The sequence below is a fragment of the Hyunsoonleella rubra genome, assembly GCF_042684665.1.
GTDB lineage: Bacteria > Bacteroidota > Bacteroidia > Flavobacteriales > Flavobacteriaceae > Jejuia > Jejuia rubra.
This window is the reverse complement of record NZ_JBHULY010000024.1, coordinates 1-57,671: the sequence shown is the minus strand read 5'-3', so window position 1 is coordinate 57,671 and position 57,671 is coordinate 1. Positions and strand designations below refer to the sequence as shown.

At 39.0% G+C, this 57,671-nt stretch carries 46 protein-coding genes, 1 tRNA gene and 1 pseudogene (1 of these 48 running past the window's edge); 30 read left to right on the top strand and 18 right to left on the bottom strand.

The window, feature by feature from the left end:
- From ACFSR8_RS10690 to ACFSR8_RS10680, 3 genes are all read right to left on the bottom strand, one after another.
- Positions 1 to 1,075, bottom strand: partial view of an ABC transporter permease gene (locus ACFSR8_RS10690; protein WP_380291891.1) — the 5' portion only. It extends 2 nt beyond the left edge of the window; the window shows 1,075 of its 1,077 coding nt (coding positions 1-1,075); the start codon lies at positions 1,073 to 1,075; the stop codon is cut by the window's left edge — 1 of its three bases falls inside, at position 1.
- Positions 1,076 to 1,139: 64 nt separating this feature from the next.
- Positions 1,140 to 2,456, bottom strand: coding sequence for a BT_3928 family protein (locus ACFSR8_RS10685; protein ID WP_380291850.1), 1,317 nt, complete (start codon positions 2,454 to 2,456; stop codon positions 1,140 to 1,142).
- A gap of 105 nt (positions 2,457 to 2,561) precedes the next feature.
- A complete protein-coding gene (locus ACFSR8_RS10680) occupies positions 2,562 to 3,101 on the bottom strand; it encodes a DUF1599 domain-containing protein (RefSeq protein ID WP_380291848.1) in 540 nt (179 codons plus the stop codon).
- A gap of 120 nt (positions 3,102 to 3,221) precedes the next feature.
- Here ACFSR8_RS10680 and folP point away from each other — a divergent pair, with 120 nt between their 5' ends.
- From folP to ACFSR8_RS10660, 4 genes are all read left to right on the top strand, one after another.
- Positions 3,222 to 4,046 (top strand): dihydropteroate synthase, encoded by an 825-nt coding sequence (gene folP, locus ACFSR8_RS10675; protein ID WP_380291846.1) that lies wholly within the window; start codon positions 3,222 to 3,224, stop codon positions 4,044 to 4,046.
- Between the two features lie 123 nt (positions 4,047 to 4,169).
- Positions 4,170 to 4,856 (top strand): hypothetical protein, encoded by a 687-nt coding sequence (locus ACFSR8_RS10670; RefSeq protein ID WP_380291844.1) that lies wholly within the window; start codon positions 4,170 to 4,172, stop codon positions 4,854 to 4,856.
- Positions 4,857 to 4,892: 36 nt separating this feature from the next.
- Complete coding sequence (locus ACFSR8_RS10665; RefSeq protein WP_380291842.1) at positions 4,893 to 5,678, top strand: diadenylate cyclase; 786 nt, start codon at positions 4,893 to 4,895, stop codon at positions 5,676 to 5,678.
- Positions 5,678 to 6,499, top strand: coding sequence for a DUF3667 domain-containing protein (locus ACFSR8_RS10660; RefSeq protein ID WP_380291840.1), 822 nt, complete (start codon positions 5,678 to 5,680; stop codon positions 6,497 to 6,499). Before ACFSR8_RS10665 ends, ACFSR8_RS10660 begins: the two co-directional genes overlap by 1 nt.
- On the opposite strand, the gene ACFSR8_RS10655 is transcribed toward ACFSR8_RS10660, so the two are convergent.
- The 4 genes from ACFSR8_RS10655 to ACFSR8_RS10640 form a co-directional block, all read right to left on the bottom strand.
- Positions 6,496 to 8,265 (bottom strand): ABC transporter ATP-binding protein, encoded by a 1,770-nt coding sequence (locus ACFSR8_RS10655; RefSeq protein WP_380291838.1) that lies wholly within the window; start codon positions 8,263 to 8,265, stop codon positions 6,496 to 6,498. The genes ACFSR8_RS10660 and ACFSR8_RS10655 overlap by 4 nt on opposite strands.
- Positions 8,266 to 9,009, bottom strand: coding sequence for a tRNA pseudouridine(38-40) synthase TruA (truA, locus tag ACFSR8_RS10650; protein ID WP_380291836.1), 744 nt, complete (start codon positions 9,007 to 9,009; stop codon positions 8,266 to 8,268).
- Between the two features lie 331 nt (positions 9,010 to 9,340).
- The gene (locus ACFSR8_RS10645) at positions 9,341 to 10,417 is read right to left on the bottom strand and encodes a hypothetical protein (RefSeq protein WP_380291834.1); all 1,077 of its coding nucleotides are present in this window, start codon (positions 10,415 to 10,417) and stop codon (positions 9,341 to 9,343) included.
- Positions 10,395 to 11,579, bottom strand: a complete 1,185-nt coding sequence (locus tag ACFSR8_RS10640) for a DNA cytosine methyltransferase (protein ID WP_380291832.1) — start codon at positions 11,577 to 11,579, stop codon at positions 10,395 to 10,397. The genes ACFSR8_RS10645 and ACFSR8_RS10640 overlap by 23 nt, the downstream gene beginning before the upstream one ends.
- 209 nt (positions 11,580 to 11,788) lie before the next feature.
- Here ACFSR8_RS10640 and ACFSR8_RS10635 point away from each other — a divergent pair, with 209 nt between their 5' ends.
- Positions 11,789 to 12,280: a metallophosphoesterase family protein gene (locus ACFSR8_RS10635; RefSeq protein WP_380291830.1), complete on the top strand. Its 492-nt coding sequence runs from the start codon at positions 11,789 to 11,791 to the stop codon at positions 12,278 to 12,280.
- A 613-nt stretch (positions 12,281 to 12,893) separates the two neighbouring features.
- Here the strand turns inward: ACFSR8_RS10635 and ACFSR8_RS10630 are convergent.
- Entirely contained in the window at positions 12,894 to 13,304 is a 411-nt protein-coding gene (locus ACFSR8_RS10630) for a DUF4293 domain-containing protein (RefSeq protein ID WP_380291828.1), read from the bottom strand.
- 204 nt (positions 13,305 to 13,508) lie between these two features.
- On the opposite strand from ACFSR8_RS10630, the gene rho reads away from it, so the two are divergent.
- Positions 13,509 to 15,083: a transcription termination factor Rho gene (gene rho / locus ACFSR8_RS10625; RefSeq protein ID WP_380291827.1), complete on the top strand. Its 1,575-nt coding sequence runs from the start codon at positions 13,509 to 13,511 to the stop codon at positions 15,081 to 15,083.
- A gap of 370 nt (positions 15,084 to 15,453) precedes the next feature.
- Complete coding sequence (locus ACFSR8_RS10620; protein ID WP_380291825.1) at positions 15,454 to 16,242, top strand: HTTM domain-containing protein; 789 nt, start codon at positions 15,454 to 15,456, stop codon at positions 16,240 to 16,242.
- A 67-nt stretch (positions 16,243 to 16,309) separates the two neighbouring features.
- Here the strand turns inward: ACFSR8_RS10620 and rpsT are convergent, their stop codons facing one another.
- From rpsT to proS, 3 genes are all read right to left on the bottom strand, one after another.
- The gene (rpsT, locus tag ACFSR8_RS10615; protein ID WP_186562957.1) at positions 16,310 to 16,561 is read right to left on the bottom strand and encodes a 30S ribosomal protein S20; all 252 of its coding nucleotides are present in this window, start codon (positions 16,559 to 16,561) and stop codon (positions 16,310 to 16,312) included.
- Between the two features lie 25 nt (positions 16,562 to 16,586).
- A tRNA-Glu gene (locus tag ACFSR8_RS10610) sits at positions 16,587 to 16,658 on the bottom strand.
- 113 nt (positions 16,659 to 16,771) lie between these two features.
- On the bottom strand, positions 16,772 to 18,250 hold the full coding sequence (gene proS, locus ACFSR8_RS10605) for a proline--tRNA ligase (protein WP_380291822.1): 1,479 nt from the start codon (positions 18,248 to 18,250) through the stop codon (positions 16,772 to 16,774).
- Between the two features lie 101 nt (positions 18,251 to 18,351).
- Here proS and ACFSR8_RS10600 point away from each other — a divergent pair, with 101 nt between their 5' ends.
- The 11 genes from ACFSR8_RS10600 (at position 18,352) to ACFSR8_RS10550 (ending at position 31,460) form a co-directional block, all read left to right on the top strand.
- Positions 18,352 to 19,521 carry a hypothetical protein gene (locus tag ACFSR8_RS10600; RefSeq protein WP_380291820.1) on the top strand — a complete coding sequence of 390 codons (1,170 nt, stop codon included), beginning with the start codon at positions 18,352 to 18,354 and terminating at the stop codon, positions 19,519 to 19,521.
- A gap of 31 nt (positions 19,522 to 19,552) precedes the next feature.
- Positions 19,553 to 21,127, top strand: a complete 1,575-nt coding sequence (locus ACFSR8_RS10595; RefSeq protein ID WP_380291818.1) for an OmpP1/FadL family transporter — start codon at positions 19,553 to 19,555, stop codon at positions 21,125 to 21,127.
- 178 nt (positions 21,128 to 21,305) lie between these two features.
- Positions 21,306 to 21,983: a GTP cyclohydrolase I FolE gene (gene folE, locus ACFSR8_RS10590; RefSeq protein ID WP_380291816.1), complete on the top strand. Its 678-nt coding sequence runs from the start codon at positions 21,306 to 21,308 to the stop codon at positions 21,981 to 21,983.
- Between the two features lie 40 nt (positions 21,984 to 22,023).
- Positions 22,024 to 23,505: a cysteine--tRNA ligase gene (cysS, locus tag ACFSR8_RS10585; protein WP_380291814.1), complete on the top strand. Its 1,482-nt coding sequence runs from the start codon at positions 22,024 to 22,026 to the stop codon at positions 23,503 to 23,505.
- Positions 23,506 to 23,610: 105 nt separating this feature from the next.
- Complete coding sequence (gene yidD, locus ACFSR8_RS10580) at positions 23,611 to 23,835, top strand: membrane protein insertion efficiency factor YidD (protein ID WP_380291889.1); 225 nt, start codon at positions 23,611 to 23,613, stop codon at positions 23,833 to 23,835.
- Between the two features lie 389 nt (positions 23,836 to 24,224).
- Positions 24,225 to 24,491, top strand: a complete 267-nt coding sequence (locus tag ACFSR8_RS10575; protein ID WP_380291812.1) for a hypothetical protein — start codon at positions 24,225 to 24,227, stop codon at positions 24,489 to 24,491.
- A 2-nt stretch (positions 24,492 to 24,493) separates the two neighbouring features.
- The gene (locus ACFSR8_RS10570) at positions 24,494 to 25,894 is read left to right on the top strand and encodes an amidase family protein (protein ID WP_380291810.1); all 1,401 of its coding nucleotides are present in this window, start codon (positions 24,494 to 24,496) and stop codon (positions 25,892 to 25,894) included.
- Complete coding sequence (gatB/aspS, locus tag ACFSR8_RS10565) at positions 25,894 to 29,241, top strand: bifunctional amidotransferase subunit GatB/aspartate--tRNA ligase AspS (protein ID WP_380291808.1); 3,348 nt, start codon at positions 25,894 to 25,896, stop codon at positions 29,239 to 29,241. The genes ACFSR8_RS10570 and gatB/aspS overlap by 1 nt, the downstream gene beginning before the upstream one ends.
- Before the next feature lie 129 nt (positions 29,242 to 29,370).
- A complete protein-coding gene (gene yiaK / locus ACFSR8_RS10560) occupies positions 29,371 to 30,390 on the top strand; it encodes a 3-dehydro-L-gulonate 2-dehydrogenase (protein WP_380291806.1) in 1,020 nt (339 codons plus the stop codon).
- Between the two features lie 99 nt (positions 30,391 to 30,489).
- The gene (locus ACFSR8_RS10555; RefSeq protein ID WP_380291804.1) at positions 30,490 to 31,005 is read left to right on the top strand and encodes a hypothetical protein; all 516 of its coding nucleotides are present in this window, start codon (positions 30,490 to 30,492) and stop codon (positions 31,003 to 31,005) included.
- Positions 31,005 to 31,460, top strand: coding sequence for a hypothetical protein (locus tag ACFSR8_RS10550; protein WP_380291802.1), 456 nt, complete (start codon positions 31,005 to 31,007; stop codon positions 31,458 to 31,460). The genes ACFSR8_RS10555 and ACFSR8_RS10550 overlap by 1 nt, the downstream gene beginning before the upstream one ends.
- Positions 31,461 to 31,463: 3 nt before the next feature.
- Here ACFSR8_RS10550 and ACFSR8_RS10545 read toward each other — a convergent pair whose 3' ends face one another.
- The 3 genes from ACFSR8_RS10545 to ACFSR8_RS10535 all read right to left on the bottom strand — a co-directional run bounded on the left by ACFSR8_RS10545 (position 31,464) and on the right by ACFSR8_RS10535 (position 41,757).
- A complete protein-coding gene (locus tag ACFSR8_RS10545) occupies positions 31,464 to 31,778 on the bottom strand; it encodes a DUF202 domain-containing protein (protein ID WP_186562981.1) in 315 nt (104 codons plus the stop codon).
- Positions 31,779 to 32,044: 266 nt separating this feature from the next.
- Positions 32,045 to 40,855 carry a fibronectin type III domain-containing protein gene (locus ACFSR8_RS10540; RefSeq protein WP_380291799.1) on the bottom strand — a complete coding sequence of 2,937 codons (8,811 nt, stop codon included), beginning with the start codon at positions 40,853 to 40,855 and terminating at the stop codon, positions 32,045 to 32,047.
- Positions 40,856 to 41,127: 272 nt separating this feature from the next.
- On the bottom strand, positions 41,128 to 41,757 hold the full coding sequence (locus ACFSR8_RS10535; protein WP_380291797.1) for a 7-carboxy-7-deazaguanine synthase QueE: 630 nt from the start codon (positions 41,755 to 41,757) through the stop codon (positions 41,128 to 41,130).
- A 113-nt stretch (positions 41,758 to 41,870) separates the two neighbouring features.
- On the opposite strand from ACFSR8_RS10535, the gene ACFSR8_RS10530 reads away from it, so the two are divergent.
- From ACFSR8_RS10530 to ACFSR8_RS10485, 10 genes are all read left to right on the top strand, one after another.
- Positions 41,871 to 42,599: a hypothetical protein gene (locus ACFSR8_RS10530; RefSeq protein WP_380291795.1), complete on the top strand. Its 729-nt coding sequence runs from the start codon at positions 41,871 to 41,873 to the stop codon at positions 42,597 to 42,599.
- 57 nt (positions 42,600 to 42,656) lie between these two features.
- Complete coding sequence (locus ACFSR8_RS10525) at positions 42,657 to 44,198, top strand: helicase HerA-like domain-containing protein (protein ID WP_380291793.1); 1,542 nt, start codon at positions 42,657 to 42,659, stop codon at positions 44,196 to 44,198.
- Between the two features lie 66 nt (positions 44,199 to 44,264).
- Entirely contained in the window at positions 44,265 to 44,819 is a 555-nt protein-coding gene (locus ACFSR8_RS10520) for a hypothetical protein (protein WP_380291791.1), read from the top strand.
- A 4-nt stretch (positions 44,820 to 44,823) separates the two neighbouring features.
- Complete coding sequence (locus tag ACFSR8_RS10515) at positions 44,824 to 45,798, top strand: YitT family protein (protein WP_380291789.1); 975 nt, start codon at positions 44,824 to 44,826, stop codon at positions 45,796 to 45,798.
- A gap of 1 nt (position 45,799) precedes the next feature.
- Positions 45,800 to 46,165: a cupin domain-containing protein gene (locus ACFSR8_RS10510; protein WP_380291787.1), complete on the top strand. Its 366-nt coding sequence runs from the start codon at positions 45,800 to 45,802 to the stop codon at positions 46,163 to 46,165.
- Positions 46,166 to 46,993 (top strand): alpha/beta fold hydrolase, encoded by an 828-nt coding sequence (locus tag ACFSR8_RS10505; RefSeq protein ID WP_380291785.1) that lies wholly within the window; start codon positions 46,166 to 46,168, stop codon positions 46,991 to 46,993.
- A gap of 20 nt (positions 46,994 to 47,013) precedes the next feature.
- The gene (gene rluF / locus ACFSR8_RS10500; RefSeq protein WP_380291783.1) at positions 47,014 to 47,775 is read left to right on the top strand and encodes a 23S rRNA pseudouridine(2604) synthase RluF; all 762 of its coding nucleotides are present in this window, start codon (positions 47,014 to 47,016) and stop codon (positions 47,773 to 47,775) included.
- Between the two features lie 149 nt (positions 47,776 to 47,924).
- A complete protein-coding gene (locus ACFSR8_RS10495; RefSeq protein ID WP_380291781.1) occupies positions 47,925 to 49,472 on the top strand; it encodes a leucine-rich repeat domain-containing protein in 1,548 nt (515 codons plus the stop codon).
- Positions 49,473 to 49,600: 128 nt separating this feature from the next.
- Positions 49,601 to 51,436 carry a tetratricopeptide repeat-containing sensor histidine kinase gene (locus ACFSR8_RS10490; RefSeq protein WP_380291779.1) on the top strand — a complete coding sequence of 612 codons (1,836 nt, stop codon included), beginning with the start codon at positions 49,601 to 49,603 and terminating at the stop codon, positions 51,434 to 51,436.
- Complete coding sequence (locus tag ACFSR8_RS10485) at positions 51,436 to 52,179, top strand: LytR/AlgR family response regulator transcription factor (protein WP_380291777.1); 744 nt, start codon at positions 51,436 to 51,438, stop codon at positions 52,177 to 52,179. Before ACFSR8_RS10490 ends, ACFSR8_RS10485 begins: the two co-directional genes overlap by 1 nt.
- Before the next feature lie 25 nt (positions 52,180 to 52,204).
- Here the strand turns inward: ACFSR8_RS10485 and ACFSR8_RS10480 are convergent.
- A pseudogene (locus tag ACFSR8_RS10480) lies at positions 52,205 to 52,330 on the bottom strand (bifunctional 5,10-methylene-tetrahydrofolate dehydrogenase/5,10-methylene-tetrahydrofolate cyclohydrolase); the annotation flags it as partial.
- Positions 52,331 to 52,561: 231 nt separating this feature from the next.
- Here ACFSR8_RS10480 and ACFSR8_RS10475 point away from each other — a divergent pair.
- Positions 52,562 to 53,137: a hypothetical protein gene (locus ACFSR8_RS10475; protein WP_380291775.1), complete on the top strand. Its 576-nt coding sequence runs from the start codon at positions 52,562 to 52,564 to the stop codon at positions 53,135 to 53,137.
- 31 nt (positions 53,138 to 53,168) lie between these two features.
- Complete coding sequence (locus ACFSR8_RS10470; protein ID WP_380291773.1) at positions 53,169 to 54,086, top strand: hypothetical protein; 918 nt, start codon at positions 53,169 to 53,171, stop codon at positions 54,084 to 54,086.
- Between the two features lie 60 nt (positions 54,087 to 54,146).
- Here ACFSR8_RS10470 and folD read toward each other — a convergent pair whose 3' ends face one another.
- From folD to ffh, 3 genes are all read right to left on the bottom strand, one after another.
- The gene (folD, locus tag ACFSR8_RS10465; protein ID WP_380291771.1) at positions 54,147 to 55,025 is read right to left on the bottom strand and encodes a bifunctional methylenetetrahydrofolate dehydrogenase/methenyltetrahydrofolate cyclohydrolase FolD; all 879 of its coding nucleotides are present in this window, start codon (positions 55,023 to 55,025) and stop codon (positions 54,147 to 54,149) included.
- Positions 55,026 to 55,140: 115 nt separating this feature from the next.
- Complete coding sequence (locus ACFSR8_RS10460; RefSeq protein WP_380291769.1) at positions 55,141 to 55,515, bottom strand: four helix bundle protein; 375 nt, start codon at positions 55,513 to 55,515, stop codon at positions 55,141 to 55,143.
- Between the two features lie 37 nt (positions 55,516 to 55,552).
- Positions 55,553 to 56,881: a signal recognition particle protein gene (gene ffh / locus ACFSR8_RS10455; RefSeq protein WP_380291767.1), complete on the bottom strand. Its 1,329-nt coding sequence runs from the start codon at positions 56,879 to 56,881 to the stop codon at positions 55,553 to 55,555.
- Between the last annotated feature and the right edge of the window lie 790 nt (positions 56,882 to 57,671).

The following is a 57,671-nucleotide window of genomic DNA, read 5'->3' as shown; positions in this document are numbered from 1 at the left end:
ATTGCAATTTAACTTTCGGGTCCAACCAAACATAGATTAAGTCGACTAAAATGTTAATCATTACAAAAAGCGTTGCAATTACTAAAACCGAACCCATAATAACAGGTAAATCCAGAGTATTTAGGGCATTAACGATTTCCTTCCCTAAACCATTCCATCCAAAAATATATTCCACAAAAACGGCTCCGGCCAACATAGATGCAAACCATCCTGAAATAGCTGTAACCACAGGGTTCAAAGCATTTTTTACAGCATGGCGTTTTATAATTTGAAACTCGCTCAAGCCTTTCGCTCTCGCGGTACGAATGTAATCCTGATTAAAAACTTCCAACAAGGAATTACGCATCAATTGAATCACAACGGCTAACGGACGAATCCCCAAAACAATGGCGGGCAAAATCAAATTTTTCCATTTGATGTGTATGGCTTCTCCAAAATCATCTAGTTCGTAAAGGCTTCCGGTCATTTCTAAATTGGTGTACTTGTGAAGCACAAACCCAAATAGCCAAGCGAACAAAATGGCACTAAAAAATGAGGGCACGCTCATTCCCAAGGTACTAAGTACCTGAATGGACTTGTCCAACCATCGGTCTTTGTACAGGGCCGAAACAATCCCCAAAAATATCCCGATAATAATGGCGATAATAATTGCCGAAACTGCCAAAACGAAAGTATTCGGTAAGGTCTCGCCTAACACCTGAGAGACTTTTTTACCCTGCTTGGTAAAGGACTCTCGTAGGTATGGAAATTTTAAGACAGTGAAAGTATTCCCAATTGAAAATAGTTTTACAGCACTATATTTATCCTCACCTAAAAAAGTGTAATCTTGGTCCGAATTGGAATGAAAAGACAATGGAGATAAATCGTTAATGTAATAGGCATACTGCGTTAAAATAGGTTTATCAAAACCATATTTTGCCTTTACTTTGGCGAGTTGCTCGCTGTCCTCATTTTGCCCCATCATCATTTGAGCGGGATCACCGGGAAGCACATTGAATAAAAAGAAAATAACGGTTACTACTCCAAATAAGGTGAGGATAGCGTAAAGGGTTTTATTTAGGAAATAATTTATCAGGGTTTTGTTACTCAGTTTTTTTAGACTCGAATTTCACTAATTTTCACTAATTACTCCGTTGGATTTATTTTTTTAAAATGACTTCAACTATACCTATATAAAGTGTGTTATTTTGCGCATTCAATTCCTTTAATTCGACAGAGTCTTTTATGACATTGACACTCTCAATAATTTCTGTGTCAAGTGCATCTACTTCTGCTTTTGTTGAAGAAATACCATTAATAAAATAGGCTATAGCCTCCTCTTTCTCCTCTTCTATTATGGGTTCTGGCTTAGCATTAACTTTAGGTAAATCCAGATCGTCCAAGTCATTCCAATGCACCTTTTGCATCACGGTCCCTCCATCCAATTCCAAAATCCCGGGATTGGATCGTACCACAGTTTTTAGGGCCTTTTCATCACATAAATACCAATCAAAATCTATCTCATAGGCCTCATTGATACGCTGTTTCGCCTCCTCGCCCGATGCCGTCAAACCAATGATTTGATAGTTGTTTTTTCTGGCTCGCTTCTGAAGCGCCTTCAATTTTAATGCACCTTCCTGTTCAATCTTTTCTAAACTATAGGATACCACAACTATTAAATTTTCTTGTTCTAAAAAGTATTCGGTTAAATCTTCATCGGCACTTTCAATTGAAAAATCCACAACCGGGGGCGTATAACCCTCCTGAATCACCTTTGTTTCAACGCCTACAAATTCGCCTTCAATCGAAGGATACGAGCCATTGGTGACAATAACTTTTTCTTCACCATTTACATTGAATTTCCAACTATATTCCTGCTCCGTCTTGGGTGCATCCTCAGGAATAGTCATGCCTTCTTTGATGTTTTTACCGATGGCATAAGCCCTAAAATCGATCGTGGGCAAGTGCATCAATACATGATAGCCAAACCACAAACTCAAAATAAAGCCCAATAAGGCTAAAACCGTTGTTGGCAATTTTCCAAAAATGGGTTTGATATGTTGCACCCCAAAAAACAAAATCAGAATAAATATCAGAAGCACCACATCCTTACCAAAGGATTCCCATGGTTTCAGCTTTAGGAAATCCCCAAAGCAACCACAGTCTTTTACCTTGTCAAAATATGCCGCATAAAAGGTTAAAAAGGTAAAGAAGACTATCATCAACAATAAACTCCAAACCGTAAATTTGGGTTTATAACCTATTAAAAGAAACACACCCAAAACGACTTCAAACACCACTACAAATACCGAAATCAATAAGGCATAAGGTTCTAAAAACGGAATATTCAATACATCTGGACTGAAATATTCCTGCAATTTATAGGAAAAGCCTAGTGGGTCGTTGAGTTTTATAAACCCCGAAAAGATGAACAAAACTCCAACTAGAATTCTTGATATGTTTACTACTATTTTCATTAAAATTCGTTACTCGGTGACTGAGGTTCTCGAAGTCACCCAAAATTTAATTAAATGTCGCTTCGAGAGCCTCAGCGACCATCCATAGCCTCAGCTACATATACGTTAGCCCTGCGACAAATGAATCATGGCAAAAACCGCATAATTAATCATATCCTGATAATTAGCATCAATCCCCTCGCTTACCAACGTTTTACCTTGATTATCTTCAATTTGCTTAACGCGCAATAATTTTTGCAAAATCAAATCCGTCAAACTGCTTACTCGCATATCACGCCACGCTTCGCCATAATCATGGTTTTTGTCCTCCATCAATTTTTTGGTGATGGTAACGTGCTTCTCGTACAGTTCCAAAGCTTCTTCGGTGGACATATCGGGTTGCTCTACTACTCCCTTTTCCAACTGAATCAAAGCCATAACACAATAATTAATAATGCCGATAAACTCACTTTCCTGTCCCTCATCCACCTTTTGAACCGCATTCTGTTGCAAGCCCCGAATGCGCTGTGCTTTGATGAAAATTTGATCGGTTAAGGATGGTAATCTTAAAATGCGCCATGCACTGCCGTAATCGCTCATCTTCTTAACGAACAAACTTTTACAGGTCTCGATTACCGTGTCATATTGTTTTGAGGTATCTTGCATTCAAATATTGTATTTTGTGTAAATTTCGCATAAAAAAGTGTAACGTTCAAGGTTTACAGTTTAAAGTTTTTAAGCCCTGTTAATAACCTTGAACTCTAAATATAAAACCCGAAACTTAACATGACCATAAATTGTAAAGGCCAATTGATTGATTTTTCCATCCCGAAGGTAATGGGGGTGCTTAACATTACGCCTGATTCGTTTTACGACGGTGGCAAATACAAGGACGAAACTTCAATTTTAAACCAAGTGGAACACATGCTGGCAGAGGGTGCTACTTTTATTGATGTTGGCGCATACAGTTCCCGACCCAATGCAGAGTATGTGAGCGAGGATGAAGAACTAAGCCGAATTTTACCAATTGTTGAATTAATTTTGAAACGCTTTCCGGAGGCTTTAATTTCGATAGATACATTTCGAAGTACTGTTGCCAAAAAATGTATTGAAACAGGTGCCACATTGATTAATGACATTTCTGCAGGACAATTGGACGAGAACATGATGCCAACCATTGCCGAATTGCAAGTACCATACATCATGATGCATATGCGAGGCACACCGCAGACCATGCAAAGCCTCACGGATTATGAAGATTTGACCAAAGAGGTTTTATTTTATTTTTCAGAACGAATTAGGGTTGCACGAGATTTAGGTATAGTGGATGTGATTATTGACCCAGGCTTTGGATTTGCCAAAACCTTGGAACAGAATTTTGAACTGTTAAACCAACTGGAACTCTTCAAAATGATTGAAAAACCATTGTTGGCTGGTGTTTCCAGAAAATCCATGATTTACAAAACCTTAGAAACTTCTGCTCAAGAAGCGTTGAATGGCACTTCAGTTTTAAATACCATCGCTTTGCAAAAAGGCGCGTCAATTTTACGGGTACATGATGTGAAGGAAGCTGTGGAATGTGTAAAATTGGTTGAGGCGTTGAATCAATAAGTCTTTTGGGATACTTGTCAAACTGAATTGTCACACTGAGCGCAGTCGAAGTGCTGTTTCAGTTTCTCATGAGATTCTGAAATAAATTCAGAATGACAGCAATCCATTTTTTATTTTTGACCTATGAAGTATTTTATTTACCTATTCACTATTAGCTTTATGCTTTCCTGCGGCAACGAAAGAGAACTACAATTACCTCAAATTGAAAAAGCAGATATCACCAAAATTCAGGACGTTTCGGTGGCATATTTATTTTATGATGAAACCCAACCCGACAGCGTATTGCTCAACAGAAAAAACCTCATCAGCACCACCAATTGGCTCATCAATGTGGATAAACGGTTGACACTGAAACAGGCCATTCCACATATCAAATACCTTCAGGAAAAGAAGCAGAATTCCAGCCATAAAAATGAAAAGGCAAAAAATTACTTTACTTGCCATGATTTGAGCAAAAACAATTTGGGGTTTTTGGAGTTTACCAATATTGCATTTCACAAAGAATCATTTGGTAACTACTTTGCTAAGGTTTCTCGATTAGAATCCATCATGACATTGAATGTAATGGTGAAGTCATCAAATAAAATTATTATGCTCGGTCCCTGGGACGACTCAAATTTTAAAACTACAGATATATTGAACCTTCATGGAGACCTTAATGATTTGGTAAAAAGTAAAAAGTTAAATATCAAAGTTATTCTGGATATTGATGACAACATTTCGTTCCAAGATTACATCACAATTAAATCTCAACTTTCTAAATTGAATATAGAAAACCTTTCCTTCTCAAAAGACGAATTCATTTATTAACCACAATTTCTTAAATTTACCAAAACCTATCAGCCTTTGGACATCTTTGATGACATTCTCAACCTACGCTTTATAGATTACCTTGATGTGGTCCTCGTGGCCCTCCTCCTTTACTACCTTTACAAACTGGTAAAAGGTACTGTGGCCATCAACATTTTCCTTGGTATTATCATCATCTATGGTGCTTGGCGATTGACGGAATTCCTGAATATGGAACTACTTTCAGGGATTTTCGGAGGGTTTATGAAAGTAGGGATTATTGCCTTGATAGTAGTCTTTCAACCCGAAATACGAAAGTTTTTATTAATGGTGGGCTCCACCAACTTTGGGCGACGGCGCAAGTTTTTGCAACAGCTAAAATTCCTTAAAACCGAAGGCACGGACGACACCAATGTGGACGCTATTATTTCGGCATGTAGTAAAATGTCCATGTCTAAAACTGGGGCATTAATCGTTTTTGAACGTAACAACAACCTGGATTTCCTTTCCTCCTCAGGTGATGAAATGAATATTAAAGTCACACAGCCCATCATTGAAAGTATCTTTTTTAAGAACAGCCCATTGCATGATGGCGCCATTATCATTAGCAACAATATCGTAAAAGCCACTCGAGTTGTCCTGCCTGTGAACAACGAAAAACACATCCCGCAACGCTTTGGGCTCCGCCACCGTGCCGCCATTGGTATCACCGAAAAAACGGATGCTTTGGCATTGGCCGTTAGTGAGGAAACAGGACATATTTCCTATTTTAAGGATGGTGAGTTTGTGGTGTTTGAGGACACCACCGAACTCGCCAAAATGATAAAGCAAGATTTGGCCTAATGCAATGTAAAAACTGCCATATCTCCTTAACTTCTGAAAGTGATTTTTGCCATGCTTGTGGCGCAAAAGTGATCCGGGAACGATTGACATTAAAAAACTTGGCCCAGCATATTGGCGAAACTTTTTTTAATTACGACAATAAGCTTTTCCAAACTATTATTGACCTATTTAAAGCACCGGAAGCGGTAATCGACAGTTACGTTAGCGGCATCCGTAAGCGTTATATAAACCCCATAAGCTTTTTTGGTATTTCTTTGACCCTAACGGGTTTCAACATTTTCATTATCAAGAAATTCTTTAAGAAATATCTTGATGCCTCCAACATGTTTCAAAGTTCGGAAATGTATTCCAATGAAGCCTCAAAGCAAATCATGGAGTCCTCGGCAGACTTTTCCCTGGAATATTCATCCCTTATTTATGCATCGATGATTCCAATATTTGCATTGATTTCGTGGGTGATTTTCATCAATAAAAGATACAACTATACCGAACATTTGGTAACCTACATGTACAGCATGTCGCTATACTCTATTGTATCGGTATTTTTAGGGCTGGCCATACTTTTGATATCGCCCAACAACTACATGATTTTTAGCGCATTGTTCTACTTCGTGGCCATGTTTTACCACTGCTTTTTACTAAAACGACTATTCCAACTAAGCAACCGCGAACTGCTTTTTAAGACATTGCTGTTTTTAGTGATGTTCTTTATTGCCTATATTGTTTTCTCGGTGATTATCGGTCTTTTTATGGTAGCCGTAATGTATATCGATGGGGATTTGCAAAGTTTTATTGAGGCGAAAAAATCTAGTGGTAACTAAACCAAAGCTTCCTCATTCAAAAACTGAACCTCATAAAGGTTTTTATAGTAGCCGCCTTTCTTTTTAAGCAGTTCTTTGTGGGTACCCTGCTCCACGATTTCACCAGCATCCATCACTATGATTTTATCGGCTTTTTTAACGGTGGCCAATCGGTGGGCAATGACAATAGAAGTCCGTCCCTTCGTAATTTTATCCGTAGCATTTTGAATCAATTGCTCCGAATAAGAATCTACTGAAGACGTGGCCTCGTCCAATACCAAAATACTTGGATTAGTAACATAAGCCCTTAAAAATGAAATCAATTGACGCTGACCGGACGAAAGCATCACCCCGCGCTCTTTGACGTTATAGTGATAACCTCCTGGCAAACTTCCAATAAATTCATGAACCCCAATCGCCTTTGCGGCCTCAATCACTTGGTCTTCGGAAACATCGGGATTATGCAAAGTGATATTATTCAAAATAGTATCAGCAAACAAAAAGACATCCTGCAATACCACCGCAATTTGCGTTCGTAAAGACGCCAAAGTTACTTCCCGGATGTCAATATTATCAATGGCAATAACGCCATCCTTTATTTCGTAAAAACGGTTCAATAAATTTATGATGGTAGATTTTCCAGCACCCGTAGCACCAACAATGGCAATGGTCTGCCCAGCTTTGACATCAAACGAAATACCTTTCAACACGGGTTCGTCCTCCACGTAATTAAACCACACATTTTTAAATGAAATATCTCCCTTAAAATGTGCCGCTTCGTGTTGGCCGTTATCATCAATTTGAGAAGTGGTATCCAACACCTTAAATACTCTGTTGGCGGCCACCATTCCCATTTGAAGGGTATTAAATTTATCCGCAATTTGGCGCAATGGCCTAAACAATTTTGGGATAAACATCACAAAAGCAAACAATACCCCTTGGGAAGCCGTATCGCTCACTACATGGGTCAATCCACCGTACCACACCACCAAACCAATGGTGATGGACGACGATAATTCCGCAATGGGAAAAAAGAAGGAGTTGTACCAAATGGTCTTTAGCCACCCCTTTTTATGACGCTCGTTAATGGCCCTAAACTTTTCATTTTCAATAGTCTCTCGGGCAAACAACTGTAATATTTTCATCCCCGTAATGCGCTCTTGCACAAACTGGTTCAGGTTGGACACTTCACTACGCACCTCTTCAAAAGCTTTTTTCATATACTTTTGAAACAATTTTGTGGCATATAATAAAATGGGCAACATCGCAAAAACGATCAAACTCAATTTCCAGCTCATATAAAACATAGCTCCGGAAACCACCACCATCGCCAGCAAATCCTTAAAAATCATAAAGAGGCCCTGACCAAAAATATCGGCGATACGTTCCATATCGGTAACCGAACGGGTAATCAAAACCCCAACCGATGAATTATCATAATATTTCATCTTGAAGCGCAACAAATGGTTGAAGAGTTTTACCCTAACGTCCCGCACCACATTCTGCCCCAACCATCCCGAATAATAGATAAAAAACAATTGAAAAAGTACCTCCAATAGCAACAATGCTATCATGACAACAATAATCGTTAAAAAGCCTTCGCTCAGCTTGTTGGTCAGGTTTTCATCAATAGCATATTTCAATAAATACGGTGTGGCAACGCCCAATAATGCAATGATTATCACCGAGGCAAACACCCCGCTAAAAACCATTTTATAAGGCTTTATGAACTTGAACAGTCGCCTGAACAGTCCCACATCAAATATTTGTTCCTTTTGTTTTGTCATTTATAATCTAATCGAATCGGGGTAGGCCACCTCGGTTAAATACAACCCATGTGCCGGCACGGAATACCCCGCCTCACTCCTATTTTTGGATTTTATGATGTCGTGCAACTCCTCCACTTCTAGCTTCCCCAACCCAATATTAATCATAGTGCCCACGATGGCGCGCACCATATTGCGCAAAAACCTATCGGCCGTAATGGCAAAATGCAGTTCGCCCTCGCGCACAAACCACTTCGCCTTCATGATATCACAATAATACGTTTTTACATCGGTATGCGCCTTGGAAAAGCATTGAAAATCTTTATACTGAAATAAAATTTTGGCCGCCGCATTCATCTTCTCCAAATCCAATTCCTGTCTTAAATAGTAAGCATTTCGGTGCGTAAACGGATTCTTCTTCGTACTCACCCGATACAAATAACTGCGCCGTATCGCATCAAACCGCGCATGCGCCTCGAGCTTCACCTTAAAAATTCGCGCAATGGCAATATTAAACGGCAAAAACGAATTGAGCTTGTACACCAAATCGTCGGCATCAAACAAGCGGTCCGTATCAAAATGCGCAAACATTTGGCTGGCGTGCACCCCCGTATCGGTACGCCCTGCACCCACAACGGAAATCGTATCGCTCAGCACTTTGGAAAGCGCCTCCTCCAGCACCTCCTGCACCGTTAGCGCCGTAGGCTGTATCTGCCAGCCGTGATACCCACTACCGTTGTATGAGAGTTCTATAAAATATCGCAATGGTTGTTGCTCTTTTAATTAAAACGAAAACGCCCTGTCAGACTGACAAAACCCTATCGATTTTTGTCAAGTTGCAAAGATATAGAGATTTGTGCTGGCTGAAAAGAGCGGGGTCTTAATTAAATATTAAAAAAGTGGTCACTTCGAGTGATGCGACGCTGGAGCATTGTATCGAGAAGTTGGGCGTTACCCTCGATGAAATATTACGTTGTTTCATTAAACAAATATGCTCGGGTCGGGCTTTCACTACTCAATCCCTCCTATCGTCGGGGATTTCAAACAGGCCGTTCAATCCCTAACGCGGGGCTTGTTTGCTGACTTTTTTCTTTTTTCAGTTCAAAACAGGTTCCATGAAACAGTCCAGAAATTCTTCTGTAACACCTTTCAGTTTTCTTCTTTGACAAAGTGCGTAAAGTTCTTCAACTGCTGAATAAGTGAAGTACCTTGTATCTAAGTCCTTAAACTGTGGTTTAGTTGCTTCCTTGATTACTTTATCTCTGTCTTCGTCAGGTGCAACAATCACGTATCTTGTCGGAAAAGGTGGGAACTTGTCTTTAAAGTTTTTCATTCTACTAAGTCCGCTTGTTACACCTGTTGAATGTTCAACTTCCATGACTGCTGGCATAAGTTTTCCATTTTTAAACCAAATGCAATCAATCAACAATGCGGCTTGAACAGCATCGTCATAGGCAGTCATTAATTTTTCGTCTTTCAGGGAAGAGATTACACCTTCATATTCTCCGATTCTCTTGTTTTGGTAAAGTATTCCTTTATCATTTTGAGCAATCCATGTTCTAAAATTTAGCTGTCTGCCTATAAAGTAAAGAGCGATTTGAATCTGTGCATGACGTCTTTGAATATCAATATCTAGTTCTTTTTGCTCAAAGTTATCTGGCAGAACAAGAGAATCGTAAAAAGCATCTAGAGCAGGAATTTCGGAAATTACAATCTCTGTTTCTGCCTTTTCCAAAACACCTAATTTGTGAGGTGCTTCAGGTCTCCACATTATATGCTTGTGACCATGTTTAATTGTAGAGTGATTGCCTTTATTCTCAATTCTGCCCGGATAACAGAAGTAAAACTCGGGTGTATGAGCCAATAGAGCTTCAAAAACGCTTCTTGTATTGTAACTACCACCAAGCACGCGGTCAACGTTTATTGGTTGATTCGGATTAAAAGCATTAGCAATACGCCAAATTAACTCGCTTGAAATATTCTCAATTTTCTTATCTGCTTCTGTTTCGCCCTTTGAAGGATTCCATCTTTTAATTCTTATCGGTCCTTCGGGTAAATCAATGCCTTCAATTTTAATGACACCTTTAGTTTTCGGATTTACATAATTGTAAACTTGATTTCTGTCCAATTGATTTATAAAAGCAACTAGGTTACTCGCTGATAATTTCCGCATACTTTAATTCGGGCGTTTTAGAGTTTTCAATAAATAAGCTCAAAGTTTCAGCTAGGCCTTTAGCAGCTAAAAATGGCACACCGTTACCAATAGTCTTGAACATATTTGAAAGTGATATATTTTCCGGAATTATGAACTCCTTTGGTAATGACTGAATCGCCAACGCTTCTGAGGCTGAAATTCTACGTGCTTTATATGGGTGTAAATGGACTTCATTATTTCCATAAGCGGCAGTAGGTGAGTAACGCCATCTGTGAAGTCGTTTGTACGACTTCTTTAGGTCATCGCCTTCTTGAATTGACTGAAATTTTGGTAAACCTGCTCTTGGTTGAAAATAGTGATTAGCATTTGGGTGATTTGAAACATCATTTTTATCGAACCAATATTGAACGGTCAATTTTTTATTTAGCCCGTAAGGAAAAGGCTTTTCAGAGTTTTCAATAAATTCTTCTTGAGTTGGCCAATTCTTTGAGAAAATATCATCTGCTTTGTAAATAGTTTTAGAATTCCAATCGAACGTTTTCAAGAAAGGACTTCCATTTAATTCTAGACCAAAGTCTGTTAATGTGTTTCTTCTAAAACCTATCAAAATAATTCTTTCTCGGTCTTGCGGTGCTCCAAATTCAATGGCATTTATAAGCTTCTCGGTTAAATAATAACCGCTCTTAATTAGGTTAAGCTTCATCTGGTCAAAAAAGGCACGGTGCTTTTTTGTTCTGTATAGTCCTTTAACATTTTCGAACAAAAAGAAGTCCGGTTGATTCCTAATTATCAGTTCGGCATATGTGGCAGAGAGTTTTCCGTTTTCCCCTTTTATTCCTTTGTTTTTACCGCCAACTGAAAAATCTGGACAAGGTGGACCACCTATAAAACCAACCAAATCAAACTTTGATTTAGCGGACTTCAAGTCATCAGTTAGTTGTTGAGCTGGCTTTCCATTTAAAAATGAGCAAATATCATCAGTATTGTGTCCAAATTGTGGTTCGGTTACATTCAGTCCTTTCCTTGAAGATTTATAAATCTCCATAAATGGTTCATGATATTCATTGACGAAAACGGTTTCAAATCCTTCTGTTTTCTCAAACCCAAGGTCGAGAAACCCTGCACCTGAAAAGAATGAAAATATTCCGCTACTAGTCCTGTTTTGTTCCTTTTTCGTCATGTACCAAATTTACAAAATTCAATTTCGTTTCTTTCGTTCGTATTGTATTTTTTAGCTTGCCGCTAACTCGGAGATAAGCTCGCCCTTAAATGAAATTTAGCGATTATTAAACGAAGTTAGTTGTTTTTCTGGTAGTTTAATCAAAACCCTTTTACTAGTTTTCAAAAGTTTTAAACCATAACTTTACAAAATAAATATTAGCATAAAAAGTGACCAAAATCCTCCTCCTCTCCGATACCCACGGTTATATCGACAACGATATTTTAAAATACGCCAAACAAGCCGATGAAGTTTGGCACGCCGGGGATATTGGCGATGTAAAGGTTACGGATGCCATCAAGGCTTTAAAGCCCTTGCGAGGTGTGTATGGCAATATTGATGATACCAAAATACGTGCCGAGTTCCCAGAACACAACCGCTTTAAATGTGAAGATGTGGATGTGTGGATCACCCATATCGGGGGCTATCCCGGAGCTTATGATAGACGGGTGCGGGAGGCCATAAAATTGAATCCACCTCGATTGTTTATCTGTGGGCATTCGCATATTTTAAAGGTAATGCCGGATAAAAAACTAAACTTGTTGCACATGAATCCCGGGGCGGTGGGGAAACACGGGTTTCATAAAAAACGGACGATGCTTCGGTTTACGATTGATGGTAAAACTATTGATAATTTGGAGGTGATTGAGTTTAATAGATAAGCCCTTCCCTAGCCCTTCACAGTGGGGAAGGGGACACTCATGCTCTAAGTTGCTTATTTCCGATTTCTTTTTTTGCAACGTGTCTGTCGGTTTACATAACCAACCTTTTGAGTATCTGTTTCCCCTCTAAAAAGAGGGGATTAAGGGGTGTGTAAAACGCAATAAAACAATTGGAAAAAATTATACATCAAACTGAACAACACCTCCCTTACTCCCTCCTTGCTAGGAGGGACACTCATGCTTCATAAGAATTGGGAAATAGATTCCTGCCTGCGCCAACGCTAAAGCTAAAGTGATACACGGTGGCAGAAATGACAGACCCCTTGATAGAATACTGGCTTTCGCAAACATACCCGCGTTAGGGATTGTAGCGGCATCCTTTTTTGCTCCAGACCTAGACCTTTCGACTGCGCTCAAGGTGACATACAAAAAAGATATAGCGGAAAGCCCGACCCGACAGGGGAACGCCAAAATAAATAATAGTTAATTTATTGATATACATTTAAGGGTATGAGTGTTTCCCTCCTTCGGAGGGATTAAGGGAGGCCTGCCACAAAAAAAGCCCAAGATCTTCACCTTGGGCTTACGCACTAATACTACTAAGATGTTAGGTTTAACGCAATCTGTCTACAGATTTTACGAGATCTTCGTCCTTTTTAATGGCCTTGTTGGCCAAAGCCAACAACACGATAGAAACTATAGGAAGAAACATCCCAATACCTTTCTCAGAAACCTCGGTTTCTCCAGATAAATTTAGTGAGAGATACACGAAAAATCCTAGTAAAAAAAAGTTTAATATGATGTTGAGTCGCCCCAAAACGAATTGAAGCTTCCTGTTTTTGAACAAAAAAATGGTGATTAACGACAACGCACCCGAGGCCAAAAAGGCCAAGAAAAATGGCAGTTTATCTTGGGCGAAAATTACCGTTTCATCATTGGTCACCCATAGGTGGAACACAAAGATGAGCCCAAGGGCATTGCCCGCCGCTAGTAATAAAAATACCGATTGAATACGCTGTAACATATTATTTTAATAATCCGGATGGCAAAAATAGTAGTTTCTTTATTAAATTGACAGTTTAAATTAAAATAAAGTTGTATTATTGCAGTGTTAATTCTCAACAACCGCATTAACAGACGGTTATTTCTTCAGAATAAAAAATCTATATTTTTTTTCAGAGACTCAAAATTTTATATTCAATATAATTATAGCATCAATTAAACATTCATGTTTGAAATTTCACAATTAAAAGAAAAGAAACTTACTGATTTACAAGAGATTGCAAAAGAACTAAGCATCCCAAAGTACCGATCATTAAAGAAATTGGATTTAGTATATCAAATACTGGATACCCAAGCAGCCAACCCTAAGGCGGCAAAAGACGCTGCACCTGCCCAACAGAATGGCAGTGGGGAGCAACCTACTAGAAAACCTAGACAGCGCGTTCAAAAAGAAACGAAACCTGAGGCCAACAAACCACAGGACAATACGGCGCCGAAGAACGGACAGGAAAAGGCTTCGGACAACAAACCGACCAACGATAACCAAAACAGGGGGCAGAAAGACAACAAACAACGCCACCAAAACCAAAGGCGCGATAACAATCAGCAACATAAGAATCAAAAACATCAAGGCAACAACGGCAATAAGGACAATAGAAACCGTTACCGTGAGCCGGATTATGAGTTTGATGCCATCATTGAAAGTGAGGGTGTTTTGGACATCATGCAGGATGGGTATGGGTTTTTACGCTCTTCGGATTACAACTATTTATCGTCTCCCGATGATATTTATGTGTCGCAATCCCAGATTAGATTGTTTGGCCTTAAAAAGGGAGATACAGTTTTAGGACATGTAAGACCCCCAAAGGAAGGCGAAAAATATTTCCCTTTAATCAAGGTGAGCAAAATTAACGGCCAAGATCCAAATGTGGTTCGAGACCGCGTAGCTTTCGAGCATTTGACGCCTTTGTTTCCACAGGAAAAATTCAATATTGCAGAAAAGCAAAGCACCATTTCCACTAGAATTATGGATTTGTTTGCCCCGATTGGAAAAGGGCAACGTGGTATGATCGTTTCGCAACCAAAAACGGGTAAAACCATGTTACTGAAGGATGTGGCCAATGCGATCGCCGCCAATCACCCCGAGGTATATCAAATGATTTTGCTGATTGATGAGCGCCCTGAAGAGGTTACGGATATGCAACGCAACGTTCGCGGTGAGGTTGTAGCTTCTACTTTTGACAAAGAGGCTCATGAGCATGTAAAAATTGCCGATATCGTTTTGGAAAAAGCAAAACGTTTGGTAGAATGTGGACACGATGTTGTGATTCTTTTGGATTCCATTACTCGTTTGGCGAGAGCATACAACACAGTACAACCTGCGTCTGGTAAAATATTAAGTGGTGGTGTGGACGCCAATGCGCTACACAAACCAAAACGTTTCTTTGGAGCGGCACGTAATATTGAAAATGGTGGTTCGTTGACTATTATCGCCACGGCACTTACTGAAACTGGTTCTAAGATGGACGAGGTGATTTTTGAAGAATTTAAAGGTACGGGTAATATGGAACTTCAGTTGGATAGAAAGATTTCTAACCGTCGTATCTTCCCTGCTATCGATTTGATGTCCTCAAGTACGCGTCGTGATGACAAATTGCTTGACGAGAATACGGTTCAACGTATGTGGGTAATGCGCAAATACCTTGCGGATATGAACCCTGTTGAAGCCATGGAATTCATCAATGACCGCTTTAAACAAACTAGAAATAATGAAGAATTTTTGATATCCATGAACGGATAACTAAAAGCTGACTAACTCAGATTAATGATGCCCCAACGTTCCGTTGGGGTTTTTTTTGCTTCAACTAATATTGTGAACCTTGCAATAATTGATTATTTGAAGGCGATTTTGTGAATGTTAACGAAATATCTTTAAAAGCACTTATAAAATCATTACTTTTTAATCAAGTACTATTATGTTTTAGAGTAATGAAACTACAAACCGTTTTCTTATTTGATAAGACAGTTGATAGATTTCTTTTCTTTATTGGTGTTGTCATATTGATAGCACTGGCCATAAATCTCCGGGTTTATTGCAATTATGATTCGGAAAGAGGTGGAGAAATCAAAACGAAATCAACAGTTAACAAACCTAATGCCCACAGATAATCATGGCGTTTAATAAAGTTGATAGTTTTCTGTTTCTCCCAGCCAATCCAAAACATATTATTCTTTTTAGAACACTTTTGGCTTTGATGCTTTGCTATGTTTTTGCCCCAAGGGGCTTGATGCCCATTTTTCCATTAAGTAATTTTCCAGAGTTGCACGCATACCTGTTTAGCAATTGGTATTATTGTTTAATGTACTTGCTTCTTATTTTATTTGCCCTTGGTGTAAAATCGCAAATCACTTCATTTATACTTTTCTTGGTATTGCTACCTCATGTTTTTTTAATTCGAGGACACCTCAGCAAACAGGTTATTTTATGCGTATTAATGTGTTTTGTTTTTATTAAAACCCCTCCCATCTGGAAAGCTGGGCAAAATAGCTTTCAAAATTCAGAAATAAGCCCAATGTGGCCCATCAGGTTAATCCAAATACAATTGACTTTAGTTTATGGCATAAATGCGCTGGCTAAAACAAATTTTGAATATTTAAGCGGGGAAGCTTTGGTGTATATGTCCATGGGATATCCTAATTTCCATATAGACTTATCCGATGGTTATCTTCATTTAAATTCCATTAAAATCCCAGCATATCTTATGGCCGTATCAAGTGTCTTAACGGAATATTTCTTGGCCGTTGGTTTTTGGTTCAAAAGGACAAAATGGATTGCTGTAGTGGTTGGTGTATTATTCCATTTTTCACTAACATTTATACTGACGATATTTATGCTCGATTATGTATCTATATTTCTGTATCTATCCTTTATCATCCCTTTCAAATTGAAAACTGTTTAAATAATAGACATAAAAAAACCACTCATTTTGAGTGGTTCTTTCAAATATTATATAACTATTGTTCCTACTAAAGCGCAGCAATATGTTTTGCCAAACCAGATTTTAAGTTAGCCGCTTTGTTAGCGTGGATCACGTTTTTCTTCGCTAGTTTATCCAACATAGATACTACTGAAGGAAACATAGCTTCCGCTTCTTTCTTATCCGTCAATTCACGTAACTTTTTGATAGCACTACGTGTTGTTTTATGCTGATATCTATTCAACACACGCTTAGATTCGTTACTTCTAATTCTCTTTAAAGCTGACTTATGATTTGCCATTTATTTTTTTCTTAATTAAAATATGTAGCCCGTAGGGGAATCGAACCCCTCTTACCAGGATGAAAACCTGGCGTCCTAGCCGATAGACGAACGGGCCATTTGGTTACTTACATTCTTTAAATGAACCTGCAATGTTTCATTGCGGATGCAAAAATACAACTATTTTTAAATGTTGCAACTGTGTGCGACAATTTTTTGAAAAAATTTGCACTAGTAGGCTTTGGCGAACAAAACGCGCTTGTTTGATGGCTTTCCGGAATATACGCAAACCCCTTCTTCCTCCTTAACATCCAACGGAATACAGCGAATGGTCGCTTTGGTCAATTCCTTAATTTTATCTTCGGTTTCGGCAGTACCGTCCCAATGGGCAGATAAAAATCCACCTTTAGTTTCGAGTGCCTTCTTAAAATCATCAAAATTGTCAACTGGAGTTATATGTTCTTCCCTAAATTGCAACGCCCGATCAAATAGATTTTCCTGTATTTCTTCCAACAAATCTTCAATCACTACGGTAATCCTATCCAAAATCACGGATTGTTTGGATAATGTATCCCTTCTGGCCACCTCAACGGTTTTATCTTCCAAATCCTTGGGACCAATGGCTATCCTTAGAGGTACGCCCTGTAATTCGTGCTGTGCAAACTTTGCGCCTGGTCTTAAGGTATCTCGTTTATCAAACTTTACGGAAATCCCTCTATCCCTTAAATCACTCATAATTTCCTTGGCAACTTCGGCAATGGCATCAAACTGCTCATCATTTCTATAAATAGGCACGATAACTACCTGATAAGGTGCCAAGTTTGGAGGCAACACTAAACCGTTATCGTCACTGTGAGTCATTATTAAAGCACCCATCAAACGGGTGGACACACCCCAAGATGTGGCCCAAACATAATCCTGTTTCCCTTCTTTGTTAGCAAATTTCACATCGAAAGCTTTTGCAAAATTCTGTCCTAAAAAGTGGGAAGTTCCGGCCTGAAGCGCCTTTCCGTCTTGCATTAACGCTTCAATACAATAGGTATCCTCCGCACCTGCAAAACGCTCGCTTTCAGATTTAACTCCTTGAATCACGGGAATAGCCATAAAATTCTCAACAAACTTGGCGTACACTCCATTCATCAATTTGGTTTCCTCCACAGCCTCTTCTTTGGTAGCATGCGCCGTATGGCCTTCTTGCCATAAAAATTCCGCCGTGCGCAAAAACAATCGGGTGCGCATTTCCCAACGTACCACATTGGCCCATTGGTTAATCAACAAAGGCAAATCCCTGTAGGATTGAATCCAGTTTCTGTAGGTGTTCCAAATTATAGCTTCACTTGTCGGGCGTACTACCAACTCCTCTTCCAATTTCGCCTCAGGATCCACACGAAGCTTTCCTTCTTTTTCAGGGTCGCTTTGCAATCGATAGTGAGTAACCACAGCACATTCTTTGGCAAATCCTTCAGCATTTTTTTCCTCGGCTTCAAACAAACTTTTGGGTACAAAAAGCGGGAAATAGGCGTTTTGATGCCCTGTTTCCTTAAACATTTTATCCAGTTCTGCTTGCATTTTCTCCCAAATGGCGTAGCCGTAAGGTTTGATTACCATACAACCCCTTACTGCGGAATTTTCAGCTAAATCAGCCTTCACCACCAATTCGTTATACCATTTGGAATAATCCTCCGCCCTACTCGTCAATTTTTTGCTCATATCGCTTCTTTGGCACAAATATTGTGACTATGTTAAATAAAAAAATTGTAGCGCAAAACTAATTATTTTTTGCTATGTTCAACAATAAAAATTCTTGAGATATGAAAATTAACGACTACTTCAAAACCAAATTCCCATTCGTGGCAATCCTCGGATTGTTCTTCGTTTTGGTGTCCTGTGGGTCCTATCAATATGTTGGTGTGGACAACGATGGTATTTATGGTGAACGTCAGGTCCAAAAGTCAAATCAAGAAAGCAAAGAGGCTGTGGTTCAAATAAATGCAAATGGCCAAAACGATAATGGTTATTATGAAAACTACTTCAAGAACAAAGCTCAAGAATACGAAATAGCAACGGACAATGGTGCTATTTTCACGGATATTGATAGTTACAGCACCGATGAAAATTTAGCTGTAAACGATACTATTTACAATGATTACCAAGGCTTTGCCGGCTGGGGAGATACCAATGACAGAGTGGTCATTAACTACATCGACAACGGTTGGAACAACTGGGGATGGGGTTGGGACCCATGGTTTAACGCTGGCTGGGGCTGGGGTTGGAACAACTGGGGCTGGAATGCCGGTTGGGGCTGGAACCGCTGGAACCGTTGGGGCGGCTGGGGCTGGAACAACTGGGGCTGGAATGGCGGCTGGGGTTGGAATGGTGGCTGGGGCTGGAACAACTGGGGTTGGAACGCCGGTTGGGGTTGGAATGGCGGCTGGGGTTGGAACGGTATTTACCGTGGCAATAGATTTAACAATGGTTATGCATACAATAATAGCAGAAGGGGCAGTAGCTCTTTATATGGAAGAAGTTCAAGCAACAACGTCCGAAGAAGCAGTAGTGCTGTGACAAGACGTTCGAGCATAAGCTCACCATCATCAAGGTATAGTTCGACACGACGAAGCAGCGTAACTTCCAATAATGGAAGAACGGCAACGACATACAGGCGTTCAAGTTCGCCAACAACAATCAATAGAAATTCTACGGTAAGACGCAGCAGTTCAAGACAGCCTGCCTATTCAACAAATAGATCGTCTTCAACCGTATCAAGGTCTTCAACACCTATTAGAAGAAGTACGGGTTCATCTACATATTCTAGAAGAAGTAGCAGTTCAAGCAATAATAATTCTAGTTATAGTCGACGCTCAAGCAGCAGTAATAATAGGTCGTACTCAAGGTCATCATCTTCGGGTAGCTCGAGGTCTTATTCAAGGGGATCCTCTGGAGGAAGCTCGAGAAGTTCATCTGGCGGAAGAAGACGTTAATTCTCAAAATTACTAAGAAAAAACATTCGATATGAAAAAGCTCCATTTACTGTTCATAGGTCTGCTATCTATGTCTACGATTTACGCTCAGGAATTAAGTGACGCCTTGCGTTACTCTCAAGATAATATTCAAGGAACAGCCCGTTTTAGGGCACTCAGCGGTGCTTTTGGCGCACTTGGCGGAGATATGAGTGCGGTAAGCATCAACCCAGCCAGTTCGGCAGTGTTTAGCCAAAGCCATGCCTCCTTTTCCTTAGGAAACACCGAATTTGATAATGATACCAACTACTTTGGCACAATGGGTACTACCAATGATTCCCATTTCGACATTCTTCAAGGCGGGGCTTCGTTTGTATTTAGAAACACCAGTAATTCTCCTTGGAAGAAGTTTAGTATTGGGGTGGCTTATGATAGAACAAATTCTTTTGACGATAGTTGGGTTGCCGCTGGCACAAATACTAATAACGAAGTTTTTGTTGATGATGATAATTTTATTAGAGCTCCTGCCAATTCTATAGCTGGATATTTTTTCAGCTATGCAGATGGCCTGAGATTCGAAAACATTCGGGCATTGGATAATGAAACTTTAGATCAAGCATATTTTACAATTGGGAATGATCTTGGTTTTGCGCACCAACAGGCATTTTTAGGTTACGAATCTTTTATTTTGGACCCGGAGACCACTGCGAACGAAAATACTTCTTATTTCGCAAATGTTTTTGATGGCAACTTCAATCATAATTATTCCTATATTTCCACGGGTTACACAGGAAAAATAGCTGTGAATCTTTCAGCACAATATGGTGATAATTTATATATAGGTGCAAACTTCAACTCACACTTCATAGATTACGAGCGCTCTACTCTGCTATTCGAAAGAAATTCGAATAACCCGAACCCAGCGCCTGACGCAATAAATGTTAATTTTATAGAGTTTGAAAACAATTTGGCCACTACGGGTACAGGGTTTTCATTTCAGATAGGAGGCATTTTGAAATTGACTGATGAATTCCGAGTTGGTTTAACTTACGATTCCCCTATTTGGTATAGAATCGAAGAAGAAACTACCCAATTCCTTGGAACCGCTGGTGTGGACAACGGACTGGACTTTACACAAAGCATCAACCCTCAGGTTGTAAATATTTATCCAGCTTACCGATTACAAACTCCAGCAAAAATTACGGCCAGTGGCGCATATGTTTTTGGCAATATTGGTTTAGTGAGCTTTGATTATTCCCGCAAAAACTATGGTAGTGCCAAGCTGAGACCAGATGCCGATTTTCCAGATTTGAATGCAGATATTGACAATATGTTGGCCAATGCCAGCACTTATAGATTGGGGGGTGAATTTAAGCACAAGCAATTCAGTTTTAGGGGCGGTTACCGCTTTGAAGAAAGCCCCTATGAAAATGGCACAACTATTGGTGATTTGACCGGATTTTCATTGGGTCTTGGTTACAACTTTGGCAACACGAGATTGGACCTTACTTATGACCGATGGGAAAGGGAGGACGAAATGCCATTGTATAGTGTTGGATTAATTGACACCACTACAATAGATAGACAGAACTCCAACATTACGTTAACCTTAGGTTTTAACATATAAAGATACTTTGTCTCCATATAATTTTAAAAGCTTGAGTATTGAAATTCTCAGGCTTTTATTTTTTTGGTGTAATTTGGGAAAAACAATAGAGACTAACCACATATTAATTATTTGCTAAGGCCAGGCGCAGGAAAATTGAAATGCTTATCTTTGCAAATTAAATTTTGAGTTGATCATTATGAAGTTCAATAACAATTTAGAGGATTTTGATGCATTCGGAGATGAACACATTGGTTCTTGCGAAAACACCCCACTGCGCAGCGATGCATTCAAATTGACCAATGATGAAAAAATTGATATCATTAAAGATGATGTGCGCCATATTATGGAAACTCTTGGTTTGGATTTAACTGATGACAGTTTAAGAGGTACGCCTAATCGTGTTGCAAAAATGTTTGTAAACGAAATCTTTGGTGGATTAGACCCCAAAAAACGACCAAGCGCCTCAACTTTTGAAAACAAATATAAATACGGTGAAATGCTAGTAGAAAAGAATATCACAGTGTATTCCACCTGCGAGCATCATTTATTGCCAATTGTTGGTAGGGCACATGTGGCCTATATTTCTAACGGCACTGTGGTTGGACTGTCTAAAATGAACCGTATTGTGGACTATTATGCAAAGCGTCCGCAGGTTCAAGAACGATTAACCATCCAAATTGTAAAAGAACTACAAGAAGTACTAGGAACAAAAGATGTGGCCTGTGTAATTGATGCAAAACACCTTTGCGTTAATTCAAGAGGTATTCGCGACATAGAGAGTAGCACGGTAACCTCTGAATTTGGCGGAAAATTTAAAGATATGGCAACGCGCCGTGAGTTTTTGGATTATATTAAGTTAGATACTCAATTTTAAAAACATCCGGTCCCAAACGAATAACTCATCAATAAACCAAATGCAGTTATACCAATCTAACCCCATCAAGATATATAATTCTCTTACTGGAAAAAAAGAAGTATTCAAACCCATAAACGACGGCCATGTTGGTATGTATGTTTGTGGACCTACGGTTTACAGCTATGTGCATTTAGGGAATGTGCGTACGTTTATGTCCTTTGATATAGTATTTCGATACTTAAAACATTTGGATTATAAAGTACGTTACGTAAGAAATATTACGGACGCGGGACACTTAGAAAATGATGAGGATTCCGGTGAAGATAAAGTGGCCAAAAAAGCACGTTTGGAGCAAATTGAGCCCATGGAAGTCGTTCAAAAGTATACGGTAGATTTTCATGATGTATTAAATACATTCAATTTTCTCCCTCCTAGCATTGAACCTACCGCCACTGGGCATATTATTGAGCAAATTGAATTAATAAGTAAAATCATAGAAAATGATTTCGCTTACGAAATCAACGGCTCTGTGTATTTTGACGTGCACAAGTTTAATGAAACCAGCCAATACGGTAAGCTAAGCAAAAGGGTACTTGAAGATCTGATTCATAACACGCGTACTTTAGACGGCCAAAGCGACAAAAAAAACCCTCAAGATTTTGCACTTTGGAAAAAAGCCGAGCCCCAACATATTATGCGCTGGCCCTCTCCATGGGGCGATGGTTTCCCTGGTTGGCATTTAGAATGTACGGCCATGAGCACCAAATATTTGGGCGACAAGTTTGATATACATGGTGGCGGTATGGATTTAAAATTTCCTCATCATGAATGTGAGATCGCACAAAACGAAGCCGCTAAAGGGTGTTCGCCGGTCAACTATTGGATGCATGCCAACATGTTGGAATTGAATGGCGCCAGAATGTCAAAATCTACTGGAAATACTGTTAACCCTCATGAATTATTATCCGGCGAAAACAACTTTTTCAGTAAAGCTTTTGCGCCGGGAGTGATACGGTTTTTCGTAGCCCAAGCCCATTACCGTAGCGTTCTGGATTTGACTGATGATGGCCTGCTAGCCAGTGAAAAAGGGTTTATGAAATTGATGGATGCTATCAATCTTTTAGATACTTTAAGGCCTACATCAACATCATCCATTGATGTCGAAGTTTGGAAACAATCCTGCTACAATGCCATGAACGATGATTTCAACACCCCAATTCTTATTGCCAATTTGTTTGAGGGCGTTAAGTTTATCAACCAAATTAAAGATGGGAATGCTACCATTTCTGCGGAGGATTTAGCAACGCTCTCCGAAACCATAAAAACCTTTGCCTTTGATATCCTTGGCTTGGAAAACAGCACTAAAGGTGACAACGGTACGGACAAACTGTCCGGAGCTGTTGAGGTTTTGATAAAACTGAGACAAGAAGCCCGCGCCAATAAGGACTTTGCCCTATCGGATAAAATCCGTGATGAGCTTGCAGCTGTTGGCATCGTTTTAAAAGACGGCAAAGACGGGACGACCTTCAGCCTAAATTAAACATTTCTGTCATTCCGCACTGTCCCACTGAGCGCAGTCGAAGTGTGATGCGGAATCCATATAATCCTAAAATAGCTTCCTGCCTTCGTAGGAATGACGATCAAAGTGTTCAAAAAAGTAATAATAGCACCCTTCCTGTTCCTTATCAAAGTCTATCAAACGTTGATATCCCCGATTACACCCTCTACTTGCAGATATCAACCCACATGCTCCAATTACTCTAAGCAGGCCCTCGAAAAGCATGGTTTGTTTAAGGGGGGCTGGCTATCAATAAAACGTATTTTTAGTTGCCACCCTTGGGGTGGTTCAGGTTACGATCCGGTGCCTTAATGTAATACATGTGCAATTTGACAAAGCAAGAAAACTGTTAAATTTATTTGTAAAAGACGAACTTAATAATTTTTAAAACCCTTCAACTCTTACTAACAATTTATTATACCTTTGGTTTAATTCAAAGCGAACAATTACCCCGATTCCGTTTAAAACTTCAAAATTAAAATCAATTTTTTTGTGAAATTGGCAATAGTGAAACCCCGTGTAAATTAAATTGAGCAGACTATAATTATTTACATATCTTTGAGCCGATAAATACAATGAAAAACAACAATAACAATAATAATTTCAATAATCCTGCGTGCTAGGATTGGAAGGTTATTGTGTAAAAATATTGAAAAGCCTTCCAATTGCGGAAGGCTTTTTTTAATCTAAATAGTTGAAAAATGGGTAAAATTATGACGGTGGACGTGCTGTCCAGCATTAAAGGCGCTAAGCCATCGGAAACAGTGAATGCATTGTTTGAGGTGATTAAAAATGCCGATACTTCAAATAATAATGCCTTTAATCACCACAATAATGCGGTTTCTTTGGATGATTTGAGAGAAGACGTTGTGATTCCAAGTTCTGAGGCCGAAAGGGACATTATCATCGAAAACTTTCCAAAGGAAAAGAACGGCTATTTGGTAGTTTCAAAAGTAATTGACGCTTAGGTATGGATTCGAAGATACGACATATTCATCAGCAATTGGTGAACAGAGACATCACCTGCACCGCTTTGGTTCAGGAAAAATTGGAGGGGTTACGGCCAAATTCCCATAACACGGTGAATTCCTTGTTGGACGACATGGCTTTGGATTTAGCCGAAAAAGTGGATGCCAAAATTGCAAACGGCGAAACGATTGGTTTGCTGGAGGGCATCCCCTTTGGCATTAAGGACGTTTACATGGTGCAGGGCACGCTGACGACGGCCAGTTCGGATTTGTTGAAAAATTATAAATCGGCTTATACAGCAACGGCTATCCAAAAATTATTGGATGCTGGCGCGATTCCGTTGGTAAAGGAAAATTGTGACAGTTTTGGACACGGGTCTTCCAGTGAAAACACCATTTTTGGCGCGGTGAAAAATGCCAAAAACCCTGAATTAGTGGGTGGCGGTTCCAGTGGCGGTTCGGCCGTAAACGTGGCCAAGGATTTTACAGTATTTTCCATTGGGGGTGATACGGGAGGATCTGTACGGCAACCGGCTGGATATAACGGTGTTTATGGTTTGAAACCCACTTATGGGCGCATTTCGCGTTACGGTTTGATGGCCTATGCCTCGTCCACAGATTGTGTGGGGCCAATTGCAAAAACTATTGAGGATATTCGGATTGTGCTGAATGTGATGAGCGGTCATGACGTGAAGGACCAAACTACTTATGCTTCGGAAGAAATTTCAGAAGAAAACATTTCAAATTCTGAAAGCATAAAAACCGTAGGCTATTTCAAAAACTTTATTGCAAGCGAAGCTATTGACGCCAAAATTAAAGCTGATTTTTTAGGTGCAATTGAAAAAATTGAAGCAAAAGGCATCGAAGTGAAGGCTTTGGACTTTTTTGAATCGAATACTTTGGTGTCTACGTATTACACGTTGGCCATGGCAGAAACCGCATCCAACCTTTCCCGACTGGATGGTACGAATTATGGGAATCGTATTGAAGCCGATAATTTAAAAGAGACTTATTCGGTTACCCGTTCCGAGAATTTTTCAGAAGAAACCAAACGCCGCATTGTTGGGGGCAACCAAGTATTGTCCCAAGGGTTTTCGGATGAAATTTATTTAAAGGGATTGGCCTTAAGGGATGCCATCAGCGCAAATTTTGAAAAAGATTTTGAGGAGGTGGATGTGATATTATCACCTGTAACTCCAAGTGCCCCGCCGAAAATTGGGGACAGCCTGAAAGACCCATTGGCGATGTATTTATCCGATGCTTACACGGTTGGATTTAGCTTGGGGCAACTGCCAACTTTAACGGTACCCCAAGGCACTGAAACCGGACTACAAATTACCGCTTCAAAAAGAAACGACGCACTTGTTTTGAAGTTTGCTAACTTCTTAAAAGACACGATATAATGGAACTGGAACAATTAAATGAACTGTTAAAAAAGCACGAGTTGGAACTGGTTATCGGACTGGAAACCCACGTGCGCCTGAACACGAAAACCAAGTTGTTTTGTTCCTGCCCAAATGTTGAAACGGAGACTCCAAATCTACATATCTGTCCTGTTTGTACGGGACAAATGGGCGTACTACCGGCCATAAACAAGGAGGCTATTACCAAAGCGATTTATTTTGGAAAAGCTGTAAAATCTACTTTTGAAAACGAAGTAATCTCCTGGGACCGAAAACATTACGAGTACCCGGATAATCCAAAGAATATTCAAATTACGCAGTTCCATCATCCGATTATTCCTGACGGACAGGTATCCTGTTTTAGAAATGATGGGTCGCAATTTACGGTGAATTTAACACAGGTGCATATTGAGGAAGATGCGGCGAAATTGATGCACGAAAAAAACATCTCTTTGGTGGATTTCAATAAGGCAGGTGTGCCATTAATTGAAATTGTTACAGAACCATGTATTCGTCATATTGAGGATGCGTCCATTTATGCGCAGTACATTCAGCGTATTGTTCAAAATTTAGGCATTTCTGAGGCTAACCTTGAAAAGGGCGAGTTTAAATCCGATGTATCGGTATCCCTGCGAAGAAAGCGGGATTACAACTTAAATCCGCGTACGGAAATCAAAAACCTCAACTCCTTCCGATTTATGGTGGATGCCTTAAAGGAAGAGGTGGAAAAACAGCTCAACTATTTCTTGGAGCACAAGGAGTTTCGCCCAGACCAGACTACGGTATTGTTTGACGCGGATTTGAAGCAGACCAAAACCATGCGAAAAAAGGAGTTTGAAGCGGACTACCGTTTTATTTCCGAACCCGATTTGCCTTTTGTCAATATCACAAATGCTATTGAACGCATCGATGTGGACACTTCTGCCCTGCCTTTTGCGGTGGAGCGCATTCTAATCGGTGGCGGTGTTTTACCTCAGGATGCCAAGTTTTTTACAGCAGATGCGTTACGCTCGGAGACGTTTATGACGATTAACAAGGTCATCAACGACCCGTCTTTTGTGGCAAAAACCTTGGTGAACAATATTGGTGCGGAAGACTATGGGGATATCCATCGTATCGAGCATTTAATTGAAATTTTTCAACTGTTCAAGGAAGAAAAAATCACTTCGGTTTTGGTGCAAAATGCAATTACTTCATACCTGAAAGACCGCACTTTTGATTACAATAAATACTTTGAGGAAAATACCATTTCGGATACGAAGATTGATGATGCCATCAAAAAAGTAATCGTTGAAAATGAAGGGATTGCGTACGATATAAAATCTGGAAACCAAGGCAAGGCTGGGATTTTAGTCGGAAAGGTGATTGGTATTATTGGAAAGGGGGCATCTGGAAAAGTGATTCGCCAGCGGATTTTGGATGCGCTTTCTGGCGATGACGGAAGTCCGATGACGGAAGACGGAAGTGGGAGCGACAAAACAAAAGAAACAAGAACCAAGAATCAGGAGGCGAGAGCAAAAGATGACGATGGGATGCCTGAAATCCCAATGGTTATCAAGGAACGTTATCGTACGCATAAAGCTTCGGATTTAAGCGAAGCTTCCATTTCTGAAAAAGCGACTTTGGCCGGTTGGGTTTCCAGTGTTCGCGACCACGGGGAGTTGATGTTTATTGACCTTCGGGATTCCAGCCATGAGATTTTCCAAGTGCGATTAAGCCGTGAATCTTTCCCCAATCTAGACGAATTGGTGAAACTAAAACCGGAATCTGTTATTATGGTTACCGGCGAAGTGGTGCGTCGTAACCCCGATGATTACAACCCTTCGTTACGAACTGGCACCATTGAATTGGAAACTTCGGAATTGGAAATTTTAAACCTGTCCAAAACCTTGCCTTTTGAAATCAAACGGGCGAGCAAATCCAACGAAACGGTTCGTTTTCAATATAAATATTTAGACCACCGAAATGATGATGTGCGCCGTGCTATCGTGAATCGCCATAAGGTGATTAAATTGATGCGCGATATGTTGGACGAGCAGGAATTTTTGGAAATTGAAACCCCAATTTTAACGGCAGGTACTGATGAAGGCGCACGCGAGTTTATCGTACCCACTCGAAAAAAGGCTGGCTCATTTTACACGCTACCTCAGGCACCACAACAGTTTAAGCAGATTTTGATGGTGAGCGGTTATGAAAAATATTTTCAAATTGCCCGTTGCTTTAGGGATGAGGATTCCCGTGGCGACCGACAGCCTGAATTTACTCAATTGGATATTGAAATGGCCTATGCCAGCATGCATGAGATTATCGATTTGAACACCAAACTCTTTAATGAGATTGTCCGCAAAATTTATGGCAAAAAATGGATTTTGCGTCCGTTTGAAGTCCTGACCTATAAAGAAGCCATGGACAACTATGGTTGCGACAGGCCCGATTTACGATTTGGCCTGAAATTAAAGGATATCACCAATATTGTGAAGGACACTACCTTCCAAGTATTTAGCAAACCTATTGACGAAGGCGGCATCGTAAAGTGCATAAAAGTATCTGCAAAGGAACAGGGCAGTAAGCGTTTGTCCAAAGGACAAATTGAAAAGTTAACAGCAATTGCACAAGACCATGGTTTGGGTGGACTGGCTTATATCATTGTGAATGAAAATGATTTACAGTCGCCCATCATTAAATTTTTAGGTGAAGCTATTGCCGAAAACATCATTAAAACCACGAATGCACAAGTGGGTGACGTCGTGTTCTTTTCCGCCTCGGATTATGAAACAGCCAATAAGGCCTTGGATGCCGTTAGACAGGAACTGGGACGTATGTTAAGGCTCATCAATCCAAAGGAATTACGGCCAGCTTGGGTGGTTGATTTCCCAATGTTTGAAAAAACCGAGGAAGGCAACTGGACCTTTACGCACAACCCATTTTCGATGCCGGCAGTACAGGATATTGAAAAGCACCTCAATGGTAAAGAAGAAGAGATTGGAAGTATCATTGCCCAACAATACGATTTAATCCTAAACGGTTACGAAATTGGTGGCGGTTCGGTGCGTGCGCACAAACCTGAAATTTTGGAAGCCACTTATAAAAACATGGGCTATGATAAGGCCGAAATGCTAAAAAGTGTTGGCACCATGTACCAAGCCTTTCATTACGGGGCCCCACCACACGGGGGTATCGCTTGGGGTGTGGACCGATTAATGATGATTTTAGAGAAAAAAGCCTCTATCCGCGAAGTGATGGCCTTCCCAAAAACGGGCACCAGCGAGGACTTATTGTTTGGCTCTCCTTCCCCACTTTCGGATAAAAAAGTGGAGGAGATGAATGTTAGAGTGATTAAGAAATAGATTAACTTCTAAAACAAAAATTGAAAAGCTCCAGAGGAATCTGGGGCTTTTCGTTTTATGGCCTATATATCGTAACTTGTAGGCATTGTATTTTGATTAATTCTTAATGCACCATAAATTTTCATCAAAGTGACAGAAAACATCATACGGGTTTCAGCAAATGAAATGCAGGATACATTATATACACTGCTTCTTAAATACGGGTTTAACGAGGAGAATGCAAGATTAATTGCCGAAACGCACACTGAAAGTACCTTAGTTGGCGTGAATTCCCATGGAATAAATCGCGTACCACTTTTCATTGAATACATAGAAAAAGGGATCATTAAAGTTAATGCCCAAGCCAAAAAAGCAGAAGCTTTTGGCAGTATAGAACGATGGGACGGCAATTTTGGATCTGGAGTGGTCAATGCCATAACCTGCACAAATAGGGCTACGGAACTGGCCAAGAAACACGGTATAGGCTTGGTAGCTTTGCGTAACACCAATCATTGGATGAGGGGAGGCAGTTATGGCAATCAGGCGGCGGATGCTGGTTGCATTTCCATACTTTTTACAAACACCCAACCCAATATGCCTCCTTGGGGAGGTAAAGATAGCCGTATAGGTAACAACCCTTTTATTGTTTCTATACCTCGAGAAAACGGACATATTGTTTTAGATATGGCCATATCCCAGTTTTCATTTGGAAAGATAAATGACTATAAGTTAAAGGGGGAAAAGCTACCTTTTTATGGTGGTTGGGACGAAAACGATACACTCTCTAAGGATCCCGAGAAAATCTCGAAAAAAGAACGTGGGCTACCGATAGGTTTCTGGAAAGGTTCAGCGCTTTCTATAGTTTTAGATATGCTGGCTACATTATTATCCGCAGGAAATTCAACATATAGAATTAGTTTAAATGAAATAGAAACTGGTATTTCTCAAGTATATTTATGTATTTATCCCGAAGTTTTCAATGATACGACTTTACAAGAAAAATTAATAAATGAAATTATTGATTATACGCATAATGTAGAACCCATACATCCGGATGATAAAACATATTACCCGGGAGAACGAAGTCGGCTCAGAAAAACAGAAAACTTAAAAAATGGTATTCCCGTCAACCAAAATATTTGGGACAAAGTTATGATGCTTTCACGATAAATGAGCAACAAAAGAATAAGTATTAACCCTATTTATGCCTTAAAATAATATGCTTTTTAAGTCAATTTTTTTGAGAATTTTCATTTATAACATTATCAAATGAGAAGTACAATTATTATTATACTTTTAATATTCAGCAATGCCTCTTACACTCAATCAAAATTCGGCTTCAATATAGATGGGCTATCTCCTGAATCATTAACAATAGAGGCCAAAAGCTTTTCACAAACCGAATTATACACCAAAACCCTGCTATGGATTAAAGCAACTTATGAGCATCCTGATAGGACGATTATATCTCTAATTGCAAATGAAGCAATACAAATTTCGGGCATCAAGGACAATGCTATTGAGGTGGACAAGCAGTATTTTTATCTAAAATATGATATCAAAATTAGCTTCAAAAAAGGGCAATATAGCTTTGAGCCGTTATCTATTCACACCAAAATCAATAGTAAATACGACATGGGCTGGCAGCCAGTGGATCTTAAAAACGGAGCATCGTTCTATAAAAAGGGGAAAGTGATTAAAAAAACCAAATCATATGTTAAGGTTATTCCTGAAGTTTTAAATGAACTCAATAGCAGTTTTTATAATTATTTAATTTCTGAATAATGAGACACCTAAGAACATTATCTTTAGTTTTAATTTGTTTAACCTTATTTAGCTGTCCTGCAGCTCACTATTATGACTATGATTTCATTGACCCGCAGGCACCAAAAGAAAAATTTGGGTTTACGCGCTTAAAATTAGATCAACAAAATGATTTATTACTAAATGTTGGCTATTTCTATGAGTATTCAGGAAATAGAGAAAATGGCTTAGGAGCTGTTATAAAAACGAAAAAGAGTATTAATCCAAATACTCTTGTAAACAAAGTGAGGTCCCATAAATTTGGCCCTTTAAAAAAAGTGGATTCTTTATTTACTGATGACCACGAAAACATTACTCTTTACAGATTGATTTTTGAAAAACGCAAAGAAAGAAAATCGTTAAGGCTCATTAAAAATGACACTATTTCCATAGAACTTAAAAATGGTAAAAAACTATTATTTCTAAGAAATCAATAGTATTTAATCCTTATTCTCCAAATCCTCAGTCATATAATACAATCGTTTTAAGCTCCGCTTTAAGGTAGTAAATCTGAAAACGCCTATGATAAAGAACAGGGCACTAAACACGAGAGAGGCAAGGGCTAAATATTTGAAATTCGGGAATTCTTTCAATTGGAAAAAAGCGATACTTCCTATCAATAAATACAATGAAGACCGGATATAGGACAGCAATGTTCTTTCGTTCGCTAAACGGGTGCGTTCTATAGCTAGGTAGTCCCTTAGGATAACGCGTTCGTCCGGCTTAAAATCCCGTCCAAAACGCAATAGTTTCATTTTCCTGATTTTTACGTTGGGCTTCACCACAGTTTCCGATTTCAGTTTCCAAAATAAATTTACGGAAAATTTAAAATATATCCCACTTCCAACTTCGGGGTTCTAAGGTATATTCAAATACCTATTCGTCTGCAATGATATTTTCCATTTTTTGGAGGTTATTAAAAAGTCTTCAATTAAAGGAATGAATTTCTCTCTGTTGCTTTTCGACCTAAAAATATAATAAATGGACGCTCAAACCCGAATGCGCCCCTTTTCTAGAATTCTTAATCTACGATTATTCTTCTGGTGTACTTGGAACCTTCTATTCCGACAATAACATAATAGAATCCTGCATCCGCATTTTGTAGACTTACATTTGCCTTCCGCAATGGTTTTTTGAGCTTCTCATCTTTTATCAGTCTTCCGGATACATCAAAAACCTGAATAGTTTTGATTAACCCTACGGCTTTGTTTTCCACTATAAATTCGCCATTATTTGGAATTGGGTAAACCAGTAAATCTTTATTGTCTAGCCCATTTTGTGAACTTGAAAGTGATTCCTCAATGATCAATGAAACATTATCCACTAATGCTTTTGAAGGTCCCGTATTGCTCTCAGGGACGAATGCCGTAAAACTTAACACTATCGTTTCTCCTGCATACGCATTTAAACTTGCCAATATATCTTCACTGAATGAACTTTCTATTTGACCAATAGCTGGATCTAATCCAAATCGTATTTCCTCAACTTGAAACAATTGTACACCGCTTAAGTCGGTAAACCTTGCTTCAAAAATCCTTTCTTGAGTTGGATTATTATAGGTCATTTGATAATTTACCTTAAAATCAAAAGATAATATGGCACCATCAGCGCTACCAATATCTGCAGGAATATCAATTCTTTGCTCAAGGATATACACGTAACCAGCCTGACCATCAAACGACGTAAATGCCGCGTAATTTCCGTCAGTAGGAACCACTTCGTTTACAATAGAACAAATTGAACCAGAATTATTTAAGACGGTGAAATTATAACTACATCCAGAAAAAGCTGCAGTACCACTTACCGTCCATGGTGATAAATAGCCACACTCAAAACTACCGTTTACCAATAAATTATCACTATCCGAACCTGTATTACATAGCGTAGTAAAGCTTATTTGCTCTGTCCAAATACTGAAGTCATCCTCACCACAATCCTTTCTTAAAGAAGCATAGTAGGTGGTACTTGAATCAAGGTTATCTAGATTAACCAAATTTGATATTGAAGTTACCAGAGTTCCGTTGCCAGGCACAAATGGCGCCGTGTTATATTCTATTTCCCAACCTTCTGCATTATCATCATCATCCCAAGTTAAAGACGCACTATTATGCGTTAAACCCATTACGCTAAAATTAGTGGGTGCCGGACAGGATATTAAAGTTCTAAAACTAATCGGCCCTACCCAACGGCTAAAGCCATCCTCATCACCGCAATTACTTCTTAAATAAACGTAATATGGTGTATCTTGCGTTAGCGCCTCCAAAAGTAATGTATTGGATGATGCGGTTGCACTGGTAGCTGCGCCTATTCCTGGAGTAAAAGGAGCTGTATTATACTCTACCTCCCATTCATCGGCATCAGCCCCATTTGCCCATTCTAACAATGCTGTATTCTGGGTTATATTGGTCACTACAAATCCAGTTGGGGCGTTACAAGAAACTTGGGTTCTAAAGGTAATAGAACCCGCCCATTCGCTATAGCCATCGTCGGTACCACAATTACCTCTAACGTAGGCATAATAAAGCGTATCAGAAGAGAGATCCTGTAACTCTATTTGATTGGTTAAAGTAGTGGAAAGCGTTCCAACTCCTGAACCAGGACTGAAGAAATCCGGATAGTATTCAATTTCCCATTCGTTGACATTTGTATCCGTATCCCACTGCAACATCGCTGTATTTTTAGTTAGTGAACTTACCGAAAATCCGGTAGGCCTTACACAGGATTCCTGCGTTCTAAACCAAACATAGCCTACCCAATTACTTGTACCATTACCTGATCCACATTTGCTCCTTAGATACACATAGTACAAAGTATCAGGAGATAGGTTTTCTATAGTAAAAGCATTAGATGTTGCTGAAACCAAAGTCCCCACTCCATTACCCGGTGAGAAAAATGAGGTATGGTATTCTATTTCCCATTCGCTTGTATCACTACTGTTATTCCATTCTATTGAAGCAGTATTTTTAGTAACGCTATTCACCCTAAATCCAGTTGGTGCGCTACAAGATACTAAGGTCCTAAATGAATAATAGCCTACCCAGTTACTATAGCCGTCATCTACCCCGCAATAACTTCTGAAATAAACATAATACCTTGTATCCTGCTGAAGATTATCAATGGTTAAAGAATTTGAGGTGGTTGTAACCTGAGTTGCTACCCCTGTTCCAGGGCTGAAGGCTGTAGTACTGTATTCAATTTCCCATTCATTGGCGTCACTACTGTTGGCCCATTCCACTGTTGCCGCATCGTCAGTAATATTTGAAAAAATAATTCCAGTAGGCGTATTACAGGATACTTCAGTTCTAAAAGTGTAACCGATCCAATTACTAAATCCATCTTCGGCCCCGCAATTACTTCTTATATGAACAGAATAAAACGTATCAGACAATAGATTCTGTAACTCTTGTTGGGTAGATGTAGTAGTTATAACTGTGCCCACTCCATTACCCGGGGTAAAGAATCCAGGGTTGTATTCTATTTCCCATTCTTCAGCACCACTATTGTTTTCCCACTGTAACATGGCACTGTTTTTTGTAATATCCGTAGCAACAAACCCTACTGGATCCGTACAGTTCAATGGCGTTCTGAAAAATATATAACCCGTCCAAGCGCTGTAACCGTCTTCCGCTCCACAATTACTTCTCACATATGCATAATAATTTGTAAAGGGCGACAAATTTTCCATCAATACCGAATTGGTTGCTGAGGTTACAGTGGTTCCCACTCCATTTCCGGGTGAAAAGAAACTTGTGTGGTATTCAACCTCCCACTCTGTGGCATCACTTGCACTATCCCATTCCAGCACGGCACTATTCTTGGTGATATCCTTGGCTACAAATCCTGTTGGAACAGCACAACTTAAAGGCGTCCTAAAAGCTATATAACTTGCCCACCTACTATACCCATCTTCGGCTCCACAATTACTTCTCAAAAAAACATAATAAAGTGTGCTGGGAGTTAAGTTTTCAATATCTAATGTATTAGTCGTTGAAGTGATCGTTACACCAACTCCATTTCCGGGTGAAAAGAAACTTGTATGATATTCAACTTCCCATTCCTCTACATCCTCATTGTCATCCCATAAGATTGTAGCTCTGTTTTTAGTGACATCGGTAAACCTTAACCCTGTAGGAACAAAACAGGATATTTGAGTACGAAACGTAATATAGCCCATCCAGTCACTATAAGCATCTTCCTCCCCACAATTTCTTCTTAAATAGGCATAATAGAAGGTGTCAGATGATAAGTTTTCCAAATTAATTGAATTTGTACTAGACATCTGGGTGGTACCCGTTCCAATTCCTGGAGTAAAGAAATTTGTATGATATTCTACCTCCCAACCTGAGGTATCTGGTAAATCATCCCATGAAAGTAATGCCGTGGAAGTTGTTGAAGATACAAAACTGAAGTTCGTAGTCCTTGGACATAATTCTGTTGTAGTAAACCGCACAGGTCCAATAAATTCACTAGCATTACCTATATCGCAAATAGCCCTTACGTAAACATCGTAAGCTCTCTCGGGCAACAAATTGCTAAACTCATAAGTAGTAGTTGTAGTAAATACGGTCAGGGCCTCACCTGATGTAAATCCGGCAAAACCATATTGTATTTCCCAAATGGTTTCGTCATCTGTAGCCTCCCACGAGAATTCTGCAGATTTTCCCAAAACATTTGTAATTACTGGATTTATAGGATTGGTACATGATGGCAATTCATCAAAACTAACCTCATCAACTAGGATATCATTATATCGCTTACTGCTACTTTCGGTGTTTAAACGAACCTTAAAGGCTACCTGAATTTCATTTGATGTTAGCGCATAAGCACTCAAGTCAATTACAAAATCTTTCCAAATACCCGTATCTCCGTCAACTACAATGATATCTTCAAATGCAACCCCATTTGAGTCGCGCAAGGTAACATATAGGGTGTTGTAAACTTCGTTAATAATATTCTTACTAAAAGCAGAGAAAGTTACAGCCGGTTGGGTTAAGGACGAGATATTCACCCATGGAGAATATAATATATAATCACCGTTAGATGCACTATAAGACCCATCTAACCAAGCATAGTTGGAATTCCGTAAAGGATTCCTATCCTGCACACTAGACGCTCCGGAACTGGCAAAGGTATTGAAACTCCAGTTTCCATTACTGCTCTGCTCCCAACAATCTGGGGTTACGTTGGTAGTAACAAAACTCTCTGTATAAGGTGCAAGCAACGATTCGCAGTCTGTTTTGAAAGTCTTCACAAATGACCAATCACTGTACCCGTCATCAGCGCAATTGGCCCTAACATAAACATCATATTCAGTGTTAGAGATCAACCCTTCAATCGTTATTTCGTTGTCCGCAGGCACCAAACGAGTTCCAGTACCCAATTGAAATCCCCTTACACCGTAAGCAATCTCCCATTCATTTTCATTGCCCGTACCATTGTCCCATGTAACGTTGGCACTAGTTGTACTAACTGCTGTTATGTTAACATTTTGAGGAACAAAACAAGCAACGGGCGTTGTAAACCTTAATGGTCCAACTATATCACTGAATCCACCTTCGGCACAATTTGCCTTAATGTAAACTTCATAACTTGTTTCTGGTGTTAATTCAGTTAATATTTTACTTGTAGTATTTGAGGTTACTTCGTTTCCTTCTCCCAAAACAAAACCAGCCACACCATATTCAACAGTCCAACTAGTCTCACTATCCACCTGTTGCCAATTTAAACTCACTTGTTTTGCTTCTAAATTGGTATAGCTGAAATTAGTTGGTGCTAAACAGTTGGGTTTGGATTCACAGATTACCGTAGCTTCCCAGCCACTTCGTGTTACACTGCTGTCTGAGGTAAACAAAAACGTTAATGCACCACTCTCATGAGACGAGACAACTGTACCGGGATTAGTAGTATATGTCCCTATTAAAGGGGACTGGGCATCAGGCCCATCAAAAATCCGTAAGCGATCGCAACAAGTTTCCACCAAGAAACTATTAAACACTACCCTTACTCTTTCGTCTAAAGTATTCGGATGAATTGTGGTCAAGGTATTTTCCCGATTTGCATAATTTCCATTTGGCCCCCCAGAATCATAAAACCTATCTCCCCCACAATAATCAAGGGAAGTAGTAAAATCTACTGGCCCGATCCAATCACTAAATCCATCCCCCTCAGCTTCACAACTAGCTCTAACATAAACCTGATAACGAATATTAGATGACAGACCAGTAATTGCAGCATTTGTTTCATTTACGACCTGGGAAGTTCCTGTTCCTTGAACAAATCCAAAAACACCGTACTCCAATTCCCAACTAGAAACGTCATTATTCAAATTATCCCATTCGGCCGTTGCCGTGTCATTAGTAAAGTTAGTAATACGCAAGTTTGAAGGCGTTGAACACAATTCAGTGGTTGTTATTTTCAATGGGCCTACAGTTTCGCTAAATCCGCCAACATCACAAATAGTGCTGATATAAAAGTCGTAGGTCGTCAGAGGTATTAAATCTGAAATTGTTACCAACTCCTCATTAACAGTTATTTTTGTGCCATTTCCTTGAGAAAAACCGTCCAGCCCATATTCCAGTTCCCAACTGCTTTCCTCACCAACTCCCGTCCATACAAAGCTAGCTTCATCTCCTTTAATTTCAGAGGCCTCAAAATCAATTGGTTCAAAACAATTTGGTTTTTCCTCACAAAAAACGGTTGCATCCCAACCACTAAAGTTTAAAAAACTGTTTGAGGAAAATACAAATGTTAGCGCACCAGAAGCATGTGTAGATGCAAATTCTTGCCCCACTAACTCAGCACCAGTAAACGCACCTAAAAAGCTTCCGGTATTATCCTCTCCATCGTACACTGACAAATAATCAAATCCACTATGCACATCGAAGGTATTGAAGACCACTCTAACCCTATCTGTTTCATTATCTGGAGCAATTTGGGTTGTAATACTTTCATTGTCTTCATAATTGCCGTCTGCTCCGCCCGAATCATAAAAGCGGTCTCCAGCACAATAGTCCGATTTCGTGTAAACACTAAAAGGTCCAATATATGTGCTATTGCCTCCAACACTACAATCTCCTGATACATAAAAATCATATTTTGTTCCAGACTCCAAAGCTTCAGCTTTAAATTGTTTATCGTTAGATTGAGCCACAATCCCGGTACCCAATGTAAAGCCTTCCAAACCGTACTCCACCGTCCATGACGAAGTGCTTGATGCATCCTCCCATGTTATTTCAATAGATTCAATTTCTGTTGAAACCAAACTCATATCGGTTGGTGCAATACATTGCGTTGAAAAATTGAAAGCTGGAGAAAAATCCGAAGATCCACAAGGGTTAAAAGACTTTACCCTCCAATAATATTTTTGGTTGCTTTCCAAGCCTGAAGGCTGAAATGTAGTTTCATTTGTAACAAAGTCTTCAATAATATCAACAAATGTATCATCAGTTGCAATTTGTACCTGATATGACACCGAATTGGCATCTTCATCCCAAATCAAATCCACTTCTAATGCCTCTGAAGTAGCATCGTTAATAGGTGAAACCAAATTTATTGCAACCGAATTTGCCGTATAAATGGTAAATTGAAGATTGATATTTTTAACAATATTGGAAGTTCCAGACAAACCATCAACTGAGAAATTATAAGTTCCAGTATCCAGTCCTTCCAATCCCGATAACGTTACGATAAAAGGCGTACCATCCAAATGTGCTCCATTGAATGTATCTTCGGAAAACGTGGCACTAACTCCTGTTGGCAAATTAGAGGCTGAAATACCCACCTCTTCCTCAAATTCGAGGAAAGTTTTATATTCCAAATTAAATACGGCGTCTTCAGAATTACAGGCGTCAACATGAGTTTCACCTGATAAAATGGCGTATTCCGATTTTAGGACCGTAAACTCTTCCTGATTGACTGCAAAATACACATTATCAATGGCCTTGACCATTATCCTTGCACTTGATGTAGCTTCAACATCAGGCAAATTAAAGGTTTCCTCTCCATCATTATCCGTAACCAATAAACTGGATGAAAACGTGGCCCCACCATCGGTTGACAATAATATCTCCACCTGTTCGGTGCTTATAGGCGATAAATTTGTCCCAGCCACATCCCAGGTAACAGTAACAGCATCGCCTACCGTCCATACTTCGGTGTTATCTGCCTGAGAAGTAACATTAAAGGGTCCTGCATTAGCATCTACATCAACGGCAATTGCATCTGCAGCTACCTGCCCCCCAATTAAATCATTGTCCCTTACGGTTAAAACAAAATTTAGCCTTCTTGATACTGACGGGAGCACTTCCCATGTAGTATTCAAGTTATTGGCCAAGATATCGTCCAACCTAGGAAAGTATCTTTTGTTATCAGAGGTTGGCGGTAAAGATCTAAACATTGGCCCAATAGTATTGGTGGACGCAGGAGGAACGGTACTATTAGGGTCTTCCGGATCGTTTTGCTCCCAGCAATAGGTTAATGTTTCATTCCCGTCCGGATCGGAAGCATTTCCTTCCAACACAAAAGCTGTACTGCTTGGAATCACATAATCTGCCCCTTCAACCACAACTGGGGCGTTATTATCAGTTGGTATCAATTCCGCACAATTGGAATTGTCAATTGTCCAGATTGCTACATCCCTTATGCTAGTGTAATTAAAATAATCATCAGAACTGGGTTGTACGTCCGGCGCACAGATACCGGCATAACTCATAATCGTACTACCGCTTCCAGGTTCCACCTCGCTATTGAGACCACTTCTACAGTTTCTGCTACTTTGTGTATGATAGGCTCCAAATTGGTGACCAAACTCGTGAGCCGCCAATAGATTCATACCGTCAGTATCCGGATTTCCATGTACACTATAGGCCTGCCCTTTTTGTCCATCTGTGCAAACACAGGCAATACAGCCAGCGTTTCCATATATTCTGTTGGTTTCCTTATGAAATAAGTGCCCTACATCATAATCGCTGTCGGAAAGTTCATTATTTAAAGTGCTTACCAATTGGCTTCTTAAACTGATCCCGCTTGTAAATGGGTCGGTCAAAGGATTTAGAAATATCAAGGCATCAGAATTGGCAATTAACTGCATGATAATGCCAAAATCACGCTCGAAAATACCGTTTAACCTGTTCACGGAATTTACCATTGCCTGCATGACCTTTGCCTTTCTTTCACTATCGTCCACTTCCGAACCATCCAAGAACACCTGTGAATAATCTCCACTCACTGAAAGCGCCAAACGATATCTTCTCAAATTCCCATCATCTACGTCTCTATCTAAAATTCCACGTGCAAAACTATTTGGCCTTATATATTCCTCCATTTCGCATATAAATGTAGCGTCATTATTTAAGGCGGAATTAACCACAAACTCATAAAGTGCACTCCCCAAATTCCTAATCTCCCTTTTTTCGTGCAAATCACTTTCAAAAACCCCTTTGAAGCCCCACTTAGAAGAATATGTAAACGCAATAGATTTATTGGTCCCATCTGTTGAAATGCCTCGATAGCTCTTAATATCAGGGAATTTCTCTGCTAAATCAGGATGCATTGTATTCGTCTCTTTAATGCGAAACTCCAACAGCTCACCATTGTCAACCGGAAAACCTAACATTATAGGCTGATATGCAGATATAGAAGTTAGCTTTTCTTCAAAAGCATCCTGCTTCAGGCTATATACTTCAGAGGTTGCTCCGTTTTTAGAAAGTACCTTTTTTCCAGCACTGGCTTTTTCCCATATAACATTCTGGGAATTTATGGCCTGAAAAGAAATTAAAAAGTAAAAACAAAGGAGAATTGGGGCTTTTAAAAACTTGATAGGTTTTTTTCTCATAGTTGAAATGCACTAAAAAATATAACTTAAAGCAACCCAAACTGATAGGCTACTTTAAGTTATTATTGTTTATAACTGGCTACCTCAAATTTGGCTTAAGTTTTTAGTTTAAAGAAATAAAACCGCCAAAAGGGAAATAAATCAGACGTAAGTTTTTACAGTCACGAGGTTCAAAAAAGTATACCATCCAACTCCACCAATTACATTACTCAATATGTAATCGATATGCAGGTCTGCCAGAATAAATACAGACCTGTTAATACGCACTAGATTTAGGGTATGTTCAAATACTTATGCGTCTGTAGAGAAATTTTCCATTTAGGGTTTGCCATCACATAATCCACAATGGCTGGCACCACCTTTTCGCGTTTACTCCATTCGGGCTGGAGATATAAAATGCAGTTTTTACTAACTTTGGAGGCCTGTTCTTCCGCGAAGCGAAAATCATCTTTGTTATATACAATAACCTTCAGTTCGTCGGCCTTTTCATAAACTTCTTTAGTGGGCAATTTCAACTTTTTTGGTGACAAACAAATCCAATCCCAAATTCCGGTTAATTTGTAGGCTCCCGAAGTTTCAATATGGGTTTGCAAACCTTCTGCCTTAAGTTTGGTTGTCAATGCAGTCATATCCCACATTAACGGCTCACCACCAGTAACTACAATGGTATTACTATAAATTTTCGCATTATCAACGATTTTTTGAGTTTCGGTGGGTGGGTGAATTTCAGCATTCCAGCTTTCCTTTACATCGCACCAATGGCAACCTACATCACAACCACCAATACGGATAAAATAGGCAGCAGTACCTTTGTGGTAGCCCTCACCCTGTATGGTATAAAACTCCTCCATTAATGGCAACATATCGCCCTTATCTACTAAATTTTGAATCTCTTTTTTCATTGGCTGGCAAAGATACAAATTCAAATATTTTTATGATTCCTTTGCATTTTATCGGATTTTTATATCTTTACGTCGATTTTTAGTATAAATTGCTAATCTCTCAAACCCCGAGAATGAACAAAATAGCCTATGTGCTCGTGCTTTTTATTGCCTTTTGCCACCTTGGTTTAGCCCAAGTAGGCATTGGCACGACCAACCCTGACGCCTCGTCGGTATTGCATATCGAATCGACAGATAAGGGTGTTCTAATTCCCAGATTAACTACGGCCCAGATTAATGCTATTGCCAATCCGGCGAATGGTCTTATGGTCTACAACACCGATATTGGTGAATTTCAATTTAATTGCGGCACTTTAGTAACTCCGGATTGGAGCAAAATTTCCCATAATAGTTCCGTAAAATACAGCAATACAGACACGGCAACCAACATCAATAATAATGGAGCCTACACCAACGTTCCCATTTTTGGTAATTTAGAATGGAACGATGATACGACACTGTATAACCAAGCTGGAAATACATTAACTGTCAATACTTCAGGCCGATATCGCATAACGGTAAATATTGCGTACAGAGTACCCGCTATTGGAGGTAATACCGATCAAAGAGTTTCTGTTGAGGCCCAAATAACCATTGATGGCACACCGGCCGGAACTATCGGAAACACTGGATACGTTAGACATGCCAACAACCAATTAGAGGCTTCGTTGCACATTACCGAGGTTTTTAATATTGCCGCTGGGCAAACTATCAGCGTACAGACGATTAGAGGTGGTAATTCAGCTCCCGCAGTTATGCGTAGCGCAGGCACCTCCAATATCTACATTGAAAGAATAAAATAATACCATCCCCTCCAATTTTTTGGCAATTTCCTGTATTTTTATGCAAAATTGAAGCATATGAGTACGAAGGACAAGGATACCTTTTTTGAATATATTACTGAGGGCAACGCAACCAAAGGCGATTTTATCCCGATTGGCGCCGCAATGTTGGATGGTGAAACGATTACTGGAGCACACGTCAAGATTCCTCTTAAAACCATGAACCGCCACGGCTTAATTGCGGGGGCAACAGGAACGGGAAAAACAAAATCCCTTCAGGTTTTGGCTGAAAATTTAAGCGATAAAGGTGTGCCCGTACTTTTGATGGACATTAAAGGTGACCTGAGTGGATTGGCAAAACCCAGTCCCGGACACCCAAAAATAGATGAACGCCACGAAAAAATAGGACTGCCTTTTGAGCCAAAATCCTTCCCCGTTGAAATTTTGACTTTATCCGAGCAGGATGGGGTTCGACTTCGAGCGACTGTGAGTGAATTTGGCCCAGTATTATTGTCCAGAATTTTGGATTTAAGCGAAACCCAATCAGGTGTAGTTGCAGTGCTGTTTCAATATTGCGACGACAATAAATTACCAGTCCTTGATTTAAAAGATTTTAAAAAGATTCTACATTATGCCACAAAGGAAGGCAAGGAAGAGTTTACCGAAGCTTATGGACGTATTTCGACCGCTTCAACAGGAGCCATTCTTCGGAAAATTATAGAATTAGAGCAACAGGGCGCAGATTTATTTTTTGGCGAAACTTCTTTTGAAGTCGATGATTTACTCCGAATTAATGAAGAAGGCAGGGGCTATATCAATATCATCCGATTGACGGATATTCAGGATAGGCCAAAACTGTTTTCAACCTTCATGTTGAGTTTATTAGGCGAAATTTACTCCACATTTCCTGAACAAGGTGATAGTGGCAGACCCGAACTTGTGATTTTTATAGACGAAGCCCATTTGATTTTCAACGAGGCTTCCAAGGCGCTCTTAAATCAAATAGAAAGCATCGTAAAACTCATTCGTAGTAAAGGGGTTGGGTTATATTTTGTGACCCAAAACCCAACCGATGTACCAGAGGCTGTTTTGGGGCAGTTGGGTTTAAAAGTGCAGCATGCGCTAAGGGCATTTACGGCAAAAGACAGAAAAGCGATAAAATTAACGGCGCAAAACTACCCCGATTCGGATTATTACGATACCACCGAAGTATTGACCTCCTTAGGAATTGGTGAAGCTTTGGTCTCTGCTTTGGACGAAAAAGGACGCCCTACTCCTTTGGCCGCCACAATGATGCGCGCACCGATGAGCCGAATGGACGTCTTGACCGAAACTGAACTGGCTTCCCTTCTGTCCAAATCAAAATTGGCTAAAAAATATAATGAAACCATTGACAGGGAAAGCGCATACGAACTGCTTAATGAAAAGATAAAAAAGGCTGAAGACGAAGAGGCAAAAGAAAAAGCTAGAAAGGAAAAAGAAGAACTGGAAAAGGCCGAAGCAAAACGAAAAACATCGTCCAAAAGAAGAAGCACTCGAATGAATCCTGTGGTTAAGGTATTGACCAGTGCCACTTTTATTCGAAGTGTTTTTGGTATCCTGACCAAAGTAATGAAATAGCGATTCCGTTTACAAAAATTGAAATTTCGAAATACCAGAAACCCTAAATCTCAAAATGTAAAATTTATGACCCGAAACATTTTATATAGTATTTGCATTCTATTCATTGTGATTTCCTGTAAAAAAGAACAGGATCCATTCGAAATCTCAAAACGGCATGTTGGACCATTGACAGATTCTACATTGGTGAAAGATATTGAATGGGTTTTTAAAACCGATTCCGTGGTAAAACGCGTCGGAGGCGATGAATTCACTGGAAATAAAAATCAAATCGAAATCTATGAAAAGGGCGGAAAACATTTATTATCCCTAACCCCTTCCCAGGCTTTAGATTCTGTTTCTGTAATTGAAACCGTTCAGATTATGGACGAGCGCTTTAAAACGGATAAAAATATTTCAGCATTAAGCACTTTTAAGGACATCTCGGATAACTATAAAATTTCGAGGATTGACAACCTTATTAATTCTATCGTAGTGACCGTGAACAGTATCAACGCCAGTTTCACTATCGACAAAAAAGAGCTACCCCCAAATTTAAGGTTCGATATGGACCTAAACATTGAAGCTACGCATATACCGGATAAAGCAAAGGTTAAGTACTTTTTCATTAACTGGCACTAAACATATGAACCCCTTTTTATCAAAAATATTAGTAGATGTTGCCCGGAATAGGCTCAAGAAAAAGGCGCCCAACAAACCTATTACGAAAAAAGAAATAGTGCCATTGGTAAGGCGTTTGGAAGTGGAGCTATCCCATACACTAAGTGAGTATTTCTTTATGATTATTGGGGTATTCTCAGCAGGTTTTGGGCTTAAAGGGTTTCTCCTTCCCAATAGTTTTATTGACGGGGGCGCCACGGGTATTTCACTTTTATTAGAGAATATCACTTCCATAAATCTGGGCATACTGCTCATATTAGTAAATATTCCTTTCATCATACTTGCCTCAAGGACTGTAAGTTTAAAATTTGCTATCCGCAGTATTATTGCTATTTCCTGCTTGGCCGTCGTAGTGCACTATGTCGATTATCCAATCATTACAAATGACAAGCTCCTCATTGCAATTTTCGGTGGGTTCTTTTTGGGACTAGGCATCGGAATGTCCATGCGAGGCCGAAGCGTAATTGACGGCACCGAAGTTTTGGCCATTTATTTAAGCCGAAAATTATCGGTTACTGTTGGTGACGTCTTGTTAATAATTAACATCATTATATTTTCTTTTGGCGCCTATATTTTATCAATTGAAACCGCACTTTACGCTATTTTAACCTATTTGGCCGCTGCCAGAACCGTAGATTTTGTGGTTGAAGGTGTGGAGGAATATGTGGGACTTACCATTATTTCTGAAAAACATGAGGAAATCAGAATGATGCTTATTAAAAAATTAGGACGTGCCTGTACGGTTTATATGGGTAAAGGAGGCTATGGAAAAACCGGTGAAAGCTTTGAAAAGGATATTATTTACACCGTTGTGACCCGACTAGAACTTCCCAGATTAAAAACCGAAATTGATAAAATTGACAGAAAGGCATTCTTAATTATGGGCATAGTGAAGGATATCAAAGGGGGTATGATAAAGAAAAAACCTTTCAAGGATTAGAATGAAGAAGAGATATACCGTTCAAAATAATCCCTTTGTGGTTCCGACAAATGATGGGAAAATCATAAAAGAGCATTTTGGAAATGCCACCGATGGAAACCCAGAAATTAGCATAGCTCATATGAAAGCTCCACCCGGTTGGAGTGAGCCTTTTCAAACCCCCAAGTTTGATGAATATACATTTATCATCAGCGGAAAAAAGCAGTTTATTATTGATGGCGAAACCATAGTTTTGGAAGCAGGGCAATCCATTAAAATTGAAAAAAACACCAGAATTCAATATTCCAACCCCTTTGATCAAGTTTGTGAATACATCGCTATTTGCACCCCAGCCTTTTCAATGGATCTAGTAAACCGGGAAGATTAAATGGAAAAATATCTTCCCAGAATAATTGGAAGTTTTGTAAACTTTCTCAGCTATTTTTCATCGAAATATGCAGCCAAATTGGCCGTTAAAGTATTTTCAACACCACGAAAGGGCAGGCTAGATAAAGAGGCATTCGACTACCTTCAAAGTGCATCTATCCAAGATTTAAACCATGATGACTTTTCATTTAGAACTTACCATTGGAAAGGTTCAAAAGCGACAGTTTTATTGGTTCACGGTTGGGAAAGCAATGCCTTCCGATGGAAGGACTTAATAGAACTTTTAAAAAAAGAGGGGTATGCGATTATTGCGGTGGACGCCCCTGCACATGGTGCCTCCGGCAGTAAAACATTTAATGCAATTCTGTACTCTGAATGTATACACATGGTTATGGAGGCTTTTGATATTGATTATGTTGTAGGACATTCTGTTGGCGGTAATTCGGTTGCCTTGGCACTTCAGAGCTACAAAAAGCAATCCATAAAAAAGTTTGTAATTATGGGCTCCCCTTCCAATTTTGCAGGGCTTGTGCAACATTATGTGGATTTGATGGGTTATAACGGCAAGGTTATAAGTGGCATGCATGATTATTTTCTTGAACATTTTGGACATACTGTGGACCACTACAAAGCTTCCAATTTCTTGGGCAAAATCGAAGCCGAAGGGCTAATCATTCATGACAAAATGGATGATGTGATTCCGTTTAAGAATGCCCTTGAAAACTATAGGGCATATCCCAATGCCAAGTTGATAAAAACTGAAAGTTTGGGCCACCGATTGCGCTCTTATAAAGTGTATGGCTATATTCTCGACTTTCTAAACGACTAAGTTTATCGTACTTTTACGCCATGGCAGAATCACCTTTAAAACGTATCAATAAATATTTAAGTGAAGTAGGCTATTGCTCCCGCAGGGAAGCGGACAAGCTTATTGAAGCCGGACGCGTGACTATCAATGGTAAAGTACCGGAAATGGGTACAAAAATTGCTCCGGGAGATGTGGTCGCCGTGGATGGAAAAACCATTAAAAACACTAAAGAATCCTTTGTTTATCTGGCCTTCAACAAACCTGTGGGGATTGTTTGTACCACAGATACTTCGGTTGAAAAAGACAATATTATTGATTTTATCAATTACCCAAAACGCATTTTCCCTATCGGAAGATTGGACAAACCCAGCGAAGGTTTAATTCTTCTAACGGATGATGGGGATATCGTCAATAAAATTCTTCGTGCCAGTAATAATCACGAAAAAGAATATGTAGTTACGGTGGACCAACCTATTTCGCAAACGTTTATCAATCGTATGAGCGGGGGCATTTATCTTGAGGAATTGAAGCAAACCACCAAAAAGTGTAAAGTTGAAAAACTGAGTACTTTCAAATTTAAAATTGTCCTGACACAAGGTCTCAACCGACAAATCAGACGCATGTGCTATTATTTGAACTATGAGGTAAAAACCTTGAAGCGGGTTCGTATTATGAATATTACATTAGATATTCCTGAAGGACAATATCGTGAGTTGACTGAAAATGAGTTTTCAGAACTTCAAAAACTTTTAAGAGATTCTTCAAAAACCTTCAAATCTAAAAAAGGCAATAACCAAGTCTAAAATTTCTTTTGTCTTTTACATGAAATCCCGAAAAATGGCGAATATCAAGCCAATGTCAACGGATATAACTCCAAACATATCGAAAAAACATTCACCCTATTTTGCGTTAAACCACACGCTTACTTTCGTACCATTATTAACCCAAATTTATGGTACTCATGAAAAAACAACTACTCTTTTTAAACGTATTACTAATTACATTTATAAGCTATTCCCAAACATTTTTCGTTCAAGATACAAATGGCAATATGCTAAGATATAGTGTAACATCAAGCAATACTGCATCTCTCATCACAGGGAGTACAATTAATAATACTAGCGTAGCAATACATGCATCTGTTACAAATGGTGGTACAACATATAACGTTACCAGTCTTGGCAGTAACGCCCTTAGTAGTTCGCCCATAACTAATGTAAGTATACCAAATACAGTAACAAGTATTGAGCAAGGAGCCTTTAACAATACTAATTTAACCTCAGTAGTTTTACCTAGCAACTTACAAACTATCGGTGATTATGCCTTTGGAAGTAACCAATTAACTGGGCTTACGATACCTAGTAGTGTTACCAGTATTGGTAGTAGTGCATTTAGAGACAATAATGGTTTAACCTCCGTTACAGTGTTAGCAACCGTACCACCCACTATAACAACTGCAAGCAACCAAAATGATACATTCTATGATACCCAAACTCAAGACCGTAGCGATATTGATTTAACAATCCCTGCCGGCACAACAGGAGCTTATGTTACGGATGCTGGTGCACTCTGGACGGGTTTTAATACTGTTACTGAAAATTTAAATGTAGGCAATACTTATGTTTATGACTATATTACTTATCAGGTAATTTCGGTTGCCAACAGTACGGTTAGAGCTTTTGATTATAATACAGCAGGCGGAACTGTTGTAAATATTCCAGCTACCATACCAAATGGATTAATAACATATACTGTTACCGAAATAGGAAATAATGCTTTTCAAAGTAATAATTTAACTAGTGTAACCTTGCCAAATACACTTACGTATATCGGCGAAAGTGCATTCTTTATAAATAATTTAACATCGCTTACAATTCCAGATAGTGTTATTAATATTGACGATGGTGCCTTTGCTAATAGTCAAAACTTGACTAATCTTGTGTTAGGAAATAATCTTACTACTATTGGGGACTTTTCTTTTCGTTTTTGTCCTATAAATGACATAACTATACCTGCGAGTGTTACCAATATAGGTGTAATTGCCTTTGGAGGTCTTGGAGGTAATGAAGCTATCATGGACATATACTGTCTGGGTTCAATCCCGCCAACTATTGCAACTGATACTAACCTCAATGCAGATACATTTAACCAAAGCCGTAGCACCATTCATCTACACATTCCCCCGGGCACTATTGATGCATATGTTACAGACCCAGGAGCCTTATGGACAGGGTTTAATCCTGTAACCCAAGACGCGTCTTTGAGCACTTCTGATTTTGCGCTAGAACATGACATCAAAATCATTTCAAGTTCAAATCAAATTGAGGTGAAACACTCTAAAAGCATAAAATTAAAAGGCTTTACTGTTTACAGTATGTCTGGAGCAAAAGTTTTTGAAGGGAACATAACTACGTTCGCAACCGAAGCACTTTCAAAAGGCATTTATATTTTAGAATTAAAGTTTGATAAAGGCAGCATTGCAAAAAAATTCATAAAGTAGATAATAGGCATGGACTGCTCTACTTTTTAGGCATATCCGCTTTTTACTAACCGCAGGCATTTTAATAAATAGCTTGCGGTTAGTTATTAAATATATTGTTAATTAGCGTTTTGATCGTTCAGTTTTATATGAAACCTTTCTTGGCTCCTCTCATAACTTTAGTGCTCTGTTTATCATGCTCCACAGGTATACTATCGCAGAGCAAAGCAATTGATAGCCTAAAAAAAGTGTTGGCCAACAAAACATTTGACAACAAGAAAAGTATTTCGTCCACTCTTAGGACATTAGGAGTAGCATATTTTGAAATAGGTGAATTTACACAAGCGCTAAGTTACTATGAAAAAGCACTGAAAATCAGCAAAGAAACGAATGACGAGGCTTCAACTTCTCGATGTTTAATGAACATTGGCAATGTACATTTGTCCAATGGAAACTATCCCGTTGCCATAGATTACCTAAATCAATCCCTGAAAATCAGTGAAAGGATCAATGATACCTTAATGATATCATTCTCTCTGAACAATTTAGGGCTCATTTATAGGAACTTGGAAAACTTTGAAAAAGCAATATCCTTTTCGGAAAAGGCTCTGGAAATACAAAAGAATATTGGCAATAAAAAAGGTATGGCCGAAACACTTAATAGTTTGGGACTGTTATATATTAAAATCAAAGACTATGAAAAAGCTAAAAAAACTTTAAAAGAAGCATTAACCATAAGTCAAAACATTAATAGCGAATACATTGAAGGTTTCACTTTAAATAATATTGGATATGTTTATTTGAATTTGAAAGATTACGATAAGTCGCTCGAATATTATATAAAAGCAAAAAAAATCAATTTGGATATTAATGGAAAAAGAGCTTTAACCGTCTCATATTATGGTTTGGCAAAAGCTTTAACCCATAAAAAAGAATTCAACAAAGCACTACCAATAGCATTAAAAAGCCTTCAGTTCTCACAAGAACTAAACATGCTTGGGTTTGAAAAAGATATTCAAGAATTACTCTCCATTATTTATCAAAATACTGGTAATTATAAAGAGGCATTAACAAGCTACAAACAGTATAGAACTCTTAACGACAGTTTATTCAATAAAAAAAATACAGAAAAAATAGCTCAATTAGAAGCCGAATATAAATATCAACAAGCATTAGACTCTGCGAGTATAAGAGAACTTAAACTTACAGAACAAGTTTCTGCTACAAGTAGAGATTTAGCAAAATCCAAACAAAACTATCTATGGGCTATTATTGGGGTTTTACTTATTTCAATAATTCTGGGCTCTACAATTTTCTTTCAAAAATTTAAAACCATTAAGGCTAAAAACTATACTATTGCCACAGAGCAAAAGTTATTACGCAGCCAAATGACACCGCATTTTATCTTTAATTCATTATCTGTGCTACAGGGCATGATTTTAAATAAAGAAGAAAAAAAGTCTGTCAGTTATTTATCAAAATTTTCTAAATTGATGCGAATTACTTTAGAAAACTCAAGAGACAAACTTGTATTACTCTCCCAAGAACTATTGGCCATAGAAAATTATTTATCCCTTCAAAATTTAGAAAATGATGCTTATCAATCTAAAATTACGGTTGATGATAGTATTGATAGCGACAAATATTTGGTTCCACCAATGCTCATGCAACCTTTTGTTGAAAATGCCGTAGAACATGCATTTAATAACGAACAGTCTATCAAAACTATTGACATTCATTTAAATTATTCCAACAAAAATTTAATATGTACAATCACAGATAATGGTATTGGCATAAATGCCCAAAAAGGAATTAAAAATGCTAATAAAACCTCTCTATCTACTGCTATTACTTCAGAACGATTAAAAATATTATCAAAAGATTTAAAAGTAAACGGATGGGTCACTATTGAAGACAGACACAAGTATAACGCTCAAGGTACTTTGGTTACCTTAGTAATACCATATAAATTAGTTGAAACCTAATGAAAGCACTAATAGTTGAAGATAAGGCATACAATAGAAAAGGGCTTCTAAACTTACTACAACATGTAGAAGTAGAGATTGAAGTAATAGGAGAATGTGCCAATGTTAAAGATGCTGTTACTGTTGCAAATGCCTGCAAACCCGAATTGATTTTTTTGGACATCAACCTAACCGATGGTACAGGATTCGAGTTTTTAGAACAAACCGAGCATCTTAATTTTAAAGTGATTTTTATAACTGCTTATGAAGAATATGCTCTTAAAGCCTTGAAATCTGGGGCTGTAGATTATATTTTGAAGCCCATAGATATTGAAGAGCTACAAACAGCATTATTAAAAGTTGAAAAAACAACCGTTGAAAAACAAAAACAGCAGATAAAAACAACCAAAGCCTTATGGCATCCTGATGACTTAAAGCTAATACTGTCTCTCTATGATAGCTTTCAGGTAATTGATTTAAACGAATTAATATATTGCGAATCAGACAAGGGCTATACTACATTTTATTGTAATAACAACAAAAAATATGTAGTCTCAAAAACACTAAAAGCTTTTGATGAGCAACTTACCAAAGCTAATTTTTCGCGTCCGCACCAGTCCTTTATGGTGAACTTAAAATTTATCGACAAATACGATAAATCTGGAGTTATTCATTTAAAAAATGGAAAGAAAATACCAGTATCTTCTCGGAAAAAAGACCATTTTTTAAATACTTTTTTAAGTTGGAACAATGCCAACCTTTAAAAAGGCAACAAATAATTAAAGAAATTTAACCGTGTCTTTCCCTCGCTAATAAGGTGTTTTTAAGTAGCATAGCAATCGTCATTGGCCCCACGCCTCCGGGCACAGGTGTAATATAACTTGCTTTTTTACTCACGCTTTCAAACTCTACATTTAAATTCCAATACAAATTATTTTAAAACTTGAAATCACTTCTCCTTAGTCTTCGCAAGAAAAAGAAAGCCTTTTCGACACAAAATCCTTTCAATCCAAAAAAATCTAGCCATACAAAAAATACCTAAAACTGGGTATTGCCCAAACTACTTCCTGAGTTTATATTTACAATGTTATCAATCAAGAGTTGACTTGATTATATAATCAAATTTTTAATCTTAAAATTTAAATTATGAAAAAAAAACACCTCTCATTTTCCCTATTATTGCTTTTAACATTCAATTTGAGTTCATTCTGCCAAGAAGTCGAAAAGACTTTTGTTCCTTATATCATGATTGATGGTAAAATTGAAAATTTTGAACGAGCAACATCAAAAATGGAATCCAAAGCCATAGGGTTTGGATACGGTGGAGCAAATACTTACTTGACTATATTTAATAGTAAAAATTCTCCAGTAAGGTTCAAATCTAGTGATTTGCCAAAATTTATAATTCAACTTGATAAAGGAACAGACCCTTTAGACCTAGTTGTAATTTCCAAGGCAGATGTGGTCAAAAAACGTAAAACTTACCGTCGTTTTGTCCAGCAAGGGGTAAACGGTTTTGGTGGAGGCGCAAAAGATATGAGCAACTATTTCACCATTCCAAAGCTAAAAAAAATAAAGGAGAACCTATACGAAATGGTTTTTGAGAAACCCTTTGAACCGGGTGAATACTCTTTTCTTCCCATATACAAAGGAATAGAAGCCGGCAACATAATGACTACTTCTAATGGATTTAGAATTTACTGCTTTGGCATCGATGAATAAACTTTAATTAACCACCAAAAACACGAATATCATGAAAAAACTTAGACTATTACCCCTACTTGCCCTAATCGTCTGTCTATACTTTATAGGCTGCAGTACTGATGAAAATGAAGGTGAATCAGGAATTAGCAATTCGGCACAAGTAGCCTCATTAATGAATGAAAACTTGGTTTTACCACCTGGGGCATTCACGGTAAATCCTGAAAATGTTACTACCGATAACAGCATAACTATTGGAACCTCAAACGGGGTAACACCAATTAATTCTGGCCAACAAATGACTAATCAAATAAGTTTTAATGCACCAGACGGCAATGTAAATGCTGTTGGGATGCGATTTGGCACGAACGGCCCCATTTACTTTGTACCTATAAATACTGGAGGAGCTACTTCAGGAACTGGGTCTTTTGATTTTTTGATCAATGCCGGAATTTGCAACGACCTATCAAGGATCTGTCATGACATAAAATGCTATGAATTTGCGCAAACTACCTCGGGTGCCATTTCAAGAAGCAACATTCGAGATGTAGCAATGCTTTGCGGCAATTGTGATGAACCCTCTTGTCAGGGCTTAGTTGATCCATCTGATTGCCCTCCGTCTATAGGAAGCGGTAGCTTTAGCTCATCCATCTCTGGAAATCAGTCTGGTAATGCAGGTTGCGACTCTGGGACTATAGGAGTAGTTAACAGTACTTGGGTGCTTGCAACAGCCAACCTACCTTTTAGCGGAACCGTAAACTTTAATTCAAACTATTATACGGGTAATTGCACCACCTGTCCGGCGTTGCAAATTTCAGATGTTTCTGGAAATGCATATGTAGCTGTAAATGGTTCTGGTTCTTGGAGCGGCAATGTATTTAGTTTTAATGCTACCTTAAAAAACATCCTTGACCTTGCCGGCGGAGGGACCTCTTATAATATAACAGGCTCAGTAAACTGCAACAATTAAACAGAAAATCCTAACAAAACAAAACCAATAGTCCATAAATTTTATATGGATTATTGGTTTTTAGTTTGTATACCCTTCTCTAGCCAACAACGTATTCTTCAACAACATAGCAATCGTCATTGGCCCCACACCTCCAGGCACAGGCGTAATATAACTTGCCTTTTTACTAACACTTTCAAACTCCACATCGCCGGCCAGTCTGTAGCCACTCTTTTTGGTTTGGTCTGGAACCCTTGTAATGCCAACATCAATAATTACCGCATCTTCTTTTACCATTTCCCCAGTTAAAAACTCCGAAATACCTATGGCCGCCACAATAATATCCGCTCCCCTAGTGATTTCGTTTAGGTTTTTTGAACGGCTATGCACCACAGTAACCGTTGCATCTCCAGCCGGACGTTTTTGGCTCATCAAAATACTCATCGGGCGACCGACGATGTGGCTACGTCCCATAACTACCACGTTTTTGCCAGAGGTTTCAATTTGATAGCGTTCCAACAATTCCATGATACCGTATGGCGTTGCAGGTAAAAATGTTGGTAAATCCAATGCCATTCTTCCAACATTAGTAGGATGGAATCCGTCCACATCCTTGTCGGGGTCAACTGCCATTAGCACTTTTTGCTCATCGATTTGCTCTGGTAAGGGCAACTGCACGATAAAGCCATCGATGTCATCATTGTTATTTAGAAAATGAATCTTTTCCAAAAGCTCTTCTTCAGAAGTATATTCTGGCATTTCAATCAGCGTCGATTTAAAACCAATACGTTCGCAAGCTTTCACCTTGGCATTCACGTAGGTCATACTTGCTCCATCGGAGCCCACCAAAATAGCCGCCAAATGGGGTACTTTTTCACCTTTTGAAATCATGGATTGCACGTGTTCCGCGATTTCGTTTTTTATATCGTTGCTTACTTTTTTACCGTCTAAAATTGTCATTCTTTAAAGTTTTCAGTCGCAGTCGCAGTCGCAGTATTACTCTGACGGCTTACTCATGCGGATAATAAGTTTTCAGTCGCAGTGACAGTTTACAATTGCTTACTCTTGCTAATAACTAGTTTTCAAATGCAACTCCAAACTTCCCAGGATTGTTAATCATATAGTTAATTAGTTTTCCAATCTCTTCTACTTGCTTTGAAAAATTAGAATGTATCTCTTTCGAAATATATCCACAGGCCAAAGCAAAATCTAACCAAGTACTTGTTTCCGAGTTTTCACCATCGGCATCAGTCAACTTACTTATAAAATGCTTTGGATATCTTCTCTTCCTGTAAGCTTCAGAAATATTAGCACACACAGATCGAGAACTTCTTCTTATTTGGTCAGTAAGTGAATACGTCTCTTCCTTTGGAAAGGATTTTGAAACATCAAATATCTCCATCGATAAATCAAATCCTTTTTTATAAGCTAATAATTCCTTAAAATCCATAAACCACTGAAAACTGAGACTGAGACTGCATACTAAATCATCGCATCCCCTTCATCATCTGCATCATTTTTTTGCCACCGCCACCTTGCATCATTTTCATCATCTTACTCATTTGATTGAATTGCTTTAAAAGCTGATTCACCTCCTGGACCGTAGTTCCAGAACCTTTGGCTACACGCTTTTTTCTGCTTGCATTTAAAACCGATGGATTTGAACGTTCCTTTGGAGTCATTGAGTGGATGATCGCTTCGATACCTTTAAAAGCATCGTCGTCGATATCGATATCCTTCATCATTTTTCCAGCACCTGGAATCATGCCAATAAGGTCTTTCATGTTCCCCATTTTTTTGATTTGCTGGATTTGTTTCAAGAAATCGTCAAAACCAAATTGATTCTTAGCAATTTTCTTTTGAAGTTTTCTCGCTTCTTCTTCATCAAACTGCTCTTGGGCACGTTCCACAAGGGATACCACATCCCCCATGCCCAAAATACGGTCAGCCATACGTGATGGATAGAACACATCAATGGCTTCCATTTTTTCACCCGTACCAATAAACTTTATGGGTTTATTAACCACAGATTTAATGGAAATTGCGGCACCACCTCGGGTATCTCCATCCAATTTCGTTAAAATGACACCATCAAAATTCAATACATCATTAAAGGCTTTGGCGGTATTGACGGCATCTTGACCCGTCATGGAATCCACAACAAACAAAGTTTCCTGAGGTTGGATGGCTGAGTGGATATTAGAAATCTCATTCATCATCACCTCATCCACCGCCAAACGTCCGGCGGTATCAATTATGACAACATTGAAACCATTAGCTTTGGCGTGGGCTATACCCGCTTGGGCGATAGCTACAGGGTCGTTGTTGCCCTTATCGCTATACACCTCAACATTGATTTGCTCACCAACGATATGCAACTGGTCGATCGCAGCAGGACGGTACACGTCACAGGCTACCAGAAGCGGTTTCTTAGTTTTTTTATTCTTTAGGTAATTGGCCAACTTTCCGGAAAACGTAGTTTTACCAGAACCTTGCAGGCCGGACATCAAAATAACGCTAGGCGTACCCGACAAATTAATGCCCTCGGCATCGCCACCCATCAATTCGGTTAGCTCATCCTTAACGATTTTCACCATTAACTGCCCTGGTTGCAAAGTAGTTAAAACGTTTTGCCCAAGTGCTTTTTCCTTGACTTTATTGGTAAATTCCTTGGCAATTTTAAAGTTAACGTCGGCATCCAATAAAGCACGTCTTACCTCTTTCAGGGTTTCGGCAACGTTTACCTCGGTAATACTGCCGTGTCCTTTTAAAACGTGTAAGGCTTTATCTAATTTTTCACTTAAATTATTGAACATATTTTTTAGTATTCAGTGTTCAGTATACAGTAGGCAGTTGCAGTTAGCAATCTCCTTTTCAATATTAAATTTTTGAGTTGCAAAAATAGCGAAATATTTGGTTTTTATGGGATTGAATTAGGCAATTACATAAAAGAAATGCACTTTGGTTTTATAAAATATTTAAGGTGATTTTTGGGTGCTTTGAATTTGACTTTATCAGAAAAAACAGCTAACTTCGTTTAACATTCGATAAACTTCATTAAAACGCAAGCTTATCTCTGAGTTGCCAACAATGCTGGAGCAAGTTTGCGGATTGAAAAAGGCTTGGTTTTATTTTCGATTCTTTTTTGAATTTTAAGGAAGTGAAAACAAAAAAAGTATGTTGCGGAATTCTGAAAATCACGCTGAGTTCCCACTCAAATGAGAAATGAAAAGCAACGTCGAAATTGCTCACTCAAAATCTGGCTGAATTGTAGAAATACGGAAAACGGAACGCAACCCAAAAATTGCGCCTGACTTCCACTCTGCCAAAAAAACGACAAATCGGACTTTTAGCAAGTTTGCGGAACTGAAAAACGGACAAACCAACTCAAACTCTGAAAAAAAAACAAAAAGCACAGTTGGCAACAACGGTAACCGTTGCGCAAGCCGCCATAAAAATCCATAATTTCTGCAACAGACTCGTTTTAAGGAGCTTCCGTTTTTGACCCCTCTGCTTTTTCCCCCGGATATTGGAGGGCTGCAATGGCCCTGTTTGGGCTCCAATAGCGGATTTTAGCCACAGATACGGCCAGCGTACCGTTCCGGC

What these genes read in the sequence shown, in the direction of transcription:
- ACFSR8_RS10685 (WP_380291850.1), bottom strand. Translation starts at nt 2,456, where the DNA reads ATGAAAATAGTAGTAAACATATCAAGAATTCTAGTTGGAGTTTTGTTC.
- ACFSR8_RS10680 (WP_380291848.1), bottom strand. Translation starts at nt 3,101, where the DNA reads ATGCAAGATACCTCAAAACAATATGACACGGTAATCGAGACCTGTAAA.
- folP (WP_380291846.1), top strand. Translation starts at nt 3,222, where the DNA reads ATGACCATAAATTGTAAAGGCCAATTGATTGATTTTTCCATCCCGAAG.
- ACFSR8_RS10670 (WP_380291844.1), top strand. Translation starts at nt 4,170, where the DNA reads ATGAAGTATTTTATTTACCTATTCACTATTAGCTTTATGCTTTCCTGC.
- ACFSR8_RS10660 (WP_380291840.1), top strand. Translation starts at nt 5,678, where the DNA reads ATGCAATGTAAAAACTGCCATATCTCCTTAACTTCTGAAAGTGATTTT.
- ACFSR8_RS10655 (WP_380291838.1), bottom strand. Translation starts at nt 8,265, where the DNA reads ATGACAAAACAAAAGGAACAAATATTTGATGTGGGACTGTTCAGGCGA.
- ACFSR8_RS10645 (WP_380291834.1), bottom strand. Translation starts at nt 10,417, where the DNA reads ATGCGGAAATTATCAGCGAGTAACCTAGTTGCTTTTATAAATCAATTG.
- ACFSR8_RS10640 (WP_380291832.1), bottom strand. Translation starts at nt 11,579, where the DNA reads ATGACGAAAAAGGAACAAAACAGGACTAGTAGCGGAATATTTTCATTC.
- ACFSR8_RS10630 (WP_380291828.1), bottom strand. Translation starts at nt 13,304, where the DNA reads ATGTTACAGCGTATTCAATCGGTATTTTTATTACTAGCGGCGGGCAAT.
- rho (WP_380291827.1), top strand. Translation starts at nt 13,509, where the DNA reads ATGTTTGAAATTTCACAATTAAAAGAAAAGAAACTTACTGATTTACAA.
- ACFSR8_RS10620 (WP_380291825.1), top strand. Translation starts at nt 15,454, where the DNA reads ATGGCGTTTAATAAAGTTGATAGTTTTCTGTTTCTCCCAGCCAATCCA.
- rpsT (WP_186562957.1), bottom strand. Translation starts at nt 16,561, where the DNA reads ATGGCAAATCATAAGTCAGCTTTAAAGAGAATTAGAAGTAACGAATCT.
- proS (WP_380291822.1), bottom strand. Translation starts at nt 18,250, where the DNA reads ATGAGCAAAAAATTGACGAGTAGGGCGGAGGATTATTCCAAATGGTAT.
- ACFSR8_RS10600 (WP_380291820.1), top strand. Translation starts at nt 18,352, where the DNA reads ATGAAAATTAACGACTACTTCAAAACCAAATTCCCATTCGTGGCAATC.
- ACFSR8_RS10595 (WP_380291818.1), top strand. Translation starts at nt 19,553, where the DNA reads ATGAAAAAGCTCCATTTACTGTTCATAGGTCTGCTATCTATGTCTACG.
- folE (WP_380291816.1), top strand. Translation starts at nt 21,306, where the DNA reads ATGAAGTTCAATAACAATTTAGAGGATTTTGATGCATTCGGAGATGAA.
- cysS (WP_380291814.1), top strand. Translation starts at nt 22,024, where the DNA reads ATGCAGTTATACCAATCTAACCCCATCAAGATATATAATTCTCTTACT.
- ACFSR8_RS10575 (WP_380291812.1), top strand. Translation starts at nt 24,225, where the DNA reads ATGGGTAAAATTATGACGGTGGACGTGCTGTCCAGCATTAAAGGCGCT.
- ACFSR8_RS10570 (WP_380291810.1), top strand. Translation starts at nt 24,494, where the DNA reads ATGGATTCGAAGATACGACATATTCATCAGCAATTGGTGAACAGAGAC.
- gatB/aspS (WP_380291808.1), top strand. Translation starts at nt 25,894, where the DNA reads ATGGAACTGGAACAATTAAATGAACTGTTAAAAAAGCACGAGTTGGAA.
- ACFSR8_RS10555 (WP_380291804.1), top strand. Translation starts at nt 30,490, where the DNA reads ATGAGAAGTACAATTATTATTATACTTTTAATATTCAGCAATGCCTCT.
- ACFSR8_RS10550 (WP_380291802.1), top strand. Translation starts at nt 31,005, where the DNA reads ATGAGACACCTAAGAACATTATCTTTAGTTTTAATTTGTTTAACCTTA.
- ACFSR8_RS10545 (WP_186562981.1), bottom strand. Translation starts at nt 31,778, where the DNA reads ATGAAACTATTGCGTTTTGGACGGGATTTTAAGCCGGACGAACGCGTT.
- ACFSR8_RS10540 (WP_380291799.1), bottom strand. Translation starts at nt 40,855, where the DNA reads ATGAGAAAAAAACCTATCAAGTTTTTAAAAGCCCCAATTCTCCTTTGT.
- ACFSR8_RS10535 (WP_380291797.1), bottom strand. Translation starts at nt 41,757, where the DNA reads ATGAAAAAAGAGATTCAAAATTTAGTAGATAAGGGCGATATGTTGCCA.
- ACFSR8_RS10530 (WP_380291795.1), top strand. Translation starts at nt 41,871, where the DNA reads ATGAACAAAATAGCCTATGTGCTCGTGCTTTTTATTGCCTTTTGCCAC.
- ACFSR8_RS10525 (WP_380291793.1), top strand. Translation starts at nt 42,657, where the DNA reads ATGAGTACGAAGGACAAGGATACCTTTTTTGAATATATTACTGAGGGC.
- ACFSR8_RS10520 (WP_380291791.1), top strand. Translation starts at nt 44,265, where the DNA reads ATGACCCGAAACATTTTATATAGTATTTGCATTCTATTCATTGTGATT.
- ACFSR8_RS10515 (WP_380291789.1), top strand. Translation starts at nt 44,824, where the DNA reads ATGAACCCCTTTTTATCAAAAATATTAGTAGATGTTGCCCGGAATAGG.
- ACFSR8_RS10510 (WP_380291787.1), top strand. Translation starts at nt 45,800, where the DNA reads ATGAAGAAGAGATATACCGTTCAAAATAATCCCTTTGTGGTTCCGACA.
- ACFSR8_RS10505 (WP_380291785.1), top strand. Translation starts at nt 46,166, where the DNA reads ATGGAAAAATATCTTCCCAGAATAATTGGAAGTTTTGTAAACTTTCTC.
- rluF (WP_380291783.1), top strand. Translation starts at nt 47,014, where the DNA reads ATGGCAGAATCACCTTTAAAACGTATCAATAAATATTTAAGTGAAGTA.
- ACFSR8_RS10495 (WP_380291781.1), top strand. Translation starts at nt 47,925, where the DNA reads ATGGTACTCATGAAAAAACAACTACTCTTTTTAAACGTATTACTAATT.
- ACFSR8_RS10490 (WP_380291779.1), top strand. Translation starts at nt 49,601, where the DNA reads ATGAAACCTTTCTTGGCTCCTCTCATAACTTTAGTGCTCTGTTTATCA.
- ACFSR8_RS10485 (WP_380291777.1), top strand. Translation starts at nt 51,436, where the DNA reads ATGAAAGCACTAATAGTTGAAGATAAGGCATACAATAGAAAAGGGCTT.
- ACFSR8_RS10475 (WP_380291775.1), top strand. Translation starts at nt 52,562, where the DNA reads ATGAAAAAAAAACACCTCTCATTTTCCCTATTATTGCTTTTAACATTC.
- ACFSR8_RS10470 (WP_380291773.1), top strand. Translation starts at nt 53,169, where the DNA reads ATGAAAAAACTTAGACTATTACCCCTACTTGCCCTAATCGTCTGTCTA.
- folD (WP_380291771.1), bottom strand. Translation starts at nt 55,025, where the DNA reads ATGACAATTTTAGACGGTAAAAAAGTAAGCAACGATATAAAAAACGAA.
- ACFSR8_RS10460 (WP_380291769.1), bottom strand. Translation starts at nt 55,515, where the DNA reads ATGGATTTTAAGGAATTATTAGCTTATAAAAAAGGATTTGATTTATCG.
- ffh (WP_380291767.1), bottom strand. Translation starts at nt 56,881, where the DNA reads ATGTTCAATAATTTAAGTGAAAAATTAGATAAAGCCTTACACGTTTTA.